The sequence below is a fragment of the Streptomyces sp. NPDC091376 genome (assembly GCF_044757085.1).
Lineage (GTDB): Bacteria > Actinomycetota > Actinomycetes > Streptomycetales > Streptomycetaceae > Streptomyces > Streptomyces pratisoli.
Window position 1 is genome coordinate 390,211 of record NZ_JBIVUF010000002.1, and the last position, 57,032, is coordinate 447,242.

Below are 57,032 nucleotides of genomic sequence, written 5' to 3' on the forward strand. Positions count from 1 at the left end.
AGGCGATCTCGACCTGCTCGCGGGTCGGGTTGGCGGCGTCGTAGCCCTTGAACATCAGGACTTCGTCCGTGTACTCGTGGTTGGCCACGAGGACCTGACGGCCGTGCTCGCGCAGCGGGAGCAGGCTGAGGAAGTCGTTGTTGTAGCCGAACTGGCCCGCCTGCGCCGTGGCGGTCTGCTTGTCGGCGTTGAAGGCGGGCGCGCCACGGAGGATGGGCTCGCCCCAGCGGATGACCACGTTCTGGGCGTAGCCGACGGGAACGGTCACCTGGTCGGCGGTGTTGGGGGCGACGGGAGTGAAGCGCAGACCGCGGGCGCCGTCGGCGGAACCGCTGCCTCCGTGGCCGCCGTGGCGTATGCCGTCGGTGGCGGGCACTGCGGCGGCCTGGGCGGACGGGGCGTTCTGCGTGAGGACGGCGCCGCCGGCGGCGGTGGCGACGGTCACGACCGCGGCGGTGCGCATCATCGAACGGCGGGACAGCGCACCGGCGATGATGTCGCCGGCGTACTCGTTGTCGCTGGTGTTCGGCACTTCGTGGAAGCAGGCGTCACCACACCGGTAGCGGCAGGTGAGAGCGGACCGGCCGCCCGCGTGGTTAGAGCTCAGGAGTGGCAGCAGTTTGCGCACTTCGTCCCCATCTCCCCCTTCGGCGCACCCTGCGCCGACATCGTGTCGGAATATCTCCGGCCGTGACGGTAGGGGCACACATGTGCAATGCGGCAGCGATGAAGTGAACGCGGAATGAATGCGGAGCGACCGGGGCGGTCTTGACGCGGGAGGGGGTTGCGGCGGTACACAACGGGCGGCCGCTAACCTTACGTGTCCGCGCTGGCCGGGGCTGCGGCGTTGCCGCACCTGGAACGGACAATGCCGGACAATGATCGCACCCAATTCACGCGAAAGGCCTCGCCCATGGGCATTCGGAGCTTGCTGCGAAAGGTGTTTGGACGCGAGCGTACGGAGTCGTCCTCACCGGCCACGACGACGAAACCCGCCTCCGCCACCTCCGTCCCGCCCCAGGCCGAGGCCCCCTCCTCCCAGGACCACGCGGCCGATCTGGTGGCCGCGGCCTTCGACAACCCGCCCCAGCGCCCGACGATTCCGCCGGCGCGCACGCCGTCACCGTCCGCGTCGGTTCCTGCCGCGGAGGAGCAGACGGCCGACCCGGCCGCTGAAGCGGCGGTTGACACCGCCCCCGAGCCCGCCGAGGCCGAGGTCGCCGCCGTAGAGGCGGAGCCGACGAGCACCGAAGCCGTTGCGGACGAAGGGGTCGAGACCGCTCCCGAGGCTGCCGAGACCGAGCCCGCCACCGCTGCCGCTCCCCCGGAGGACGCAGCCGAGCCCGTCGCCGAGGAGCAGCCTGCCGACCCGGCGGTTGACACCGCCCCTGAGCCCGCCGAGGCCGAGCCCGCCGCCGCTGTCGCTCCCCCGGAGGTCGCTGCCGAGCCCGTCGCGGAGGCCCCGGCCGCGCAGGAGACGCCGGCCGACCCGGCCGCTGAAGCGGCGGTTGACACCGCTCCCGAGCCGGCCGCGACGGACGCCCCCGAGCCCGCCGCCGCAGAGGCTGAGCCGACGAGCACCGAAGCCGCTGCGGACGAAGCGGTCGAGACCGCTCCGCAGGCTGCCGAGACCGAGCCCGCCACCGCTGCCGCTCCCCCGGAGGACGCAGCCGAGCCCGTCGCCGAGCCCGTCGCGGAGGAGACGCCGAAGGCCGCCGCTGAGCCGGACGAGGTCCCGGCCGAGGTCCCGGCTGGCGCCGAGCAGGCAGAGCCGGCACCGGCCGAGGCCGAGGTGGCGGCGCCCGTAGCCGCACAGGCCGAGACCGACGAGACATCGGGCGTGGCCGACGAGCCCGCCGCCGACACCGCGGAGGACGTCGTCGCGGCTGAACCCGTAGACGCGGAGCCCGTACCCGTACCCGCCGCCGTCGCTGAGGACGCCGAGGACGCCACCGACGAGGTGGCCGACGCCTCGGAGCCGGCGGCGGCCGGCAAGTCCGCGATGTCGCTCGCCCGGGTGCGGGCCCGAGCCGCCGGGCTCGTCGGGGCGTACAAGGCGGCCGGCGCCGCGCTCGAGGCCGCCGACGGGCTCGGGGCGCGGGCCAGGGTGTACCTGGTGCTGGACCGCTCCGGTTCGATGCGGCCGTACTACAAGGACGGCAGCGCCCAGCAGCTCGGCGAGCAGACGCTCGCGCTCGCCGCCCACCTCGACGAGGCCGCGGCCGTGCAGGTCGTGTTCTTCTCGACGGACATCGACGGGACCGGTGAGCTGACGCTCGCCGGCTACGAGGGCCACGTGGACGAGCTGCACTCGGGGCTCGGCCACATGGGACGGACCAGCTACCACCGGGCCGTCGAGGAGATCGTCGAGCACTACGAGAAGTCCGGCGACGACGTGCCCGCCCTCGTCGTGTTCCAGACGGACGGCCCGCCCGACGCCAAGCAACCGGCCAAGCAGGCCCTCGCGGACGCGGCCGGGAAGCCGATCTTCTGGCAGTTCGTGGCGTTCGGCGAGTACGAGGCCAAGGGCTTCGACTTCCTGCGCAAGCTGGACACCGACGAGAGCGTGGCCAATGCCGCGTTCTTCCACGCGGGCCCCGACCCCCGTGAGCTCACCGACGAGGAGCTGTACGAGGGTCTGCTCGGCGCCTTCCCGAAGTGGCTGAACAGCCGCAACGGCTGACCGCGGGCCGATCGCGACAGCTAGGACGACGAAGCCCGGCCGGAGGGCACCGGCAGCAACACCCGCACCACCAGCCCGCCCTCCGGCCCCGGCTTCGGCCCCGTCCCCGGCTTCGGCCGCTCCGTCACCGACCTCGGCTCCGCCTCCACCGTCCCCCCGTGCGCCACGGCTATCGACCGCACGATGGAGAGGCCGAGCCCGGCCCCCGGCCCCATCCGGTCCCGCCCCTTCCCGCGCCGGAACGGCTCGAAGAGCCCGGGGACGTCCGAGGCGGCCACCACGGGCCCGGTGTTCGTGACGGTCAGCAGCCCACCGCCGGCCGAGACGTCCACGGACACCTCCACCACCCCGTCCGGCACGTTGTACGTCACGGCGTTCGCCACCAGGTTCCGCACCAACTGCCCCAGCAGCAGCCGGTTCCCCCGGACCACGCCGGATCGCGAGACCTCCGCGAAGACCCCGTACCGCTCGCACTCCTCCTCGACGACCTCCCCGAGGTCGACGTCCTCCCTCTCCTCCAGCCCCCGCTCGCTGCGCGCCAGCAGCAACAGACCGTCGATCAGCCGCTCACTGCGGCGGTTGGTGTCGAGCAGCACCTGCTTCACGCCTGAGTCGTCCAGGCCCACCTGGATCGCCGCCCGCTGCGTCGCCAGCGGCGTCCGCAGCTCGTGGGACGCGTTCGCGATGAACCGCCGCTGGCTGTCGAACGCCTTCTCCAGCCGTGCCAGCAGCGCGTCGATCGTGTCGCCGAGCTCCTTCAGCTCGTCGTCCGGGCCGCGCACGGCGATCCTCCGGTCCAGCGTGTGCTCCGAGAGCCGTCGCGCCTTCGCGGTCATCTCGTGCACCGGACGCAGCACCCGGCCCGCCGTCCACCACCCCACGACCACCGCGCACACCGCCGTCCCCAGCAGCGCGAACGCCGACCAGATCAGCACCTGCTCCGAGGCCGCGTCCGACACGGTCTCGGTCAGCTGGTGGACGGTGCCCGGCTCCAGGAGGGTCGTCTCGCGCAGGGCGATCGCCGCCGCCTCGCCACGCGTGCCGGCCCGCGACAGCAGGTTCACGATGCCGAGCAGACAGGCCCCGAGGACCAGGAAGACCCCGCCGAACACGAGCGCGACGCGGGTACGGATGGTGGAGCCGGGCCCCAGCGGACCCGGCCCCAGCGGACTCGGACCGAGCGCACCGGTCCCGGACGAGCGGCTCACAGCACGTACCCCACGCCCTGCACGGTACGGATCAGCGGCGGTTCCCCGAGCTTCCCGCGCAGCTTGCTCATGCACACCCGTACCGCTCCCGTGAACGGATCGGCGTGCGCGTCCCACGCCCGCTCCAGCAGTTCCTCCGCCGACACCGTCGCCCCGTCCGCCTCCAGCAGGATCTGCAGGACCGAGAACTCCTTCGGGGAGAGCTCCAGGTCCCGGCCGTCCCGCTCCGCCGTCCGCCGCACCGTGTCGAGCCGTATCCCGCACCGCTCCAGCAGCGGCGGCAACGGGGGCCGGGCCGTGCGGCGCCGCAGCGCCCGTACGCGCGAGACCAGCTCGGGGAACTCGAACGGCTTGGTGAGGTAGTCGTCGGCGCCCAGGTCGAGCCCCTCCACCCGGTCCTCCATCGACGCGGCCGCCGTCAGCATCAGGATGCGCGTGCGCGAGGCCGAGGCGATCAGCTCGCGCGCGACGTCGTCCCCGTGCATCCGCGGCAGATCGCGGTCGAGGACGACGACGTCGTAGTCGTGCAGCCCGAGGTACGCGAGGGCCGCGTCGCCGCTGTGCACCGTGTCGACGGCGAAACCGGCCCGCCGCAGCCCGGTGGCGACCAGCTCCGCCAGCACTTCCTCGTCCTCCGCGACCAGTACCCTCATGCCCTCTTCCTACCGGACGCGATGTTTCCGCAGCGTCTCCGCCGGATGCCCCGATCCGGTGGCCCCGGTTCATGCGTGTGAGTCGATCTTCCGGCGGCCGTTAGGATTTCGACCATGGCGGCCACTGGATCCGAGAAGCAGGGGGCGAGCGAAGGCGTGAAGGCCTTTTACGTGTCGACCCCCATCTACTACGTCAACGACGCTCCTCACCTGGGCCACGCCTACACGACCGTCGCAGGCGACGTGCTCACGCGCTGGCACCGTCAGCGCGGCGAGAAGGTGTGGTACCTCACCGGCACGGACGAGCACGGTCAGAAGATCATGCGCACCGCGGAGGCGAACGGCGTCAGCCCGCAGGAGTGGTGCGACAAGCTCGTGGAGGAGGCCTGGAAGCCCCTCTGGGAGCACCTGGAGATCGCGAACGACGACTTCATCCGCACGACGGAGCGCCGGCACACCGACCGCGTCCAGGAGTTCGTGCAGGACCTGTACGACAAGGGCGAGATCTACAAGGGCGGGTACGAAGGCCCGTACTGCGTGGGCTGCGAGGAGTACAAGCTCCCCGGCGAGCTGCTGGACGGCGAGGGTGACTACGCCGGGCAGAAGCTGTGCCCCGTGCACAAGAAGCCGGTGGAGATCCTCAAGGAGGAGAACTACTTCTTCAAGCTGAGCGAGTACGGTCCGAAGCTGCTCGAGTTCTACGCGTCGAACCCCGGCTTCATCCAGCCCGAGTCCGCCCGCAACGAGGTCGTGAACTTCGTGAAGCAGGGCCTGCAGGACCTGTCGATCTCGCGGTCGACGTTCGACTGGGGCATCCCGATCCCGTGGGACGAGAAGCACGTCATCTACGTGTGGGTCGACGCCCTGCTGAACTACGCGACGGCGGTCGGCTACAACGAGAACCCGGCGAAGTTCGAGGACACCTTCCCGGCGGACGTGCACCTCGTCGGCAAGGACATCCTCCGCTTCCACGCGATCATCTGGCCGGCGATGCTGATGGCGCAAGGCCTGCCGGTGCCGGGGAAGATCGCCGCCAACGGCTGGCTGATGGTCGGCGGCGAGAAGATGTCGAAGTCGAACCTGACGGGTATCAAGCCGCAGGACCTGACCTCCCACTTCGGCGTGGACGCGTACCGCTGGTACTTCCTGCGCGCGATCGCGTTCGGCCAGGACGGTTCGTTCTCCTGGGAGGACTTCACCGCCCGCTACACGAGCGAACTCGCCAACGACTACGGCAACCTGGCGTCCCGGGTCGCCGCGATGGTCGGCAAGTACTTCGACGGGGCGCTGCCCGAGGCGACGGCGAACGGCGACGCCGAGAAGAAGATCCACGAGGGCCTGGCGAAGGCCGTGGCCGAGGCCGACCGGAAGATCGGCGAGGAGCTGGACTTCCAGGGCGGCATCCTGGCGATCTTCGACTTCGTCAAGCAGGTCAACGGCTACATCACGGAGCAGGAGCCGTGGAAGGTCGCCAAGACCGCGTTCGATCATGCTGCTGACGCAGCGGGCTCCGAGCAGGGCAGGGCCCGCCTCGCGACCATCCTGTACACGGCGGCCGAGTCGCTGCGGGCCGTGGCCGTCCTGCTGAATCCGGTCATGCCGGACACCTCGCAGAAGCTGTGGGACTCGCTCGGCGCGGAGGCGTCCGTCGGCGCCCTCGCGGACCAGCGCGTCCAGGACGCTGCGGCCTGGGGCGGGCTGCCGGCCGGCTCGACGGTGACGAAGGGCGCGGTGCTCTTCCCGCGCCTGGAGGACCCCAAGAAGGCCTGACGCACCCGCACACGGAGCCCGACACCGCCGCACGGTGTCCGAAGGGCCCGGGGAACCGGCACGGTTCCCCGGGCCCTTCCGCCGTCTCAGCGCGCCAGCGACTCACCGTCCCCCATCACGATCACCGGCCGCTTCGCCGGGTCCAGCCGGCGCAGCAGCTCCCGCATGTGCTCCGGTCCCAGCGACACGCACGCCTGGGTGGGTCCGTCGTGGTCGACGTGGACCCAGACGCCGCCGCCCCGGTCCCAGCCCATCGGGCGCTGCTCGTCGAGCGGGGACAGCCCCGACGCGCGGTTGTAGTTGATCGCGATGACGTAGTCGAAGGAGCCCGCGAGCGTCTCGCCCCGGAAGCCCCTGCCGGTGGCGAGGAACTCCTCGGACTGGTGGTACGGCAGCTTCGTGCCCGGATTGGGCAGCCGGCCGCCCGCGTCGGTGAGCCCGAAGACACCGATCGGGGAGCGCTTGTCCCCGGCCCAGTGCTCGTCGGTCCAGCCCTTCAGGGCGTTGCGCGCCTTCCAGGGCCCGGCCACCGGCAGCCAGCCCCGCATGGGATCGCGTTCGTACAGCGTGGCCGTCGAGTCGCTGGAGTACGCGGCCCGTCCGGTCACGACGAGGGCCTGGTCGGTGCCGTCGGGAACGAGCGCCCTGGTCCTGGTTCCGAGCGCGGGAATCTCGCCGGGATGTGCCCGCTGCGCCGCGGGCGGTCCTGGCCGGGCGGCGGCGTTGCCCGCCGCGTGGCTGGGGCCCGCGGCCGGGGGCGGCGGCGACGAGGGCTTCGCGCAGCCCCCGAGCAGCAGTCCGGCGGCCAGCAGGGGCAGCGCTGCTCTGATCAGTAGGGTGCTGAGCACTCCGCGTTGTCCTGTCATGGTGCTGGTGCTTCCCGTTGCTGCCGCTCGTCGTCGGCGCGTCGCCGCGAAAGACTCGGAAGGAGCAGGAAAACAACGCGGAAGGGCCCGGAACCTGCGGGTTCCGGGCCCTTCCTCATGGCCTTTCGGCCGTGCCGCCCCTCGGGGGCCGACCTCATCGCCTCACTTGGTGGGCTTGTACGGCGTCGGCTTGGCCGGGCCCTTGTACAGGCCGATGTGGAGCTCCTTCAGACGGGCTTCCTCGACCTCCGCGGGCGCGCCCATCAGCAGGTCCTGCGCGTTCTGGTTCAGCGGGAAGGCGATCGTCTCGCGGATGTTGGGCTCGTCGGCCAGGAGCATCACGATGCGGTCGACGCCGGGGGCGATGCCGCCGTGCGGCGGGGCGCCGTACTGGAAGGCGCGCAGCATGCCGGCGAACTCGCGCTCGACGGTCTCACGGTCGTAGCCCGCGATCTCGAAGGCCTTGAACATGATGTCGGGCTCGTGGTTCCGGATGGCGCCGGAGGACAGCTCGACGCCGTTGCACACGATGTCGTACTGCCAGCCGAGGATGTCCAGCGGGTCCTGCGTCTCCAGGGCCTCCAGGCCGCCCTGCGGCATGGAGAACGGGTTGTGCGAGAAGTCGAGCTTTCCGGTGTCCGGGTCCTTCTCGTACATCGGGAAGTCGACGATCCAGCAGAAGCGGAAGACGTTCTCCTCGAAGTGGCCCGCGCGGCGTGCCGCCTCGACCCGCACGGCGCCCATGATCTTGGAGACCTCTTCGAACTCGCCGGCGCCGAAGAACACCGCGTGACCGGCCTTGAGGCCGAGGCGCTCGGTGAGGACCTTGACGTTCTCCTCGGTGAGGAACTTGGCGATCGGGCCGGACAGCGCGCCGTCGTCGCCGACACGGACCCAGGCCAGGCCCTTGGCGCCCTGCTCGATCGCGTACTCGCCGAGCTGGTCGAAGAACTTGCGCGGCTGGTCCTGGACGGCCGGCACCGGCAGGGCGCGGACGTGCTTGCCCGCGAACGCCTTGAACTCCGAACCCTCGAAGACGTCGGTGATGTCGACCAGCTCGAGCTGGGCGCGCAGGTCGGGCTTGTCGTTGCCGTACTTCAGCATCGACTCGCGGAACGGGATCCGCGGGAACGGGGACGTGACGTGGCGGCCGCCGCCGAACTCCTCGAAGAGTTCCGTCATCAGCTTCTCGATCGGCTGGAAGACGTCCTCCTGCTCGACGAAGCTCATCTCCACGTCGAGCTGGTAGAACTCGCCGGGCGAGCGGTCCGCGCGGGCGTCCTCGTCGCGGAAGCAGGGCGCGATCTGGAAGTAGCGGTCGAAGCCGGCGATCATCAGCAGCTGCTTGAACTGCTGCGGGGCCTGCGGCAGGGCGTAGAACTTGCCGGGGTTCAGCCGGGACGGCACCAGGAAGTCACGGGCGCCCTCGGGGGAGGTCGCGGTGAGGATCGGGGTGGCCATCTCGTTGAAGCCGAGCGCGGTCATCTTGTGCCGGATCGCGGAGATGACCGCGGTGCGCAGCATGATGTTGCGGTGCATGCGCTCGCGGCGCAGGTCCAGGAAGCGGTACTCCAGGCGCCGCTCCTCGTTGACGCCGTCGTCCGTGTTGATCGTGAAGGGGACCTGGGCGGAGGCGCCGAGCACCTCGACCTGGGTGACCTCGATCTCGACCTCGCCGGTCGGCAGGTCCGGGTTGACGTTGTCCGCGCCACGGGCGGAGACGGTGCCGTCGACGCGGACGACGGACTCCTTGGACAGATGGCTCAGGGCCTCGTTGGCCGGGGTGCCGGGACGGGCGACGAGCTGGACCAGACCGTAGTGGTCGCGCAGATCGATGAAGAGGATGCCGCCCAGGTCTCGGCGATTGTGCAGCCAGCCGCTCAGCCGGACGTCGGTGCCGACGTCAGAGGCGCGGAGCTCGCCGCAGGTGTGGGACCTGTACCGATGCATCGTCGTTCATCCAGTCTTCGCGATGGGGGATGTGGGCAGACCCACCCAGGTTACCGTCCGGCTCATGATCCCCTTTCCTGTATGACGGCGCGGGTTCCGGGCCCCCGGCGGCCCGAGGTCCGGCCGCGGGACCCAGCGGGTGAAGCCGGGAGCAACCCGAATACAGTAGGAAAATGCGCACCGAGGACGTCCTGGCCGCGATCGCGACCGGCCTGTGGCGCTGGGACGACGCATCCGGGACCGTCACGCTCGACGCCGAGGCCGCCCGGCTGCTCGGCATGTCCGGGCTTCCCCGCGACGGTGGCACCGTCACCCAGGCCGCCGTGCGTTCGCGTTTCCACCCGGTCGACTGGAACGAGGTCGACGGGATCATCGGGCTCGCCGTGGCCGAGGGGACCCTCGCCGAGTTCCGGCTGCGGATCGTGGACGAGGAGGGGCATGTGCTGCGTACCGTACGCAGCCGCTCCAAGCCGGTCCTCGTCGAGGGGAAGAGCCACTACCTGATCGGCACGATCCAGGAGGTCGCGGAGCCGCAGCCCGGTACGAGCGCCCGCACCCCCGTCACCGGCGACTGGCGCCGTTCCCGCGAGGCGTTCCTGCTGGACGCGGGCCGTGCGCTGGCCGAGGCCCGGTCCACCGCCGAGGTGCTGCGGGTGGCGGCTTCACTGTCCATGCCGGGCTTCTCCCCCGACGGTCTCGCCGTCTTCGGCGTCACGGCGGACCGACTGAAGGTCCTCGGCCACCACGGGTACGACCCGGCCGACGCGGGCCCGCTCGCCGACATGCCGCTGGACACCGAGTACCCGGCCGCCGAGGTCATCCGCAACGGCCGGGCCCTGTACATCCCGACCCCGGACGAGTACCAGCGCCGGTACCCCACGATCTGGCCGCTCGTCAGGGGCTTCCGCCGGCACTCCTGGGCCTTCCTCCCGCTGATCGTCGCGGGCCGCACGATGGGCACCTGGATGGCGGCCTTCAGCCATCCCGTCGCCTTCACCCCCGACGAGCGGTCCGTGCTGACGACCGTGGCGCGGATGCTGGCGCAGGCGCTCGCCCGCGCCGGCGTCGCGGAGAGCGAGCGGGAGCTGTCGCGCGGCATCCAGCGCTCGATGATGCCGACGCTGGGGCCCGGCATCCCGGGCATGTCGGTGGCCGCGCGGTACGTGCCGACCGGCGGTGGTCTCCAGGTCGGCGGCGACTGGTACGACATCATCCCGCTGCCCGGGGCCCCCGCCCACGCCACGGGCCATGGGGGCGGCCGGTTCGCGCTGGTCATCGGCGACGTCCAGGGCCATGACGTACGGGCGGCCGGGCTGATGGGACAGCTGCGGACCGCCCTGCGCGCGTACGCCGCCGAGGGGCACCGCCCCGACGCCGTGCTGGCCCGCGCCTCCCGCTTTCTGACGGGCCTGCACGACTACACGGAGAGCGAGGCGTTCGACGACGGCGACCATGTCGGCACGTACAGCGCTCCGCGCTTCGCGACCTGTCTGTATCTGGAGTGCGATCCGGCGACCGGCACGCTGGAGATCGCACGGGCCGGGCATCCCGACCCCGCGATCAGACTGGCCGACGGCACGGTGATCATGCGGCCGACGGCCGGCGGACTGCCGCTCGGGATCGATCCGGACACCGACTATCCGACCACCCGGATCGTGCTGGAACCCGGCGAGACGATCATGATCTGCACGGACGGGCTGCTGGAGACCGGCGGCCACGACCTGGACAGCGGCTGGGAGCGCATCCGTGCCGTGCTGGAGGAGCACCAGGCCGACGGCGACACGCTGGAGAAGCTCGCCGACGCCCTGGTGCAGGCCGTGCACGGTCCCGCATCGCACTACACGACGGGGCCGCTCGCGGACCGGCGTGAGGACGACATCGCCGTCGTCCTGCTCTCCCGGCACGGCAGGCCGGCCCGCCGGGCCCCGCGCCGTACGGTCCTCACCGTCGCCCAGGCCGAGCCGGAGCGGATCGCGATCGCCCGGCAGCAGCTGCGCGATCTGCTGCACGACTGGGCGGACGGGGAGCAGATCGATTCGGCGGTGCTGATGGTCTCCGAGATGGTCACCAACGTGCTCGTGCACACCGACGGCGACGCGCTGATGGTGGCGGAGGCGGCGGGCGAGCACGGCGGCCGCCGGCTGCGGGTGGAGGTCTCGGACACCAGCGACGAGCTGCCGCACCGGCGCAGTCCCGGCGAGATGGCGTCGTCCGGGCGCGGGCTGGTGCTGATGGAGATGCTCGCGGACCTGTGGGGCGTGGACCCGAGGGGCGAGGGCAAATCGATCTGGTTCGAGCTCTACGAACCGGGCGGACTCGCCCAGGGCCCGGCCGAGCCGGCGCCGCCCGGACCTTCGGTGGGGTCGCCGACGGGTTCGTAACGCTTCCGCAGCTCGCCGATCACCCCGAACGCGGCGGCGGTCAGCGGCACGGCCAGCAGCATCCCGAGGATTCCGGCGATGCCCGCACCCGCGGTGATCGTGAGCATCACGACCGCCGGGTGCATCTGGACGGTGCGGCTCTGGATCATCGGCTGCAGGACGTGCCCCTCCAGAACCTGTACGGCGAGGACGACGCCGAGCGCCCACAGCGCGATCACGAACCCCCGGTCGGCGAGCGCCACGAGCACGGCGAGCGCGCCCGAGATGAACGCCCCCAGATACGGGATGTAGGCGAAGACGAAGACGAGCGCGCCCAGCCCGACCGCGCCGGGCACGCGCAGGATCAGCAGTCCGACGGTGATGCAGATGGCGTCGATCAGGGCGATGAACGTGGTTCCGCGCATGAAGCCCTCGACGGCTCCGAAGGCCCTGCGGCCCATCGCCTCCGCCATGTCGCCCGTGGAGCGTGGCACGAGGGCGCGCAGGGTGCCCACCGCGCGGTCGGAGTCCCGGAGGAAGAAGAAGATCAGCAGCAGGGCGAGCACGGCGATCGCGACCCCTTCGGCGACCAGGCCGAGCCCGGAGATCACCCCTGACGCGGCCGTCCCGCCGAACTTGCTCAGCAGTTCCTTGGAGTTGGTCGCCAGGTCGTCCAGCGAGGTCCCGACGGCGCCGAAGTGCTTCGCGAGGTCCACCGCGGCCCGCTTCACCGAGGTGATGATCTGGTCCCCGCTCTCGATCAGCGCGTTGACCACGATGTACCCGGCCCCGCCGACGACGGCGACCACCGCGGCGCAGGTCAGCCCGGCGGCGAGGGAGCGCTGCACCTTCATCCTGACGAGCCGCCGGTGCAGCGGGCCGAGAAGGGCGGTGCCGAGCAGCGCCAGGAGCACGGGGACGACGGCCGTCCTGAGGACGTTGATCAGCCAGATGCCGACGGCGCCGACCCCGGCCACCAGCAGCGCGACGAGGCACCAGGCGGCGAGGCGCTGCGCTGGCCGGGGCAGGAGGGTCGTCCATGTCGGCGGCACGGACCCCAGCCGATCACGCCGGGGCCCGGTCGTCCTGCCCGTCCGGGCCGGACGGGTGACATACCGTCAGCGAGGGCGGCCGGCCCGGCCACGGGCGGGCCGCCCTCCAGGTCACATCCCGTGCACGGCGGGGACCGTGCCCAGACGCCCCTTCTGGAAGTCCTCGAAGGCCTGCTGCAGCTCCTCACGGGTGTTCATGACGAACGGTCCGTAGTGCGCCATCGGCTCCCTGATGGGCCGGCCGCCCAGCAGCACGACCTCCAGGTCACCGGTGCCGCCGCCGTCCTGCTTGTCGTCCGCGCGGACGGTCAGCGCGCCGCCGTCGCCGAACACCGCGGTCTGGCCCATGTGGACGGGACGCCGGTCGGTGCCGACGCCGCCGCTCCCGGCGAGGACGTACGCGAGGCCGTTGAAGTCCTCGCGCCACGGCAGCGTGATCTCGGCACCCGGCCGCAGCGTCGCGTGGATCATCGTGATCGGGGTGTGGGTGATGCCGGGCCCCTCGTGCCCGTCGAGCTCGCCCGCGATCACCCGCAGCAGCGCGCCGCCGTCCGGGGAGGTCAGCAGCTGCACCTGACCGCCGCGGATGTCCTGGTAGCGGGGGTCCATCATCTTGTCCGCCGCCGGGAGGTTGACCCAGAGCTGGAGCCCGTGGAAGAGCCCGCCCGACATGACGAGCTGCTCCGGCGGGGCCTCGATGTGCAGGAGTCCGGACCCGGCGGTCATCCACTGGGTGTCGCCGTTCTGGATGGTGCCACCGCCGCCGTTGCTGTCCTGGTGGACGAAGCTTCCGTCGATCAAGTACGTGACGGTCTCGAAGCCGCGGTGCGGGTGCCAGGGCGTGCCCTTGGGCTCGCCCGGCGCGTAGTCCACCTCGCCCATCTGGTCCATCATGATGAACGGGTCGAGGTACTTGTAGTTGATCCCGGCGAAGGCGCGACGCACCGGGAAGCCCTCCCCCTCGAACCCGGTGGGCGCCGTGGTCACGGCGAGCACGGGACGCGGCTGGGCATCGGCGGGCGCGGTGACGCGCGGCAGGGTCAGCGGGTTCTCAACGGTCACTGCAGGCATGGGGGACCTCCTTGGTGCATCCAAGTTTAGTTGAAAGCTGAACTTTCTGCCACCCGTAACGGGAAACGCCCGGGAGGAATTCCCCCGGGCGTCGGTGCCTGGTGCCTGGTGCCTGGTGCCTGGTACCCGCGGTTCGCGGCGCGGGCGCGGCGGCCCACCGCGATCCACGGCGTGCGATCAGCCGTACATGCGCCGCATCGCGAAGTCGACCATCTGCTCCACGGCCTTCGCGTCGAAGACCATCCGGTGCTCGCCCTCCATGTCGAGGACGAAGCCGTACCCGGTCGGCAGCAGGTCGATCACCTCCGCGCCCGTGATCACGAAGTACTTCGACTCCTTGCCCGCGTACCGCCGCAGCTCCTTGAGCGAGCTGAACATCGGGATCACGGGCTGCTGGGTGTTGTGCAGCGCCAGGAACCCGGGGTTGTCGCCCCGCGGGCAGTACACCTTCGACGTCGCGAAGATCTGCTGGAAGTCCTCCGCGGACAGCGACCCCGTCGTGAAGGCCCGCACCGCGTCGGCGAGCGACGGGGGAGACGGCTCGGGGTACAGCGGCTGCTCACCGTAGCCCGCACCGGGCATCGGCTGCTGCGGCGGACCGCCGTAGTGCTGCTGAGCGCCAGGGTTCTGGTCGTAGCCGTACATGAGCCCTGAGCCTACTGGGTGAAGCGGGGCGCCATCGATCCCGAGCGCACCCGCCGGTCACGGCTCGCGGGCCCGGACCCGCCACCGCGTGAGCACTGCCTCGTCAACTCCCTGGAGCGCGCCCGCCGGGTCGGCTAGGTTGGCGCCCCGTCGTGGGGTCGGACGCACCGTCATGTGCGGGGCGCGTCACAGATGCCCCATAGGGGTTGCTTCTTATTACCGGCGGGTAGCATCATCGTAGCTACTTGCTGGTAGATGTACGAGGAACCCTGCCTCCCCGATCCTTACGGAGCCGTCGCCATGGGGCACTACAAGTCGAATCTCCGCGACATCGAGTTCAACCTCTTCGAGGTCCTCGGGCGCGACAAGCTGTACGGCACCGGCCCGTTCGCGGAGATGGACGTCGAGACCGCCAAGAGCATCCTCGACGAGATCGCCCGCCTCGCGGAGAACGACCTCGCCGAGTCCTTCGAGGACGCCGACCGCAACCCGCCGGTGTTCGACCCCGAGACCAACACCGCGCCGGTCCCGGCGTCCTTCAAGAAGAGCTACCAGGCCTTCATGGACTCGGAGTACTGGCGCCTCGGCCTCCCCGAGGAGATCGGCGGCACCACCTCGCCCCGCTCCCTGATCTGGGCCTACGCCGAGCTGCTGCTGGGCTCCAACCCCGCGATATGGATGTACTCCTCGGGTCCCGCCTTCGCCGGGATCCTCTTCACCGAGGGCAACGAGGCGCAGAAGAAGGTCGCGCAGATCGCCGTCGAGAAGCAGTGGGGCTCCACCATGGTCCTCACCGAGCCGGACGCCGGCTCGGACGTGGGCGCCGGCCGCACCAAGGCCGTGCAGCAGGAGGACGGCTCCTGGCACATCGAGGGCGTGAAGCGCTTCATCACGTCCGGTGAGCACGACATGTCGGAGAACATCTTCCACTACGTGCTGGCCCGCCCCGAGGGCCACGGCCCCGGCACCAAGGGCCTGTCCCTCTTCCTCGTGCCGAAGTTCCACTTCGACTGGGAGACCGGCGAGCTCGGCGAGCGCAACGGCGTCTACGCGACGAACGTCGAGCACAAGATGGGCCTCAAGGCCTCCAACACCTGCGAGATGACCTTCGGCGACCAGCACCCCGCCAAGGGCTGGCTGATCGGCGACAAGCACGACGGCATCCGCCAGATGTTCATGATCATCGAGTTCGCCCGGATGATGGTCGGCACGAAGGCGATCTCCACCCTGTCGACGGGCTACCTGAACGCGCTGGAGTACGCCAAGGAGCGCGTCCAGGGCTCGGACCTGTCGCAGTTCATGGACAAGTCCGCGCCCAAGGTCACCATCACCCACCACCCCGACGTGCGCCGCTCGCTCATGACGCAGAAGGCGTACGCGGAGGGCATGCGGACCCTCGTCCTCTACACCGCCGCGGTGCAGGACGAGATCGCGGTCAAGGAGGCCTCGGGCGAGGACGCCAAGACCCTGCACGGCCTGAACGACCTGCTGCTGCCGATCGTGAAGGGCTACGGCTCCGAGAAGGCTTACGAGCAGCTCGCCCAGTCGCTGCAGACCTTCGGCGGCTCCGGGTACCTGCAGGAGTACCCGATCGAGCAGTACATCCGCGACGCCAAGATCGACACCCTCTACGAGGGCACGACCGCGATCCAGGGCCAGGACTTCTTCTTCCGGAAGATCGTCCGCGACCAGGGCGCCTCGCTGAACCTGCTGGCCGAGGAGATCAAGAAGTTCCTCGCCGTCGGCACCGGCGGCGACGAGCTGGCCGGCGCCCGTGACGCGCTCGCCAAGGCCGCCGTCGACCTGGAGGCGATCGTCGGCCGCATGCTGACCGACCTCACCGCCACCGGCGAGGACGTCAAGAACATCTACAAGGTCGGCCTCAACACCACCCGCCTGCTGATGGCCTCCGGCGACGTCGTCGTCGGCTACCTGCTGCTGCGCGGCGCGGCCGTGGCCGCCGAGGCACTGGAGACCGCCTCGGCCAAGGACAAGGCCTTCTACCAGGGCAAGATCGCGGCCGCGAAGTTCTTCGCCGCCAACGTCCTGCCGGGCGTCTCGCTCGCCCGCGAGATCGCCGAGGGTGTCGACAACGAGCTCATGGAGCTGGACGAGGCGGCGTTCTAGAACCGCCGTCAGGTCCGCACCCGAGCAGCGCTCGGTCCGGGGGCCCGCTTCCCTTCCTGGGAGCGGGCCCCCGGCCGTCGTTAAGGTGAACACCATGAGCAGCAGCGCACCCTCCCGCGTCGACCGCTTCGACCGCGCACACACCGAGGACCTGATGTCCTTCCTGGCGGCCAGCCCGTCGCCGTACCACGCCGTGGCGAACGCCGCCGAGCGCCTGGAGAAGGCCGGCTTCCGGCAGGTCGCGGAGACCGACGCCTGGGACGGCGGAACCGGCGGAAAGTACGTGCTGCGGGGCGGCGCGATCATCGCCTGGTACGTGCCGGAGGGCGCGACGCCACACACACCCTTCCGGATCGTCGGCGCACACACGGACTCGCCGAACCTGCGGGTGAAGCCTCAGCCCGACATGGGCGCGCACGGCTGGCGCCAGGTGGCCGTCGAGATCTACGGCGGGCCGCTGCTCAACTCCTGGCTCGACCGCGACCTGGGCCTGGCCGGCCGGCTCTCCCTGCGGGACGGCACGACCCGGCTGGTCAACATCGACCGCCCGCTGCTGCGCGTTCCCCAGCTGGCCATCCACATGGACCGCTCGATCTACGAGAAGGGGCTGCAGCTCGACAAGCAGAAGCACATGCAGCCCATCTGGGGCCTCGGCAACACCGTCGGCGAGCGCGACCTGATCTCCTTCCTGGAGGAGGAAACCGGCCTGACCGCCGGGGACGTCACCGGCTGGGACCTGATGACCCACGCGCTGGAGGCGCCCGCGTTCCTCGGGCGCGACCGCGAACTCGTGGCCGGGCCGCGGATGGACAACCTGCTGTCCGTGCACGCGGGAACGGCCGCGCTCGCCGCCGTGTCCCGCCGGGCGGACCTGCCGTACATCCCGGTCCTCGCCGCCTTCGACCACGAGGAGAACGGCTCCCAGGCGGACACCGGCGCCGACGGCCCGCTGCTCGGATCGGTGCTGGAGCGCTCGGTGTTCGCGCGCGGCGGTACGTACGAGGACCGGGCGCGCGCCTTCGCGGGCACGATCTGTCTCTCGTCCGACACCGGGCACGCCGTCCACCCCAACTACGCCGAGCGGCACGACCCGACGCACCACCCTCGCGCGGGCGGCGGCCCCATCCTGAAGGTCAACGTGAACCAGCGGTACGCGACGGACGGCAGCGGCCGGGCCGTGTTCGCCGCCGCGTGCGAGCGTGCCGGGGTGGAGTGGCAGACGTTCGTCTCCAACAACGCGATGCCGTGCGGGACGACGATCGGCCCGATCACCGCCGCCCGGCACGGGATCCGGACCGTCGACATCGGCGTGGCCATCCTGTCGATGCACAGCGCCCGCGAGCTGTGCGGCGCGAAGGACCCGTATCTGCTGGCCAACGCGCTGGTGGCCTTCCTGGAGGGATGAACCCGGGGGAGCCCGAAGGGGTGCTCCCCGGGGGTGCGCCCCGAGGTGAACCCGCCGTCGTGGCATGGCTGTTCCGGACCGGGGTACCCGGAGAAGCCAACTGCTTTCAGGAGGCGGACATCATGGGCCTGGGAGGCTGCATTCTGCTGATCGGCGCGGGAGCCATTCTCACCTTCGCGACCGACTGGCAGACCGAGAGCGTCAACCTCGACCTGGTCGGGCTGATCATGATGGCGGTGGGCGTCATCGGCGTCGCCACCTTCACGAGCATCGCCAGGCGGCGGCGCGCGGTCGTCCCGCCGGTCGCGCCGACGTACGTGGACGAGGGGGGCACGCCCGGACACCGCCACTGACCACGGCCGACGGCAACATCCGCGAAACCCCCCGCCTGACACCGTGTCCGGCATGGTTCTGCTGGGACAGCAGACGGGTCTCGTACGTCATCGGGGCCCGTCACGCAGGAAGTTGACCGTCACGCTCGCCGCGATCGTGGTACTGGCCGGCGCGCTCACCGCCGTACTCGTCAGGCAGTACAACGACCGTCCGCCCTGGGGCGACGACATCGCCTACGAGGGCGGATACCTGCTCGCCACACGCATCCGGCAGGCCGACGTGTCGGGGGAGCGGACGAAGGAACTGCTGAGCGGCGGCTGCGCGCGGATGCTGGCCGAGGGATTCGGCGGCCGCAGGGCCACCCACAACAAGGGGTTGTGGGTGGCCGGTTGCCTCGACGGCGCGACGGGACACCAGTCGGCGAAGCAGGGACTGTTCCACTGACGCCGGTGTCCTGCGCCAGGTGGGCCCGGCACCGCCCCGTGGGCCCGGCAAGGCCCGGCACCGCCCGGTGGGCCCGGCACCCGGTCGCCCTCGGCCGAACGCCTCCCCGCACCTACCCGTCCATGCCCGCGAGCACCAACGGCAGCCTCGCCGACCCGCCTTCCGTCACCCGGACCGGAACACCCCAGTCCTGCTGGTGCACATGGCAGGCCGGGTACTCGTTCGCAGGATCGTCGTCGCACGACGCGGCCATCGCCGAGACGTGCAGCACGCCCTCCGTCACCGCCGGGTCGAGCTCCAGCTCGCGGAACAGATCCGTACCCGCGCCCTCACCGCCCGCCAGCAGCTCCGGCGGCGTCGAGGAGACGAGCAGCCGGGTCGAAGGCCCGTAGCGGGTGTCGAGCTTCTGCCCCACGGGAGCCTGGAAGATCACGTCGAGCCGCAGCGTCCCGGGCGCCACCTCGGTCGCGGCGCGCTGCGTACGGTGCGCGACGGCCTCGACCCGTACCGCCTCCTCGGGCAGCCGCAGCCGGGTGAGCCGGTGCCGGGCCGACTCGACGACGACGATCTCGTCCCCGTCCAGCACGGCGTCGGACGGCTCGCGCAGATCCGTGGCGAGGGTCGTCACCTGACCCGTCGCCGGGTCGTAGCGACGCAGCGCGTGGTTGTACGTGTCGGACACGGCCACCGAGCCGTCCGGCAGCGCGGTCACGCCCAACGGGTGCTGGAGCAGGGCCTGTCCGGCGTCCCCGTCCCGGTGCCCGAAGTCGAACAGACCCGTGCCGACAGCGCTGTGGACGACGCCGTCCGTGTCGATCCAGCGCAGCGCGGACGTCTCCGAGTCGGCGATCCACAGCCGGTCCTCGGTGGCGGCGAGCCCGGACGGCTGCGCGAACCACGCCTCAGCGGCCGGCCCGTCGACGAGCCCCTCGTTGGTCGTCCCGGCGGCCACCTCGACCGTCCCGCTCTCCGGGTCGTACGTCCACAGCTGGTGGACCCCGGCCATCGCGATCCAGACCCTGCCCTGCCACCAGGCCACATCCCACGGCGACGACAGATCCACCTCCAGCGCGGGCCCCGACGCCGGCGACCCCTGCCACCACTGCCGCCCGGTCCCGGCGACCCGCTCGACCGCGCCGGTCGCCGGATCGTACGTACGCAGCGCGTGGTTGACGGTGTCGGCGACGATCACCCGTCCGTCCGGCAGCAGCGCGAGCCCCTGCGGCTCCCGGAACTCCCCGTCACCGACCCGCCGCACGACGCTCTCGCCGTCGGCCGCCAGCTCGACCAGCTGGTGCCGGGTCGAGTCCGAGACCAGGAAGTGCCCGGACGGCAGCCGCAGCGCCTTCCCGGGGAAGCGCAGATCCGTCGCGACCGGCTCCGGCGGTACGTACGGCCCGTCCCCGCGCCGCAGCGTCCCCTTCGCCTCGTGCTCGGCCTCCAGCTCCGCCACGAGCCGCCCGATGGCGTGCGCGTGTCCCTCCCCCGCGTGCTGCGCCACGACGTACCCCTCGGGGTCGATCACCACGAGCGTCGGCCAGGCCCGTACCGCGTACTGCTTCCACGTGGCGAGCTCGGGGTCGTCGAGGACGGGGTGGTGCACCTCGTACCGCTCGACGGCGTCGACGACGGCCCGGTGCTCGGCCTCGTGCACGAACTTCGGCGAGTGGACACCGATGATCACCATCGTGTCGCGGTGCTTCTCCTCCAGCTCCCGCAGCTCGTCCAGGACGTGCAGACAATTAATGCAACAAAACGTCCAGAAATCTACGACAACGCACTTACCTCGCAGGTCAGCGAGGGTGAGCTCTTTGCCTCCGGTGTTCAGCCAGCCACCCTTGCCGATCAGCTCGGGGGCACGGACACGGGCACGGCGGCGGGGCGCGGGGGCGGGGGTGGGCGCCGAGGCAGCATCGTTCATCCTTCAAGCTTGCCATCCTGATATGAAGGTCGGATCACACGCGTACGGCATGGCTCCAGGGGGCGGGATGGCTACTGACGGGCACGGAACGGATGCAGGGGGGCTAGCGGAGCCGGTGCACGGGTTCATGGCGCTGCCGCGGCGCACGGAGCGCCGGGAGGACGTCTACGAGACGTGCCTGGAGAACGTGGTCCGCAGCCTGGGACTCGATGTCCCTCTTGAGGTGGAGCGCGAAGACCTTTGGACCTGGGGACACGTCGTACGGGCGGCGATTCGTGACGCCTGCCGACGGGGCATCGTCCTTTCCGATGAGTCCCTCGACGTACTGCTCAGGGCTGCCGTCCACGAGCCCGACCTGAGCTTCAACCGCTGGTTCGTCGAGCCGGCCCTGAACGCGTTCGGGCACAGGCGCGTCCAGATCGCGCTGCTCGGGTACCTGCGAACGGGCACAGACCTTGAGCGGGCGGGCGCCGCGCGGGCTTGGTACTGGTCAGCTCTACCCCTGCGGATGCCTGTCGTGCGGGCGAAGAACGGCCGAGCCACCGGCCAGGCGGATACCGATGACGGCTCGGCCGTGGTCGCCGAGTGGAACGAGGCCGCTCTGCGCGAGTTCGTGAGCAACGAGCACGTGGACGTCCGGCGCTGCATCCTGCCGGGGCTGTCGCTCCGGAAATCCGTCTACCCGCCGGAGCTGCACGACTTGGTGGACGCGGCGGTCGCGACAGCCCGGTCTCATCCGGACGAGTACATCCGCCACCGCGTGGAACACCAGGTCGGCGACTGACACCCTCACTTGAGACGCTCGACCACGGCGACTTCCGAGAACTCCCGCAGGAAGGCCATGTGGCCCGTCCGACCGGTGTGCTGGATGCACATGTCGGTGCACACGTCCGCGTTCCCGGTCGGCGCGGCAGTCCACCGGCAGTCCGGGTTCAGGCACCGCGCCGTGGCCGTCGTCTCCGCCGAGGGGTGGCGGTGCATGACGTAGCTGACGTACCGGAGCACAGCTCTCACGGTCATGCCGCTCCCCCGGGGTGCGGGTGGTTCCGAAGCTCCACGTTGCAATCACTGGCCGTGGAATGGTCGCCCCGACGACGGGCTTCCCGGCGCTGTACGGCCAGGGCAGCGCATACCCCGCAGCCGTCCGCCGGTACGGGGTCCGGGTCTGTTCGCAACGGCTTCTCTACCGAGGGTTGCGCGTACGTGATCGTCTTCACGGCCCCGCTCCTCGCGTCGTCCGTGTATCGACCACGCTAGGAATGGCGGAGCTGCAACTACCAGGAGATTGCATGAGGTTGCACGGTCATCACCTGAGCGTCTGAATGGCGCTGGTGATCAGCGCGCGGGCCTTCGCCCCATGGACGGCCATGTCGGCCAGTTCGGTGAAGGTGTCCGCGTATGCGGCAACCTCGCTCGGTTGGGTCAACGTGAGGTAGCCGGAGATCAACTCCACGTTGACCTGTCCCCTGTCGAAGATCCAGCAGCCTTCCACCGGCATCCGGGACCGGTCGGTCCGCGTGGGCACCACGCCCAGGCTGACGCTGGGCAGGGAGCCGACCGTGAGGAGGTGGCTGAGCTGTTCCTCCTGCACGTCCGGCCCGCCGAGACCGTTACGCAAGACCGACTCCTCGACCAGGAACGCGAACCGGCGGTCGCCCTCGTAGAGGACGCGCTGACGTTCCATGCGCACGGCGACGGCATCGGCCACGTCATCGACCTCGACCCGTCTCCGCTGAACCGCACGCAAAACGGCTTCCGTGTAGCCGTAGGTCTGGATCAGCCCCGGAACGAACCACGAGGAGTAGGCGCGGAACCGGCGGGTTCGCTCGAAGAGCGGCAGACGGGCTTCCTGTGCGTGCCTGAGCCCGGCGCGCTCCATGCGTCGCCATAAGAGGTAACCGCGCGAGAGCGTCACTTCGTCACTTCGTCACGCGTGTCCGCTGCAGAAAGCTGGAGGGGTTACCCCCGGTCCTCAGGCGGCGCTGTCGATTCCCAGCTTCGCCCAATGGATCTTGATGCGTTGCTCAGGGATGATCCGCTGTCCGCGCACTCCCTTGGTCACTTCAACCCGGTCTATGGCGAGTGACAAGCGGCCGCGCCGATCTTCGTTCGTCGCCTCAGCCCACGCCTCACGCAGGATGAGGCCGTCAAGCATCGGTGACACGTCCACGGAAGGCATGGGGAGCTTACGAAGATCAGTACCAAGCCCTTCGATGCGCCCCCTCAGGCGCTCTGCAAGCCGGTTGTAGCGCTCCACTGCTGCGGGGCCACTGAACTCACCGCGCACGTACCGCGCGTCCTCCAGATCGGCGAGGCGGGCTTCCTCATCCTGGATCTCAGCAGTAAGCGCATCACGTTTCGCGAAGGTCTCCGGGTCCACGCGGTGCACCCAGCGGTCCGCGATCGCGACAAGCAACGGGTCGTCCGGTTCAAGCGCTGGGAGCTTCGTGAGGAACTGTTCCGTCACGTACTGGTCAACCGCTTCAGCCAGCGCCGACGCTCCGATGCACTGGTTGCCCGCGCGGCGAGCCATGCACTGATAGCTGCCGCCCACACGGTGCATCCGGCGACCGCAGCCAGGAACCGCGCAGTAGACGAGTCCCGTGAGCAGCGCCGTCCCCTCGGGCTTCGGCCGCCGCTTTCCTGCGTGCACGAACGTCCTGGATTCCAGGGTGCGGATGATCTGTTCACGCTCTCCGACCGTGATGATCCCCTCGCCGATCTCGACGGTGTCCAGAGTCTCGGGATCGCGGTACGGGAAGACCCTGCCCGTGTACTTCCGCTCGCCGTCGTCCGTCTCGACGGTCTCGGTCTCCGGCATCAAGCCGGCGAGCGCAGGAGAGCGCAAGAGCTGCATGATGCTGGCCGCGTTCCACTGCCCGCCCCTGGGCGAGAGGATCTCGTACTCGTTGAGGAGTCGGGCGATCTTGACCAACGACGTTCCGGCGAGCGCTTCATCCGCGATCAGCCGGGCGTAGACGGCGTGCTCCGGGTCGTGGACGAGCTTCTTGGTCTGCGGGTCGATGAGTAGCCCGTACGGAGGCTGTCCGCCGATCCACTGGCCCTTGCTGCGTAGGTAGCGCTTGGCATGGCCGACGCGTGTGCCGAGATTCTTCGACTCGGACCGGGCGAGTTCGGCGAGCATCGCCACGACCATGCGCGCCGAGTCGTTCGAGGTGTCGAGACCGTCCACGACCGAGACGAGACGGCCGCCGGCCTTCTCGATGTCGTCCAGCACCTTGCCGACCTGGCCGATGCCCTTGCGGGACAGGCGGTCCAGTTTCCAGACGATCAGCGTGCCCACGACGCCCGCTGTGACGGCCGCCAGCGCGGCGTCGAAGCCCTTGCGCTCAACGGTCTTGTAGCCGGAGCGCCCTCTGTCTATGTGGACCTTGCGGACGGTCAGTCCGCTGCGTTCGGCCCAGGCACGGCAGTCGGCTTCCTGCCGTTCAATTGCGGTCTTGCCGTCCCGGTCAAGAGACAGGCGGAGATACAGGTCACAGATCGTGTCTTGGTGCACACACTCAGCGTGGCGAGTAGTTCGGTGGTTCGTTGTCGATTTTCAGAAGTCGAGCACGACGATCCGTCCCCGAAGGCAGGCGAGAGTCAGCTCCTTGCCGCCCGTGTTCAGCCAGCCACCTTTGCCGATCAGCTCGGGGGCACGGACACGGGCACGGCGGCGGGGCGCGGGGGCGGCATCGTTCATGCTTCAAGCTTGCCATCCGGGATGGCGATCACACTCCCGGGTGAGCCCGCTCCCCAGCGCGACGACGGGTGAGCGGTGCTGTGGGGCCGTGAGCACAGACGTCGAAGGAAGGGAGTGCTCCCGATGGCCACCGCGCCCGAGCATTCGGAGGGCATCGATCCTGAGCGCGCCTTGAAATACGCCATCCAGCGAATCAGGGGCGACCGCGCCGAGATCATCGACTCCGTGACACCGACCTGGGATCACGAGAACGCGACTGAGGAAATCCGGGACCAGATCAAGCCCCGGGCCAAGGAACCGGGATACGTCACAGGGTCCGGCAATCTTGATCTCCCCAGCTCACCGAACTGGTACGTGCCGGACATCGCAGTGGTACCCAAGCAGATCGCCAAGGGCGGACACGCTCTTCAGCCCGCCGAGACGATCCTGATCGTCGAGGTCTCCTCGGAGTCCGACGCCGAGACCGACCGCGTCATCAAGCGCAAGCGGTACGCCGAGTACGGGGCACCCCTTTACCTCCTGGTCGACCGCGTCGAGCAGAGCATCACCCTCTTCGCCGAGCCCAGCCGTCTCGGCTACACCCACGTCGACGGCCCGCATCCGTTCGGGACCTCGCTGCACCTCCCGGCCCCGTTCGACCTCGACCTCGACACCAGCGGCCTCTGAGGCACCGGAGCGGAGTCAGCGAAGCGGCGGCGCGAGTCCCAGGCGGCGGTCCTTGAGGGCCGGGAACTGCTCGCGCGTCAGGGCCGGCTTCGCCGGGTCGAGGTCGACCGTGAGGATCTCCTCCGCCGCGCCCGCCTCCGCGAGGACCTCGCCCCAGGGGTCGACGACGATGCTGTGGCCCGCCTGCTCGACGCCCGCGTGGGTGCCGGCGGTGCCGCAGGCGAGGACGTACGCCTGGTTCTCGACCGCGCGGGCCCGGGCCAGCAGGGTCCAGTGCGCGCGGCGGCGCTCCGGCCAGCCCGCGGGAACGACGAGGGCTTCCGCACCGGCGTCGACCAGCCCGCGGAAGAGTTCGGGGAAGCGCAGGTCGTAGCAGGTGGCGAGGCCCAGCGTAGTGCCGGGAAGCCGTACCGTCACCAGGTCCTCGCCGGCGGCCATCATCACCGCCTCGCCCTTGTCGAAGCCGAAGCGGTGGATCTTCCGGTAGACGCTGACGAGGCGTCCGTCGGGGGAGTAGACGAGCGAGGTGTTGTAGAGGCGGCCCTCGTGGCCGCGCTCGACGACGGAGCCCGCGTGCAGCCAGACGCCCGCGTCGCTCGCGGCCTTGGCCATGGCGTCGTGCGTGGGGCCGTCCAGCGGTTCGGCCTCCGCCTCGAACGACTCGTACGCGAAGGCTCCGACGGGCCACAGTTCGGGAAGGACGACCAGGTCGGCGCCGCGCTGTTCGCGTACGAGAGCAGCCACTCGCTGCCGACGGGAATCGATGGATTCGTCCCGGTCTACTGCGATCTGGATGAGTGAGGCGCGCACACTACCACCGTCCTGGCATTCGAGCCGTCAACACGGGCCTACGATCGTCACACGAAAGCACTGCCGGGGTGCCCAAGGGCAGCGTACTGTTCTCTCCCGGGGGTCACCCCCAGGACCCCCGGCAGCTGCCCAGCTCCCAGCCCGCGCACAACCGCCGAGGGGTTCCGTGACCGTCCATCCCAGTCTCCAGACCTACGCCGACGCCTGGACCCACTCCATCGAAGCGATAGCCGAGCTGGTGCAGCCACTCGCCGAGGGAGAGTGGAACCGAGCAACGCCGTGCCCCGGGTGGTCGGTGCGCGACATCGTGTCGCACGTCATCGGCATGGAGTGCGAGATGCTCGGTGACCCCCGGCCGATCCATACGCTGCCGCGCGATCTCTACCACGTGCGCGATGAGTTCTCGCGCTACATGGAGATGCAGGTCGATGTGCGCCGCCACCACACGGCGCCGGAGATGACCTCCGAGCTCGAGTACACGATCATCCGGCGGAACCGGCAGCTGCGGAACGAGAGCCGTACACCCGACACCAAGGTCCGTGCCCCGCTCGGCGCCGAGCAGACGCTGGAACTGGCCTATCGGATGCGCGCGTTCGACGTCTGGCTGCACGAGCAGGACCTCCGCGTCGCGCTCGACAAGCCGGGCAACCTCGACTCCCCCGGAGCTCTCGTCACCCGTGACAACTTCCTCGCGATCCTGCCGAAGGTCGTCGCCAAGGACGCGGGCGCGCCCCCCGGTTCGGCCGTCGTCTTCGATGTGCACGGTCCGGTGGAGTTCCTGCGGACGGTCCGGGTGGACGCCGACGGACGCGGCTCGATAGACGGCGCGCCCTCGTTGGGCCCGGCTGCGACGCTGGCGCTGGACTGGGAGACGTACGTGCGTCTCGCGGCCGGCCGGGTGAGGCCCGCGGCCGTCGCCGGCCGGATCAAGGTCGAGGGCGACGCGGACCTGGCGGCGGCGATCCTGAAGTCGTTCACGGTCACGCCGTAGCGCGGGGCGGTGTGCGCCGCACGCGTGGGTCGCGCGGTGTGCACCGTCGCCATGGTCACGCGATGGCGCCGTGCGTGCCGGACGCGACGGGCGTGCCGGACGCGACGGGGCCGTTCGGGCGCCCGCGTACCTCACGCCGCCGGGACGTGCACCGCCTCCACGCGGCTCGCCACCAGCCGCTCGCGCTCCAGCCGCGCCGTGCGCGAGCGCAGCCGCAGGATCTGGACGACGCCCAGCGCCTCCAGGACGAAGACGCAGGAGAACGCGATCCGGTAGTTGTCGCCTGTCGCGTCCAGCAGCACGCCCACCGCCAGCAGCGTGGTCATGGAGGCGACGAAGCCGCCCATGTTCACGATGCCGGACGCCGTCCCCTGACGCTCCGGCGGATTGGCCGGCCGTGCGAAGTCGAAGCCGATCATCGAGGCCGGGCCGCAGGCGCCGAGGACGGCGCACAGCGTGATCAGCAGCCACATGGGGGCCTGGTCGCCCGGGTACACCAGGGTGGTGCCCCATACGGTGGCCGTCGCCGCGACCGTGCCGAGGGCGAGCGGCGCCCGCGCGGCATGGTGCCGGGCGATGACCTGCCCGTAGACGAGGCCCACCATCATGTTGGACACCACCACGAGGGTGAGCAGCCCGCCCGCGGTCTCCCGGGACAGCCCCTGGGCCTCGACGAGGAACGGCAGGCCCCACAGCAGCAGGAACACCATGGCCGGGAACTGGGTGGTGAAGTGCACCCACATACCGAGCCGGGTGCCGGGCTCGCGCCAGGACCGGGCGATCTGCCGGCGGACGTAAGCGGCTCCGGCGTGCTCGGCGGGCGCCGGTTCATGGCCCTCGGGATGGTCCTTGAGGAAGAGCACGAGCAGCACCAGGACGAGGACTCCGGCCGCCGCGCTGCCGGCGAACGTCGCGGTCCAGCCGACGCCGTGCAGCAGCCGGGAGATGAAGATCGTCGACACGAGGTTGCCCGCCATGCCGAAGAGCGCGGCGATCTGGGCGATGAACGGCCCGCGCCGGGCCGGGAACCAGCGTGAGCCGAGCCGCAGCACGCTGATGAAGGTCATCGCGTCGCCGCAGCCGAGCAGTGCACGCGACGCGAGGGCCATGCCGTACGAGGGCGAGAGCGCGAAGCCGAGCTGTCCCGCGGTGAACAGGACGACTCCGAGGGTGAGGACCTTCTTGGTGCCGAGCCGGTCGACCATCAGGCCGACGGGTATCTGCATGCCCGCGTAGACGAGCAGCTGGAGTATGGAGAACGTCGAGAGCGCGGAGGCGTTGACGTCGAAGCGGTCGGCGGCGTCGAGCCCGGCGACCCCCAGGGAGGTACGGAAGATGACGGCGACGAAGTAGACGGCGACGCCGATGCCCCAGACGAGGAAGGCCCGGCGGCCGCCCGGAGGATCACCGGGCAGTGAGACGGACGGCGAGCTCATCGCTCCTCACCCCGGACCAGCACCTTGACCCAGCTCAGGTGCCGGCGCACACAGGCCGCGGCCCGCTCGGTGTCGCCGTCCCTGATGGCTTCCAGGATCTCGGCGTGCTCCGTGACGTTCTTGGCGATCCGGTCGGGGTGCGAGTGCATCACGGCGACGCCCATCCGCAGCTGGCGGTCGCGCAGCTGGTCGTAGAGGCGGGAGAGGATCTCGTTGCCGGCGTGGCGGACGATCTCCGCGTGGAAGCTGCGGTCGGTGATGGCGACCTCGGCGAGGTCGCCGGACTCGGCGCGCCGCCTCTGCTCCTCCAGCAGCTCCTCCAGGCGCACGATCAGCCGGGGCGGTGCGGGTACGGCCCGGCGGACGGCGAACTCCTCGACCAGCAGGCGGGTTTCGACGACATCGGCGATCTCCTGCGCGGAGACGGCGAGGACGAGCGCGCCCTTCTTCGGATAGAGCTTGAGGAGCCCTTCCATCTCCAGCTTCAGGAGCGCCTCGCGCACGGGCGTCCGGGAGACGCCGACGGCCTCGGCGAGTTCGCCCTCGGTGAGGAGGGTGCCGCCCTCGTAGCGCCGGTCGAGCACGGCCTGCTTGATGTGGGCGTAGACACGGTCGGCGGCAGGGGGCTGTTTCACGGGAGCGGCGGGCATGCGCACAGCATAGATACAACAGGGGTGCATCAGGAGGCGCCGTCCACCATTCAGGACGCCGTCGGCCCGGCACCGGCCCGGCGCCGGCCCGATTGGGCACCGGAGGGGTCGGTGGGATACGTACGACACCCGTACAACCATTCACCTCACTCGCAGGTCTGGTGTCGGGACCCTTCTTTCTCAGTGGCCTCAATCGACTCTGAAAGCCATGGCTTTCGACGCATTCGCGATCATTCGGAGCGTTTCCTTTGAATAACAGCCGCAAGGGCTTGCGCCGCGCCGCCACCGTCGCTCTCGCGGGTGGTCTGCTGCTGACGGCCTCGCCCCTGGCCGCCCCCGCACAGGCGGCCACGCCGATCCCGTCCATCACCGCCAAGGGCGGGTTCCTGCTCGACCAGGCGGACGCCAAGCCGATATACGGCAAGGCCAACAACACGCGCCGCCAGATGGCGAGCACGACGAAGCTGGTGACGGCCATCACGGTCCTCACCCAGCCCGGCGTGGACCTCAACAAGAAGGTCACCGTCAAGCAGGTGTACCGGGACTACGTCACCAGGAACGGCGCGAGCACCGCGGACCTGCGCACCGGTGACAAGCTGACCGTCCGCCAGCTGCTGTCCGGCCTGATGCTGCCGTCCGGCTGCGACGCCGCGTACGCCCTCGCCGACACCTTCGGCACCGGCACCACGACCGCGGCCCGCACGAAGTCCTTCATCGGCAAGATGAACACGAAGGCCAAGCAGCTCGGGCTGGTCAACACCAAGTTCGACTCGTTCGACGGCATCTCGACGACGGGGAACAACTACACCACCCCGTGGGACCTGGCGAAGCTCGCCCGCCACGCGATGAGCAGCTCCGTCTTCCGCGAGGTCGTCAAGCCGACGTCGTACAAGGCGCCCGCGACGACCAGCACCGGCGGCACCCGCACCTACACCTGGTACAACACCAACAAGCTGCTGGGCTCCTACAACGGTGCCATCGGTGTGAAGACCGGCACCGGCACGTCGGCCGGCCCCTGCCTCGTCTTCGCGGCGACCCGCAACGGCAAGACGTACACCGGCGTCCTCCTGGCGTCGTCCAGCGGGGACGCGCGCTTCACGGACGCGGCGAAGCTGCTCGACTTCGGCTTCGCCTCCACCACCGCCCGCACGATGGAGCTGCGTTCGCTCCCGGCCGGCGCCCAGCGGGACTGATCACCGCACCTCTCGCAGACGGGAAAGGTCCCGGGACGCGGCGGCGTCCCGGGACCTTTCTCGTGTCCTCGTCCGGCGGTGCGGCAGCCCCTGGGGGCCGCCGTGTCCGGCCTAGGCCCAGGTGATGAGCCTCTTCGGCTGCTCCAGGATCGCGGCGACGTCCGCCAGGACCTTGGAGCCGAGCTCTCCGTCGACCAGTCGGTGGTCGAAGGACAGCGCCAGGGTGGTGACCTGACGGGGCTTGACCTTGCCCTTGTGGACCCACGGCTGGAGCTTGATCGCGCCGACGGCGAGGATCGCCGACTCGCCGGGGTTGAGGATCGGCGTACCGGTGTCGACGCCGAAGACGCCGACGTTGGTGATGGTGACCGTGCCGCCCTGCATGGCCGCGGGCGTCGTCTTCCCCTCACGGGCCGTGGCCACCAGCTCGCCGAGGGCCTCGGCGAGCTGCGGCAGGGTCTTGTCGTGCGCGTCCTTGATGTTCGGCACGATCAGACCGCGCGGAGTGGCGGCGGCGATGCCCAGGTTGACGTAGTGCTTGAGCACGATCTCCTGGTTCGCCTCGTCCCAGGCGGCGTTGACCTCCGGGTTCCGCCTGATCGCGACGAGCAGGGCCTTGGCGACGAGCAGCAGGGGGTTCACCCGCCGCCCGGCCATGTCCTTGTCGGACTTCAGCTCCTCGACCAGCCGCATCGTGCGCGTGACGTCGACCGTGACGAACTCGGTGACGTGCGGCGCGGTGAAGGCCGATCCGATCATCGCCTGAGCGGTGGCCTTCCGGACACCCTTGATCGGGACGCGGGTCTCGCGGGCGCCGGTCACCGGGGCGGGCGCCGCCACCGCCGCCGCCACGGGCTCGGGAGCCTGTACGGGAGCGGGGACCGCGGCCGGAGCCACCGCCGCGTGGACGTCCTCGCGGGTGATGATCCCGTCGGGCCCGCTGGGCACGACCATGGCGAGGTCCACGCCGAGGTCCTTGGCCAGCTTGCGCACCGGCGGCTTGGCGAGCGGCCGTGCGGTGGGAGCCGTGGGGGCCTCGGGCGCCGCGGTCCCGTGTCCGTTCAGCTCGGCCTGTACGGCGGCCTGGACCTGCGCGGCCTGGGCCTGCTCCGGCACCGAGCCGCCCTTGCGGGGACGGCGCTTGGTGGAGGACTCGGCCACGCCGTAGCCGACGAGCACCGGCTGGCGGCCCGCGGGCTTGGCCTCGGCCTCCGGCTCGGCGGCGGCGAGCGTGGGCTCGGTCGCCGCCGGCGGCGGCTCCTCGCCCGGTCCCGGCGCCACGTCGACGGCGATGATCGCGGTGCCGACGTCCACCGTCGTGCCCTCGTCGAAGCGCAGCTCGTGCACGACGCCGTCGTACGGAATCGGCAGCTCCACGGCCGCCTTCGCCGTCTCGACCTCGCACACGACCTGTCCGTCGGTCACGGTGTCGCCGGGCTGGACGTACCACTTGAGGATTTCGGCCTCGGTGAGACCCTCGCCCACGTCTGGCATCTTGAACTCACGGATCACAGCAGTTCTCCTCAGTACGCCAGCGAGCGGTCGACGGCGTCGAGCACCCGGTCAAGTCCCGGAAGGTACTCCTCCTCCAGCCGCGCCGGCGGGTACGGGGCGTGGAAGCCGCCGACCCTCAGCACCGGGGCCTCGAGGTGGTAGAAGCACCGCTCCGTGATGCGGGCGGCGATCTCCGCTCCGGAGCCGTAGAAGACGGGGGCCTCGTGGACGACGACGAGCCGGCGGGTCTTCTCCACCGACCGCTGGACGGCGTCGAAGTCGATCGGGGACATCGAGCGCAGGTCCAGGACCTCGACCGACTTGCCCTCCTCCTGGGCGGCCGCGGCGGCCTCCAGGCAGACCTTCACCATCGGCCCGTAGGCGGCGAGCGTGAGGTCCGTGCCGGTGCGGGCGACACGGGCGGCGTGCAGCGGGTCCGGGATGGACTCGATGTCGACCTCGCCCTTGTCCCAGTAGCGGCGCTTCGGCTCGAAGAAGATCACCGGGTCGTCGCTCTGGATGGCCTGCTGCAGCATCCAGTAGCCGTCGGACGCGTTCGACGGGGAGACCACCTTGAGGCCCGCGACGTGCGCGAAGAGGGCCTCGGGCGACTCGGAGTGGTGCTCGACCGCGCCGATGCCGCCGCCGTACGGGATACGGACGACGACGGGCAGCTTGATCTTGCCGAGCGCACGGGCGTGCATCTTGGCGAGCTGCGTGACGATCTGGTCGTACGCGGGGAAGACGAAACCGTCGAACTGGATCTCGACGACCGGGCGGTAGCCGCGCAGCGCGAGACCGATCGCGGTGCCGACGATGCCGGACTCGGCGAGCGGGGTGTCGATGACCCGCTCCTCGCCGAAGTCCTTCTGGAGCCCGTCGGTGATGCGGAAGACCCCGCCGAGCTTGCCGACGTCCTCACCCATGATGAGGACCTTGGGGTCGGTGTCGAGGGCCTTGCGCAGCGACTCGTTGAGCGCCTTGGCGAGCGACATCTTCTCTACGGCCATGGCTTACTTGCCCTCCTCGGAAGCGTCGGCGAACGACGCCTGGTACGCGGCGAACTGCGCGCGCTCCTCGTCGACGAGGGCGTGCCCGTCGGCGTAGACGTTGTCGAAGATCGCCATGTGGTCCGGGTCGGGCATGGCACGGACGGCCTCGCGGACGCGCTTCGCGAGCACGTCGCTCTCCTCGTCGAGCTCCGCGAAGAACGCCTCGTCGGCGAGGCCCTGGTTCTCCAGGTACGTGCGCAGACGCAGGATCGGGTCCTTGGCCTCCCAGGCCTGCCGCTCGTCGTCGTGCCGGTACTTGGTGGGGTCGTCGGAGGTGGTGTGGGCACCCATCCGGTACGTGAAGGCCTCGACCAGGGTCGGGCCCTCACCGCGGCGGGCGCGCTCCAGCGCGGAGCGGGTCACGGCGAGGCAGGCGAGCACGTCGTTGCCGTCGACCCGGACGCCGGGGAAGCCGAAGCCCTGGGCGCGCTGGTAGAGCGGCACCCGGGTCTGGCGCTCGGTGGGCTCGGAGATCGCCCACTGGTTGTTCTGGCAGAAGAAGACGACCGGGGCGTTGTAGACCGCGGAGAAGGTGAAGGACTCGGCGACGTCTCCCTGGCTGGAGGCACCGTCACCGAAGTACGCGATGACCGCGGAGTCGGCGCCGTCCTTGGCCACTCCCATCGCGTAGCCGGTCGCGTGCAGCGTCTGCGAACCGATCACGATGGTGTACAGGTGGAAGTTGTTGCTGTTGGGGTCCCAGCCGCCGTGGTTCACGCCGCGGAACATGCCCAGCAGGTTCGTCGGGTCGACCCCGCGGCACCAGGCGACGCCGTGCTCGCGGTAGGTCGGGAAGACGTAGTCGTCGTCGCGCAGCGCGCGGCCGGAGCCGATCTGGGCGGCCTCCTGGCCGAGCAGCGAGGCCCACAGGCCCAGCTCGCCCTGCCGCTGGAGAGCGGTGGCCTCGGCGTCGAAACGACGGGTGAGGACCATGTCCCGGTAGAGCCCGCGGATCTCTTCGGGGCTGAGGTCGATGTCGTAGTCCGGGTGCTCGACCCGCTCACCCTCCGGCGTCAGCAGCTGTACGAGCTGGGGCTCGGAACTGGCTGGCTTCTTCGCTGCGCTGACGCGCTTACTGCTGCGGCGCGGTTTGCGCGCGGCAGTGCTCTCCACGGTCACGTGCGTGCTCCTCCGTCTGTCCGGCCCCCGGGGTCCGCCGGGGTCCAGTGCGGCTCGCCTGTATCCGTACGGTGCACGGGGTGGGTGCGGCTCGGCCGGGAACAGGCGTGACAGGTGCCCCGGCGAGCGGCCTGCCAAAGGCACGTTACCCAGTGGGGAGCATTACTGCGAAACCCCATTTGACCTGCGATTTTGCTTGGATTTCCAAGTAAATCGAGAAATTCGGGAACAACCACTGGTCACAGCCTTGCAGGCTGCCGGAACACCGGCACGTTATCCCGGGCACCCCGGGCATTGGAAGAGTGAGTATGTGAGACTTACCCCGTGCGTGAAGATGGAAAAATCACGGTATTTCTGGTTGACGACCACGAGGTCGTCAGGCGCGGCGTGTACGAGCTGCTCTCCGTGGAGGACGACATCGAGGTCGTCGGCGAGGCCGGCACGGCCGCCGACGCGCTGGTCAGGATCCCCGCGGCCCGCCCCGACGTGGCGGTGCTGGACGTACGCCTCCCGGACGGCAGCGGGGTCGAGGTCTGCCGTGAGGTGCGGTCGAACAACGAGGACGTCAAATGTCTGATGCTCACCTCGTACGCGGATGACGAGGCACTCTTCGACGCGATCATGGCAGGCGCCTCGGGCTACGTCCTGAAGGCGATCCGGGGCTCCGAGCTGCTCTCGGCGGTACGGGACGTGGCGGCGGGCAAGTCCCTGCTCGACCCGGTCGCCACCGCGCGCGTCCTGGAGCGGCTGCGCGACGGGAACAACCCGAAGGGCGACGACAAGCTGGCGCGGCTGACCGAGCAGGAGCGCAAGATCCTCGACCTGATCGGCGAGGGCCTCACCAACCGCGTCATCGGCGAGCGGCTGCACCTGGCCGAGAAGACCATCAAGAACTACGTCTCCAGCCTGCTCTCCAAGCTGGGGATGGAGCGGCGCTCGCAGGCAGCCGCGTACGTGGCGAGGATGCAGGCCGAGCGGCACTGAGGGCCGCACAGAAGGGACGCAACGTCCCGCACAGGGGACCAATGGCCCGCGGCAAGGGGGCGAGCGGCTCTGTTCCGGCCGCGGTCGGGCGGCGGACAGTGGACGCATGTCGCCCGAGGATCCCCGCTCCCACGAGGAACGCCGCGCCGTCGAGCTGCTCACCCGGGTCCCGTACGGCCGACTGGCGACCAGCATGCGCGCGATCCTGACGGTGGCACCCGCACGCCATGTCGTCTCGGACGGCTGCGTCCTGCTGCGACTGCACGGCGGCCCCGGCTACCACCAGGCGTGCGCCGGGAGCGTGGTGGCGTACGGGGCGGACAACCTCAACTCCGGCGCGGCGGTCCCCTGGTCGGTCCAGTTCACCGGTACCGCGGAACTCATCCAGCCGACCGACGCCCAGATCGAGAGCTTCGGCCCCACTCCGCACCATGTGGACGGGGAGCCCTTCGAACCGGTCTATATGCGCATCAAGCCCCAGTTCGTCACGGTGCACACCCTCGACTATTTCGAGGAGCGACATCATCGACACGCTGGGTGATCTAACATCTGGCGAGTGCCGCGCTCATCTGTTATTGCCCCACCCCCGCTCGGTCCGCTGCTGCGCCGGTACGAGGACGCCGGGGAACCCCTCTCCTGCGAACCCGTCACCCAGGGCCTCCTGAACCGCGGCTACCGGCTCGCCACCACCCGCGGCGACTACTTCCTCAAGCACCATCTGGACGCGCCGACCGCCGACCGCGAGACCATCGTCCGCCAGCACCGCGCCACCCAGCGGCTCCAGTCCCTCGGCGTCCCCGTCGCCCCGCCCGTCGAGGACACGACCGGCGACACCGTCGCCGTCATCGGCGGCCGCTGCTACGCCCTGCACCCCTGGGTGGACGGCCGGCACCGCGACGGCGCCCAGCTGACCACCGCCGAGTCCCGCCGGCTCGGCGCGCTGCTCGGCCTGGTGCACACCGGCCTGGAGCAGGTCATGGGCAGGGAGGCGGAGCGCGGCGGGGCGGCCCGCACGTACGAGAGCGCCGACCCCGAGGAGACCTTCGCGCTCATCGACGAACTGCTGGACCTCGCCCGCGGCCGGCGCCCCCGGGACGGCTTCGACGCCCTCGCCGAGCACCGGCTGCTGGAGCGCCGGGCCCTGCTTGAACGCCATGCGCACCGCCGTCCGCCGCCCGCCGAGGCCGGCGGCTGGGTGCACGGCGACTTCCACCCGCTGAACGTGCTCTACCGCGGCGACGACCGGGGCGCGGAGCCGGCCGCGATCGTCGACTGGGACCGGCTGGGCGTGCAGCCCCGCGCCGAGGAGGCGGTACGGGCCGCGGCGATCTTCTTCGTACAGCCCGCCGGGAAGCTGGAGCTGGCGAAGGTGCGGGCCTACGCGCGCGCCTACCGCCGGGCGGCGGGGGCGGACTGCGCGGAGCTGGCGGCCGCGGTGCAGCGGGTGTGGTGGGAGCGGCTCAACGACTTCTGGATACTGCGCTGGCGCTACCAGCTGCACGACCGCAGGGCCGACCCGCAGTTTCCTGCGGTGTCGGCCCTGGCGGTGTGGTGGACGCGCGAGTACGAGGCGGTGTGCGAGGCGTTCGCGGGGTGAGCGGGGGCGGAATCCGTGCCTACGGGGTGGTGCCGCCGGCGTCCTGGCCGACGGTCGCGCCCGAGTCCTGACCGGTCGTCGTACCGGCGTCCTGACCGGTCGTCGTGCCCGCGTCCTGACCGGTCGTCGTGCCCGCGTCCTGACCGGTCGTCGTACCGGCGTCCTGACCGGTCGTCGTGCCCGCGTCCTGGCCCGTCGTCGTGCCCTCGTCGGTGTTGCCCTCCGTCGTACCCTCGCTCGTCCCCTCCGTCGTCGACGGCGGATCCGTCGGACCGTCCGTCGGGTCGTCCGACGGCGCCGACGGCGAGTTGTGCCCCGGGTCGTCCGACGGCGTCCAGGGATCCTGGTTCCCGCCCGACGACGAGTCCGGCTGCTCGCTCTGGTCGCTCTCCTCGCTCTGCGACGGCGTCGAGGGCGAATCGTCCGGCGCGGACGGGGTGTTGGAGATGCCGGGGTCGTCCTTCTCCTTCGTCCCGGCGTTGTTCGCCCGGTCCACGGCGAAGGCCACACCCGCGACGATCGCGATCACGGCGAGCGCGACGAACAGCCACACCTTGCCGCGGCCACCGCCGCCCTTGGCCCCGCCGTGCCCGACGGTGTACGCCCCGTCGTTCGGATTGGGCGGCGGCAGGATCGGGCCCTGCGAGGTCTCGCCGTGCTGCGGGTGCCCCATGACCGTCGTCGAGGTCATTCCGTGGCTCGGGGTGTGGCCGCCCTCGTGCATCTCGACCGGGCCGGTGTTCCACGTACCGGTGTGGCTGCCCGCCTGCTGGAGCATCTGCAGCCCGTACTGCACCAGCCCGCGCATCTCCTCGGCGCTCTGGAACCGGTCGTCCGGGTCCTTGGCGAGGGCGCGCATCGCCAGCCCGTTCAGCTCCGGAGGGGCCACGTCCGAGGCCTCGGACGGCGGCACCGGCATGTCCTGGACGTGCTGGTAGACGACCGACAACGGTGTCTCGCCGGTGAACGGCGGACGCAGCGCCAGCAGTTCGTACAGCAGGCAGCCGGTGGCATACAGGTCGGAGCGGTGGTCGACGGCCTTGCCGAGCGCCTGCTCGGGGGAGAGGTACTGCGGCGTGCCCATGACCATGCCGGTCTGCGTCATCGTCGACTGCGCGCCGTGCAGGGCGCGCGCGATGCCGAAGTCCATCACCTTCACGGCACCGCCGTTGGTGATGATGACGTTCGCGGGCTTGATGTCGCGGTGCACGATGCCGTGCTGGTGCGAGTACGCGAGCGCTTCCAGCACCCCGGAGACGATGATGAGCGCCTGCTCGGGCGGCGGGGCCTCGGCGCTGATGAGCAGATCGCGGATGGTGCGGCCCTCGACCAGCTCCATCACGATGTACGGCACGGACTGGCCGTTCACGACGTCCTCGCCGGAGTCGTACACGGCCACGATGGCGTGGTGGTTGAGGCCGGCGACCGACTGGGCCTCGCGCGTGAAGCGCGCCTTGGAGACCGGGTCCTCGGCGAGATCGGCACGGAGCAGCTTCACGGCCACGGTGCGCCCGAGCCGTACGTCCTCCGCCGCGAACACCTCGGCCATGCCGCCGCGGCCGAGGCGGTGGGTCAGCCGGTAGCGACCGTCACCGACGAGCCCGCCGACGCCAAAGGAGTCCGCAGCATCCGATACTCCGCCGCCACTTGCTTCGGGTTCGGGTGCCATCAGTCCTCGCCGTCGTGTCTTGCCGCGCCGCGCGCTGGGCACGGGCGGCGTCTCTCGGGTGGTTCGCCACGTCACGCTACAGGCTTCTTGTGACGGGCCGGTTCGAGATGGACCGGCCATCAAACCCGCCGCCGGTCAGCGGGCGCAAATTCCGTACGGTTCCTGTAACGCTTGCGGGACTGTTCTTGTGCGTACGGTCACGGAACGGGCACCCGGCTTGACGTGTCACTGCCCTCGGGCAGACTTGGGCCGTAATCGGGATCACCGCGGTCACCGCTCGACGGTGCGCGCCGCCTAGGGGGAAGCACAGTCATGAGCCAGGACGGCGCACACAGCGGCCGCTACGCGGGCGGTTCCGTAGCGGGCGGCCGGTACCAGCTTCGCGACCTGCTCGGCGAAGGCGGTATGGCGTCGGTGTATCTGGCGTACGACAGTGCGCTGGACCGCCAGGTCGCCATCAAGACCCTGCACACGGAGCTCGGTCGCGAGCAGTCGTTCCGTGAGCGCTTCCGGCGCGAGGCCCAGGCCGTCGCCAAGCTGTCCCACACCAACATCGTGTCGGTCTTCGACACCGGCGAGGACGCGGTGGCGTTCAGCGGCTCCGCCGCGGACGGCGGCGTCATGCCCTACATCGTCATGGAGTACGTGGAGGGCAAGCCGCTCGGCTCGGTGCTCCAGGAGGACATCCGGCAGTACGGCGCGATGCCGGCCGACAAGGCGCTGAAGGTGACCGCCGACGTGCTGGCGGCGCTGGAGACCAGCCATGAAATGGGTCTGGTCCACCGGGACATCAAGCCCGGCAACGTGATGATGACGAAGCGCGGCGTCGTCAAGGTCATGGACTTCGGCATCGCGCGCGCCATGCAGTCGGGCGTGACGTCGATGACGCAGACCGGCATGGTCGTCGGCACTCCGCAGTATCTGTCGCCCGAGCAGGCACTGGGGCGGGGCGTCGACGCCCGCTCCGACCTGTACTCGGTCGGCGTCATGCTCTTCCAGCTGCTGACGGGCCGGCTGCCGTTCGACGCGGACTCCCCGCTGGCCATCGCGTACGCACACGTCCAGGAGGAGCCGGTCGCTCCGTCCTCCTTCAACCGCTCGGTGAGCCCGGCGATGGACGCCCTGGTCGCGCGGGCGCTGAAGAAGAACCCGAACGAGCGCTTCCCGAGCGCGGCCGCCATGCGGGACGAGTGCCTGCGGGTCGCGAGCGCGGGCCAGACGCACGCACCGGTGATCGTTCAGGGTGCGCCGACGACGAACAGCGGTGCGGGTGTCGGTTCCGCGGTGTTCCCGCCGGTGGACCAGTCGGCCCCGGTCCCGCCGCCGCACAGTGTGCAGCAGCCGTACCAGCCGGGTCCGTACGGCCCGCCGACCTCGGCCCCCGGCCCCGTCCCGGGGCCGTCGACGCCCGCCCCGAGCTACGGCTACCCGCAGCAGAGCCCGGCCCCGGCCTATCAGACCGCGGCCCCGGCGCCCGCTCCGTACAACCTCTCGCCGCAGCACGGCTCCTCCGCGCCGGCGGGCGGCGGCAGGCGGAACATGCCGGTGATCGTCGGCTCGATCGCCGTGGCGCTGCTGGCGATCGGCGGACTGATCGTGGCCCTGTCGCAGAACGGCGGCGACGGGGGCGGTGGCGGCGACAAACCGTCCCCGAGCGACTCGGCGGTGGCGGGCCACAAGGAACCCGACCTGAGCAAGACCATCGACAAGGAAGAGTGCACCGCTCCGGACGAGGGCCGCGACCCGGAGAAGTTCGAGGTGCCCGACTTCACGTACAAGCACATCGCCTCGGTGAAGGACTGCATCCAGGCCGCGGGCTGGAAGGTCACGTCCGAGCGTCCGGTGAACGAGGCGGTCTACGGCGAGGGCGCGATCATCACGCAGTACCCGCCGGCGGGCACGGAGATCGCGGAGGACGACGCCGAGTTCACCCTTGAGGTCTCCACCGGCGACCCGGCCGACTCCCAGTAACCCTCCTCGGCCGAGCTCCTACCCTCCCTGGCCGACGCTCCTCCTCTTTCACCGCCTCGATCCCCATCGAGGCGGTTTAGTCCGGGATGCCGGAATTGCCCGGCCATGTGACGCTGAGTTGGATATCTCGGCGACCTGGCTCGGGAGGGGGTCACAGCGTGACTCCGATGCTTCGCACGCACTGTGCGATGACCATCGCGGCACTTGTGCTGGCCGTGCCGGTATCGGCGTACGCGTACGCGGACGCACCCCGGACGACCTACGCGGAGGATGCGCGGGCGGACGGCGAGGGATCGCGGGCGGACGGCGAGAGGTCGCGGGGCAACGCCGACGATTCGTGGGGCGACGGGTCGTGGGGCGACGGGCGCCACGGCGGGGGTTCCTGGTGGCGCGACGACGACGGCGTGCGGACGCAGGACTTCCGGCGACAGGGGCTCGGCGGGCCGACGTCCCCGCGCGTCGGCGGCGCCGCCGGACCCGGCCAGGGCGACGAGGCACAGGACGGAACCCGCCCGCAGGCGGACCCGCGGCGCGCCGAGAAGCCCGGCCCCGCACCGAGCGGGAAAGCCTCCGCCGCCCCCACGCCGTCGCTCGCCGGACGTCAGGCCGGCGAAGGCCGCGATCGCCCCGGCCGTACCGTCGCGCCGTCCCCCAGCACGACGACGTCGCCCGATCGGCGGCACGACGAGGGCCAGGATGACGCGGACGAGCCCGTCGACGAGTCGATGCGAGAGGAAGAGGAGGAGGAAGAGGAGGAGTCTCGGGAAGAGGCACAGGAGGAACGGGGCGATGAGGAGGCCGCACCCTCGTCGACTGCGCCACCGAGCCCGTCACCCGCCTCCCCCGCGGCGGTGGGCCAGGGGCGCCCGCATACCGCGGCCCCGCCGCTCGAACGCCAGGTCCCCGTGCTGACGCTGGGTGCCGGCTGCGCCCTGATGGGACTGGGGCTCGGGTACATGGGCCTGCGGCTGCGCCGCAGCTGAGAGCGTCGCCGACGAGGCCGCGAGAGCGCGTCGGGACCGCCCCCGCGGGCTACCGGCGGGCTCACTCATCGGCGAGACAGGCGAGACACCCCGTCAGACACCCATCGGTACATCCGCGGGACGCCTTGGCAGCCAACCGGCCCGGCGCCCCTCCCGGCGCCCGACGCCCGGCACCCCTCCCGGCGCTCGCCGCCCGGCGCCCGCCGCCCGCCGCCCGGTGCTCGCCGCCCGGCGGCCGCCGACATCTGCCGGAGCATCGCCGGCACGCGCCGGACACCGCCTGCCGTCCCCCTCAGGCCGGTCCGTCCTCCGTACGACCTACACACGAGGTCCCCCTCAGGATGGTTGGCCCTCGTCGGCATACCCGGTATACATACTGAGTATGTCGATCCGCCACGGGCTGCTCGCCCTTCTCGAACGCGGCCCTCGCTACGGCTCACAGCTCCGCACGGAGTTCGAGTCCCGCACGGGAGCCACCTGGCCGCTCAACGTCGGCCAGGTCTATACGACCCTGAGCCGACTGGAGCGCGACGGCATGGTCGTCCAGGACGGCGAGGACGAAGCCGGCCACACGCTCTACGTCATCACGGACACAGGGCGGGACGAGCTGAAGGCGTGGTTCGAACGGCCCGTCGACCGGACCAGCCCGGCCCGTGACGAGCTGGCGATCAAGCTCGCCATGGCGGTCGGCGCGACGGCGGTCGACATCCGCAACGTCATCCAGTCCCAGCGCCGTCACACCGTGAAGGCGATGCAGGACTACACCCGGCTCAAGGCACAGGCGCTGGAAACGGCGCCCGCCGACCGGGACGAGGTCGCCTGGCTGCTCGTGCTGGAACAGCTCATCTTCCAGAACGAGGCGGAAGCCCGCTGGCTCGACCACTGCGAGGCCCGGCTCATCCGGCTCTCCTCGGCAGCGGCCCCGCGTCCGGAGTCCGCACCCCCACCCGCCCCCGCTCCGGCGCCCGCACACAGCCACCCGCGGAGGCACGCCTGAGTCGGCGGCACCCGAGCCGGCTCCGCTTCCGCACACCTCACTTCTGACATCCGCTCACGTGCGCCCTCCGCGCACGTCCAAGGGGGGACCTCCCATGTCCAGCCACTCCCACCAGCCCCGGCAACCCGTCCTGCAACTGCGGAAACTGACCCGCGTGCACGGCAGCGGTGCCACCGAAGTGCACGCTCTGCGAGGCATCGATCTCGATGTGTTCCCCGGTGAACTCGTCGCCGTCATGGGCCCGTCCGGCTCGGGCAAGTCGACGCTTCTGACGATCGCCGGTGGTCTCGACACCCCGTCCTCGGGCCAGGTGATCGTCGAGAACACCGACATCACCACCGCCGACCGCAAGACGCTCGCCGCCCTGCGCCGCCGCAGCATCGGGTACGTCTTCCAGGACTACAACCTCATCCCGGCGCTCGCCGCCGCCGAGAACGTCGCCCTGCCCCGCGAGCTCGACGGCACCTCCGCCCGCAAGGCCCGCGCCGAGGCCGTGGCCGCCCTCACCGAGATGGACCTCGGTCATCTCGCCGACCGGTTCCCGGACGAGATGTCCGGCGGCCAGCAGCAGCGGGTGGCCATCGCCCGCGCCCTCGTCGGCGACCGCCGACTCGTGCTCGCCGACGAGCCGACCGGTGCCCTGGACTCAGAGACCGGTGAGGCCGTGCTCGCCCTGCTGCGGGCCCGCTGCGACGCGGGGGCGGCCGGCATCCTCGTCACCCACGAGCCGCGCTTCGCCGCCTGGGCGGACCGGGTCGTGTTCCTGCGCGACGGCGCGGTCGTCGACCAGACCGTACGCACCGACGCGGAGTCCCTGCTGACCGGGCAGGCGGCCGAGCGGTGAAGAACTGGTACCACTCCTGGCGCGCCGCGGTCCGCATCGCCCGCCGCGACGCCGTCCGCTCCAAGGGACGCAGCTTCCTCGTCCTGGCGATGATCGCCCTGCCGATCCTCGGGGTGAGCGCCGCCGATCTGACGCTGCGCAGTGCCGAGCTCTCCACAGAGCAGGCCCTGGAGCGCACCCTCGGAGCCGCCGACGCCCGGATGTCCGATGCCCAGAGCGGCGGCGTGCCGATCTATCAGAGCCCCGACGCCAACAACTACGCCCCGGTCGGGAACTTCGACGAAAAGCCATGGCCCGAGGGCGAGACGGATGTCCGGAAGGTCCTCCCTGCGGGCGCGAAGTCCCTGGAGGACTCGGCCGGTTCCGGCAAGCTGCGCACCGCACACGGGCTGCTGAACGCCGAGATCCGTGAGCTCAAGGCGTCGGACCCGTTGGCCGCCGGCATCATGACCCTGGTCAGCGGCCGCTTCCCCACGGGGACGGCCGAGGTGGCCGCGACGACCCATTTCCTGGAGTCCAGCGGGCTGAGTGTCGGCTCCAAGCTCGCGGCGCGCGGACTCGACCGGGAGTACACGATCACCGGCTCGTACGAGCTGCCCGACGCGCTCAAGAGCGACCAGATCAACGCCCTTCCCGGCGCGCTGCTCGACCCGCTCGACAAGGCACTGGCGGCGGACGACCTGCCGTCCACCGAGACGAGCACCACCTACCTGGTCAGCGTTCCCGGCGGTTTCACGTGGAACATGGTCAAGCAGATCAACACCAAGGGCGTGAAGGTGGCTTCGCGGGCGGTTCAGCTCGCCCCGCCGGCCGACGGTGACGTCCCGCTGTACCAGCAGGAGGACTGGGCCAAGAGCTACGGGGACAGCGGGGCTGCCGACGTCGCGGCTCTCGCCGCGGTCGGCACCGTGGTCGGCCTCGCGATGCTGGAGATCTGCCTGCTGGCAGGGCCCGCCTTCGCGGTCGGCGCCCGGCGCTCCCGTCGCCAGCTCGGGCTGGTCGGCGCCAACGGCGGCGACCGACGCCACATCCGCGCCATCGTCCTGGCCGGCGGGCTCGTGATCGGCTTCGCGGCCGCGGTGGTGGGCACGATCCTCGGTCTCGCCCTGACCTTCGCGCTGCGCCCGCTGCTCGAGGACTACATGGGTCAGCGCTTCGGCAGCTTCGACATCCGGCCACTGGAACTGCTCGGTATCGGGCTGCTCGCGGTGCTCACGGGTCTGCTGGCCGCGGTCGTCCCGGCCGTGACCGCTTCCCGGCAGTCCGTCCTCGCCTCACTCACCGGCCGCCGGGGCGTACGCCGCGGCAGCCGGGTACTGCCCGTGGTCGGCCTGATCGCCGTGCTGCTCGGTGCCGCGATCGCGCTGTACGGATCGCTGCTCTCCGACCAGTCCGTCCTCGTGGCGGGCGGAAGCGCGATCGCCGAGCTGGGCGTGGTCGCGATGACACCCGCGTTGGTCGGCCTCTTCGGCCGCACCGGCCGCTGGCTGCCGCTCTCGCCGCGACTCGCGCTGCGTGACGCCGTACGCAACCGGGGCCGCACGGCTCCTGCCGTGGCCGCCGTGCTCGCCGCGGTCGCCGGGACCGTCGCCGTGGCCACGTACGCCGCGAGCAGGGACGCCCAGTCCGAGGCCTCGTACGAGGCGCAGCTGCCGCACGGCGCGGTGTCGCTGATCGTCAACGAGGCCGGCGGACGGGACGTGCCTCAGGCCCGCGCGGCCGTGCAGAAGAACCTGCAGGTGGACGTACGGGCCGATGTGGACCGCGCCGTCGTCGGAAACGTCAACTGCGCGATGTACAGCGGTGACAAGGGCTGCGGCAGCTACGAGGTCGTCGTCCCCAAGGCGAACCAGTGCCCGCTGTGGAGCACGACCGGGAAGGAGGACCCGGCCGAGAAGTTCACCAAAGCCCAGCGCCGCGCATTCTCCAAGGACTGGCGCTGCAAGGAGTCCAACGCGATGAGCCACACGGACGGCGGGGTGCTCGTCGCTGACGAGAAGCTGCTGAACGTGCTCGGGATCGACGACCCGGCGGCCGCGAAGGCGCTGTCCGAAGGGAAGATCGTCTCCTTCGACAAGCGCAACCTCGACAAGAAGGGCTCGATCGGCATCCGGCTGATCACCGACACGGAAGCCGCCGACAAGGCGAGGGAACAGGGCAAGGAGGCTCCCGGCGCGGTCAAGACCTTCTCCGCCCACCAGGTCGCGGACGGCACCAACGCGTACGGAGTCGGCATGATCCTGCCGCCCGCCGCCGCCAAGGCCGCCGGCATCGCCACCGTTCCCCTCGGGGCCTACTACTCGACCGACCGGCTGCCGAGCAGTGAGCAGCGCCAGAAGCTGTCGGGCGAGCTCGACCGGACCGGCGCGAGTATCGATCTGCACATCGAGGAGGGCTACACCAGCGAGAACAGCATCGTGCTGCTGGCGCTGGCCGTCTTCGCCGGACTGATCACCATCGGCGCGGCCGGTATCGCCACCGGGCTCGCCCAGGCGGACGCGGAGGCGGACCTCAAGACGCTGGCGGCCGTCGGTGCCCCGCCCCGCGTGCGTCGCACACTGAGCGGATTCCAGTGCGGTGTGGTCGCGGCGATGGGTGTGGTCCTCGGCTCGGCGGCGGGCGTGCTGCCTGCCATCGGGCTGCGGCTGACCGAGGAGCGTGAGGAGAGGGCCTGGTACGAGCAGGCCCTGGACGAGGGCTTCGGCGGAAACATGACCCCGCCGGACGTCCCGATCGTCATTCCCTGGGAGACCCTGGGCGCCCTGCTGATCGCGGTGCCGCTCGGCGCGGCCGTGCTCGCCGCTCTGGTCACCCGGTCCCGTGGGGCTCTCTCCCGCCGCGAGGCGACCTGACCCTTCGTGGCGGGAGTTCCGTCCCAAGGGCCGCCCGACACGGTCCGGCGGCGGTCCGATACCGGCCGTGATGGACCTGTGCCCCCGTATCAGGGTGGATCACCCCGATACGGGGGCACACCGTGTGGTGAACCACATGTGCGAGAGAATGGACGGCATGGAGATGCCGAGGAATGAACGGTCGCAGGAGAGCCCCCATGTCCTCATCGTGGGACAGGACGGTATGGCGCTCGGCGGCGGTGAAGGTGACGTCGAGTCCCGCGAGGTCCCGGTGACGGAGATGGTCGAGCAGCCTGCGAAGGTCATGCGCATCGGCAGCATGATCAAGCAGCTTCTGGAGGAGGTGCGGGCGGCTCCTCTCGACGAGGCGAGCCGGGTCCGGCTCAAGGAGATCCACCGAGGTTCGGTGAAGGAACTCGAGGACGGCCTCGCACCGGAGCTCGTCGAGGAATTGGAGCGGCTGTCGCTCCCGTTCACCGATGACGCGGTGCCCTCCGAGGCGGAACTGCGCATCGCCCAGGCCCAGTTGGTCGGCTGGCTCGAGGGCCTGTTCCACGGCATCCAGACGGCCCTGTTCGCCCAGCAGATGGCGGCGCGCGCTCAGCTGGAGCAGATGCGCCGCGCTCTCCCGCCGGGCGCCCCCACGGATGACGACTCCGCCCACGGTGCGATCCGCTCGGGTCCGTACCTCTGATTCCTGACGTGCCACGGCCCCGTTCCCTCCGAGGGAACGGGGCCGTTGACATTGCTCAGTTCACGCGCGTGCCGGGCTCCGTGTCGTTCTCGGTTCCGCGCCGGGCTCAGTCGCCCACCGTGGGCGACACCAGGACCACCTTGCCCACATGCGTGCCCGACTCGAGGGCGCGGTGCCCCTCGGATGCCTCCCGCATCGGCACGGTGCTGTCCACCACGGCCCGTACCGTCCCCGCGGCGACCAGGGGCCACACATGTTCCCGCACCGCCGCCACGATCGACGCCTTCTCGTTCAGCGGCCGCGCGCGCAACGTCGTCGCCGTGATCGCGGCGCGCTTCGCGAGCAGCGCTCCCAGGTTCAGTTCGGCCTTCACTCCGCCCTGCAGCCCGATCACCGCGAGGCGGCCGTTCACGGCCAGTGCGCGCACGTTCCGGTCGAGGTACTTCGCCCCCATGATGTCGAGGATGACATCCGCCCCGGCACCGTCCGTCGCGCTCCGCAGCTCCTCCACGAAGTCCTGCTCGCGGTAGTCGATCAGGATGTCGGCTCCCAGCTCGGCACACCGTGCGAGCTTCTCCGGGCCGCCCGCGGTGACGGCGACCTTGGCTCCCACCGCCTTCGCCAGCTGGATCGCCATCGTGCCGATGCCGCTCGCCCCGCCGTGCACCAGCAGCGTCTCGCCGGGGCGCAGATGCGCCACCATGAAGACGTTGGACCAGACCGTGCAGGCCACTTCCGGCAGCGCCGCCGCAGTGACCAGGTCGAGGCCCTCCGGTACGGGCAGCAGCTGCCCCGCCGGCACGGCCACCTTCTCCGCGTATCCGCCGCCCGCCAGCAGCGCACACACCTCGTCGCCGACGCTCCACCCGGAGACCCCGGGGCCGAGCGCCACGATCCGGCCCGAGCACTCCAGCCCGGGATAGGGGGATGCTCCGGGCGGCGGCTCGTAGAAGCCCTGCCGTTGCAGCAGATCCGCGCGGTTGACGGCGCTCGCGGCAACTTCGACGAGGACCTCCCCGTCGCCGGCTTCGGCGTCCGGCACCTCCGCCCAGACCAGCGCCTCGGGACCACCTGGTTCGGGAATCGTGATCGCATGCATGGGCGCGAGGCTACTCCGGGCTGCCGCTACCGCTGGTCCACGCCGCCGGAGGACGGTGTGTGCGACGCCCGCACAATGGTGATCAACCGGTCCGTCAGCTGCAGCGGGCTGGCCTTGGGATCGTCGTACCCGAGCAGCCGGTGGCCGCGCAGCACGCTCACCACCAGGTCGTCCGTGTCCCGGACGTTCTTGCCGACCTCGCTCTTTATCACCGGACGCTCGACGATATCGAGACCGCTGCCCTGCTGGATCAGGTCCTCCATCACCGTGCCCGCGTAGGGACTGAGCACGGACAGGCCGAGCAGCCGGCCCGCCGCACTGGCGCTGGTGATCACCGCGTCGGCCCCGGACTGGCGCAGCAGTGGCGCGTTCTCCTCCTCCCGGACCGCGGCGACGATCTTCGCCCCCCGGTTGAGCTGCCGTGCGGTGAGGGCGACGAGGACAGCGGTGTCGTCGCGCTGTGTGGCGATGATGATCTGGCGCGCTCGTTGCAGCTCGGCACGGATCAGCACATCACTGCGGGTCGCATCGCCGATGACCCCCGCGAATCCGTCCGCGGTCGCCGCCTCGATGACCTTGGAACTCGGGTCGACGATGACGACCTGCTCCTTCTTCAGACCCGTCGCACACAGGGTCAGAAGCGCGGAACGTCCCTTCGTGCCGAAGCCGATGACGACGGTGTGGTCACGCAAGGTGGACCTCCAGCGGTTCAGCCGCCACTCGTCCCGGGTCCGCTCGGTGAGGACCTCGAGAGTGGTGCCGACCAGGATGATCAGGAAGAGCACACGCAGCGGCGTCACCAGCAGCACATTGACCAGCCGCGCGCTGTCGCTGTGCGGAACGATGTCGCCGTACCCCGTGGTGGAGAGGGTGACGGTGGCGTAGTAGAAGGAGTCGAGGAAGTCGACTTTCCCGTCCGCGTTGTCGTGATACCCGCCGCGGTCCAGCCACACGATGAAGACCGTGAGCAACAGCACCACCAGCGCCAACAGCAGCCGCTTGCCCACCTGCAGCAGCGGCCGCTCGACGACCCGTTTGGGCAACTTCACTCGCGAGACGGCCAACTGTTCGTCGGCCTCCCGGGCCATTGCGTCATGGCCGGGAAGTTTCACGTGAAACACCCTTCGGAGGTCGGCAGCCAGGGCAGATCGAGGACCTCCAGCACCTCGCCCGCATCCGCCCCGCCGGGCGGCACGACGGCGAGACCGTCCGCAGCGGCGACACCCCGCAGCATGGCCGGACCGTGGTAGTGCAGCGGTACGACGCTGTCGCCGCGGTGCACCACCGGCACCAGTCGAGTGTCATACGGGTGGCCGTGGACCTCATCCCGTAGGGACGCGCGATACGGGGCCGGGGTTGCCTGCCCCGACCTCTGACGCAACAACGGCTCCGCGAGCGTGAGCAGCCCGGAAACCGCGGCGAGCGGATTGCCGGGGAGCCCCACCAGATGCCGACCGGGCGCAAGCCTGGCCAGCAGCATCGGATGTCCCGGTCGCACGGCGACCCCGTCGACCAGCAGCTCGGCACCCGCCTTGCTCAGCATCGGATGGACATGGTCGACGGGACCCGCGGCCGTGCCGCCCGTGGTGACGACGAGATCGGCATCGGAGGCGGTGACGGCCCGCTGCAGCGCCTCGGCGTCGTCACCGACCCGCTGGGTGGCGATGACCTCGGCGCCCAGGGCCCGCAGCCAAGGGCCGATCATCGGCCCGAGAGCATCGCGGATCAGCCCGTCGTGGGGCAGCCCTTCGGTGAGCAACTCATCGCCCAGGACGAGCACTTCCACACGCGGCCGGACCACGGTGTGCAGCTCGTCGTATCCGGCGGCCGCGGCGAGACCGAGCACGGCGGGGGTCACCAGCGCTCCGGCGGGCAGGAGTTGGTCGCCGGAGCGGCATTCCTGGCCGCGCGGCCTGATGTCCTGTCCATGGCTCACCTGGCGTTGGGCATGGAGGTGACCGCTGCCGTCCGTGCGGGAGTGCTCACTGCGGATCACCGCGGTGGCACCCGGCGGGACACGGGCGCCGGTGGCGATGCGTACCGCCGTGCCGTCGGCGAGCGGCTCGGGCTCACCGTGCCCGGCGAGGATGCCGCTGTGGCCGGGCGCCACGGTCCAGGGGCCCGGGCCGGCGACGGCCCAGCCGTCCATGGCGGAGGTGTCGAAGGACGGCAGATCCGTGAACGCGGTCAGCGGGGTGGCGAGCACACGGCCGAGCGAGGCATCGAGCGGTTCGCGGTGGGTGCGGAGCGCGGTGGCACTGCCGGCGCGTGAGGCGACCGAGCGGGCCTTCTCCCAGGGCGTGGCACGGTGCCGGGCCGCGGACGGACGGTCCTGGCCGGGTGCGCGGGCGTCCTGGCCGTCGGCCGGCCGCGCCGGCTGCCGCCCCACCAGCGCGAGGGCGTCCTCGACGCCGTCGTCGGCGGAAGGCGAGGGGGCGGAAGGGGACGTGGCGGCCGAGGGGGTGGCGTCCGCGGCGCCGGGCCGCCCGTGGGGCACGGAACCCGTTCCTTGCTCCTCGGCGCCGCTCTGCCCGACCGTACCCGGAGCGCCGAGTTCGTGGTCCTGCGCCGTCATCAGCCGCCGGTCCCGTCGTTCCGGCCGGCGTCGGCTCCTGCTCCGTCGGCTTCCGCGGCCCACCGCTCGGCGAGCGCGGCGGCCTTACGTGCGGCCTCGGCAACGGCCTTCGCGCTGTCCCCACCCGCCCTGGCCGCCGCGTACCCGACCAGGAAGGTCGTGAGCGGCGCCGCGGGCCGGGCTACACCATGGGCGGCGTCCCGGGCCAGGTCGAGCAAGGCGCCGGTGTCGACATCCAGCTCGATGCCGAGTTCGTCCTTGACTGCGGTGATCCATTCATCCAGCACGCTCCCATGCTCCCTGATACGGGCCCGGGCCGTGGCGATGTCCTCCCAGGTGTCGCAGTCGTACGCGGTGAACGGATCGGCGGAGACCCGGTCGAGGTCGAGCTCCCCCGTCAGCAGCCGCAGCGGCAGCCCGGTGAGGCTGCCGTGCTCGGCGGCGATCAGGGCCAGCTCGCGGCGGAGCGGCTCGGCGCGGTAGGAGGCCACGAGCGGCTGATCGCGTCCGTCGGCGTCGATGAGCAGCGCGCCTTCCCGCCCGCCCGTCCTCAGAGTGTCCAGGAGCCGCCGCACGGTCGCGGCGTCGAGAAACGGAAGGTCGGCGGAGAGCACGAGCACCGTCCCGGCCTCGGCCATGCGCAGCCCGGCGTCGAGCGCGGCGAGCGGCCCACCGCCGGGCGGGCTCTCGCGCGCCCAGAGCACCGGGCGTGCGGTCGCCCGTCGCCCGCCGACCACGATGGTGCGGTCTGCTCCCCGGCTCGCTGTCAGCACCCGGTCGAGCAGCGCCCGGCCGCCGACGCTCACTCCCGGCTTGTCCACCCCGCCGAGCCGCTTGGCGGCGCCTCCGGCGAGCACGATCGCGTCGTATTCCGCATCGGCAGTCACCCCAGAAGTATGGTCCGTGACCGCCGATACGGAACCGGTGCGGCGGCCCTGCGGCCGCCGCACCGGCTACAGCGTGCGCAGCAGTACCGCGGGCTGCTCGACGCAGTCCGCCACATACCGGAGGAAGCCGCCTGCCGTGCCGCCGTCGCACACCCGGTGGTCGAAGGTCAGCGAGAGCTGTACGACCTGCCGGACCGCGAGTTCGCCCTGATGCACCCAGGGCTTGGGCACGATGCGGCCGACACCGAGCATGGCCGCCTCCGGGTGGTTGATGATCGGCGTGGACCCGTCGACGCCGAACACGCCGTAGTTGTTCAGCGTGAACGTGCCGCCGGTGAGGTCGGCCGGGGTCAGGCTGCCCTGCCTGGCCTTGTCGGTCAGCCGCGCGAACTCCTCGGTGAGCGACTCGGCCGTGCGGTCCTGGGCGGCCCGCACCACGGGGACGACCAGGCCGCGGTCGGCCTGGGCCGCGAAGCCGAGATGCACCTCGGGCAGCCGCACGATCTCCCTGGCGTCCAGGTCGACCGTGGAGTTGAGCTCGGGATAGCGGGCCAGCGCTGCCGTGCAGATGCGGGCGAGCAGCGCGAGGAGCGAGACCTTCGGCCCGCCCGCCGCGTTCATGGCCCTGCGCGCGGCCATGAGTTCGGTCGCGTCCGCGTCGACCCAGCACGTCGCGTCCGGGATCTCGCGGCGACTGCGCGACAGCTTCTCCGCGACCGCGCCGCGCACCCCGCGCAGCGGGACCCGCTCACCGGCGACCGCGGCATGCGCGGGCACGGATGCGGACGTGGATGCGGATGCGGATGCGGACAGGGATACGGCGGAGGTCGCCAATTGCCGTCCGGCCGTGGCCGTGAGGCCCCGTACCGCGTGCTCGACGTCCGCGCGCAGGATCAGCCCGTCGGGCCCCGACCCCTTCAGCTCGCGCAGGTCGACCCCGTGCTCCCTGGCCAGCCGCCGCACCAGCGGCGAAATGACCGCCACAGGTCCTTCGTGCGTGGGCGCGGGCCCCGCCGGGGCGGCGATGCCCGGAGCCGCGACGCCGCGCGGGGCGTCGGGTGCCGGGCTCTCCACGGCGCTGTCCCAGACGGGCTCATGGCCCGCGAAGGAGCCGCCCTCCGATGCCATGCCGGGCGCCGGCTCCGGACCGGCCGTGAGGCTCGGGCCGGGTGCGGAGCCCGCAGCCGCGTCCGCGGGCCTGCCGCCCGACAGCGCCGACGGCCGGATGCGGCGGCGGCGCGCCGCCGGTGCGCCCGTGCCGTACCCGACGAGCACATTGCCTGAGGACTCCTCCGCGGCGGCCGCAGAGCCCTCGGAGGCCCCGGGGCCCGGCTCCGCCGCACCCACGGCGACGGTGATCAGAGGCGCGCCGACGGGCAGCTCCGTGCCCTCCTCACCGAAGCGCGCGGTGACCACGCCCGCGTACGGGCAGGGCACCTCGACCATCGCCTTGGCCGTCTCGACCTCGACGACCGGCTGGTCGACGGCGACGACATCGCCCTCGGCGACCAGCCACCGTACGATCTCCGCCTCGGTCAGGCCCTCACCGAGGTCCGGCAGCCTGAATTCGAGCACCTGGGCCATCAGCTCTCCGCCTCCCACTGCAGCCGCGCCACAGCGTCCAGTACCCGGTCCACACCCGGCAGATGGTGTCGCTCCAGCATCGGCGGCGGATAGGGGATGTCGAAACCGGCCACTCTCAGGACCGGCGCTTCCAGATGGTGGAAGCAGCGCTCGGTGACCCGGGCCGCGATCTCCGCACCGGGTCCGCCGAAGCCCGTCGCCTCATGGACGACGACGGCACGGCCCGTGCGACGCACCGACGCGCACACGGTCTCGTCGTCGAAGGGCACCAGCGAGCGCAGATCGACCACTTCCAGGTCCCAGCCCTCGGCCTGTGCGGCCTCGGCCGCCTCCATGCAGACCGGCAGGGAGGGGCCGTAGGTGATCAGCGTGGCGCTGCGCCCCTGACGCCGTACCACCGCGCGCCCGATCGGCTCCACGGCGGCAGGAGCCTCCGGGGACCAGTCGGACTTCGACCAGTAGAGCCGCTTCGGCTCCAGGAAGACCACGGGATCGTCGGAGGCGATGGCCGACCGCAGCAGCCCGTAGGCGTCGTCGACCGTCGCCGGCGTGACGACATGGAGCCCCGGAGTCGCCATGTAGTACGCCTCGGACGAGTCGCTGTGGTGCTCGACGCCGCCGATCCCGCCGCCGTAGGGCACGCGCACGGTGATCGGCATCGGCATCGCGCCGCGCGTCCTGTTGCGCATGCGGGCGACATGGCTGATCAGCTGCTCGAACGCCGGATAGGCGAAGGCGTCGAACTGCATCTCGACGACGGGACGCAGCCCGTACATCGCCATGCCGACGGCCGTGCCGAGGATGCCCGCCTCGGCGAGCGGCGTGTCCGTACAACGCTCCTCGCCGAACTCCTTGGCGAGCCCGTCCGTGACCCGGAAGACGCCACCGAGGGTGCCGACGTCCTCACCCATGACATGGACGGACGGGTCCTCGGCCATGGCGTCGCGCATGGCGCGCTGGAGGGCCTGCGCCATCGTGGCGGGCTTGGCCTGCCGTGCGGTTGCCGTGCTCATCGTGCGTCACCCTCCGCGCCGTGGGCGCCTTCTCCGCTCTCGGCGTCCAGCTCGGCACGCAGTTGCGCGGCCTGCTCCCGCAGTTGGCCGGTCTGCTCGGCGTAGACATGCGCGAACAGGTCCATCGGATCGAGCACCGGGTCCGCGTTCATCCGCTCCCTCAGCTTCGCCGCCATCGCCTCCGCGGCGTCACCGGCGGCCTTCACGGTGTCCTCGTCGAGCAGCCCCCGCCCGGTCAGCTCCTGCTCGAGCAGCCGGATCGGGTCGTGCTCGCGCCAGGCCTCGACCTCGCTGTCGCCCCGGTAACGGGTCGCGTCATCGGCGTTGGTGTGCGCCTCGATGCGATACGTGACGGCCTCGACCAGGGTCGGGCCCCCGCCGCGCCGCGCCCGCCCGACCGCCTCGGTGAGCACCTCGTGGACCGCCGCCGCGTCATTGCCGTCGACGAGCCGGCCGGGCATTCCGTACCCGACCGCCTTGTGGGCGAGGGACGGCGCGGCGGTCTGCTTGGCGAGCGGGACGGAGATCGCGAAGCCGTTGTTCTGCACCAGGAAGACGACCGGTGCCTGCCATACGGCGGCGAAGTTGAGCGCCTCGTGGAAGTCGCCCTCACTGGTGCCGCCGTCGCCGACCATGGCGAGCGCCACGACATCGTCGCCCTTCAGCCGGGCGGCGTGCGCCAGGCCCACGGCGTGCGGGAGCTGGGTGGCGAGCGGGGTGCACAGCGGTGCGATGCGGTGCTCGCGCGGGTCGTAGCCGGTGTGCCAGTCGCCGCGCAGCAACGTCAGCGCCTGAACGGGGTCGAGGCCGCGGGCCACGGCCGCGAGGGTGTCCCGATAGCTGGGGAAGAGCCAGTCGCGCTCCTCGAGGGCGAGCGCGGCGGCGACCTCGCAGGCCTCCTGGCCGGTGCTCGACGGGTATACGGCGAGCCTGCCCTGCTTGGTGAGGGCGGTCGCCTGCGCGTTGTACCTGCGGCCGCGGACCAGCTCCGCGTACAGCCGCAGAAGCAGCTGGGGGTCGGCCCCGGCCGCGGCGTCGGTGCCGAGGACCCGGTACGGCTCCGGGTCGGGGAGCAGCGGCGCAGGGTCGGTGCGCGGCTTCCAGGCGGGCGGCGGGGTGGGCCGGTAGGCCGCACCCGGCCGCTCCTGGACCGTGATGCTGCTCTTCTTCAACGCGAGCACCTCCTCGTGGGAGCGGGCATAAGGACCCATGAAGGGCGCGGAGTGTGAGGCGCCTCACCTACCGATTGTTCGGTCGTGGGCGCATTTTGGCTACAGGCACCTTCAGCCTGTGGACAAACGGTTCTCCACAGCCTGGGATAGGAGCAGGTCGTCCACGGCAGAAAGGCGGGGGGACGTGACAGCTGAACAAATGGCCGATGACGAGGACCGCACGGTCTACGAGGCCGTGCCCGGCGCGGACCAGGGCCCGCCGCCGCGCACGCTGGACGCGATCGACCGGGACATCCTCCGCATCCTCCAGACGGACGGCCGCGCCTCGATACGCTCCGTGGCCGAGCGGGTCCATGTGTCCCGCGCCAATGCCTACGCCCGGATCAACCGGCTGATCGACGACGGCGTGATCCGCGGCTTCAGCGCGCGCGTGAACCACGAGCGCGCCGGACACGGCGCCTCGGCCTACATCACGCTCAAGATCGTGCAGAACTCGTGGCGAACGGTCCGCGAGCAGCTCCAGGCGCTCCCGGGAGCCGCCCACATCGCGCTGGTCAGCGGCGATTTCGATGTCCTGCTGCTGGTCCACACTCCGGACAACCGCACCCTGCGTGAGCTGGTGCTGACCAAGCTCCAGTCGATTCCCGAGGTGCTCTCCACCCGCACCCTGCTGGTCTTCGAGGAGACGGACCTCGATCCGTACCCGGCCCGCTGAGCGGGACCGGGTACGGCCGGAATGCGGGCGTCAGGCGGGCGGCATGTGCTTCGGAGACGCGGCGTGCCCCGGGTGGACGCGTCGTGCCCCGGGCAGACGCCGCGCGTGTTGCAGTGGAGCCTGTGTCAGGGGGTGGCCGTGCGCAAGCCGTCGAAGGCGAGCCTGACGACCGCGTCGGCCACCTGCTCGCGGTCGTAGCCGGTGCCGGCCTGCGGCCGGTACCACTCCACCAGGGAGTTGACCATGCCGAAGAGCAGGCGGGTCGCCAGCCGCATGTCCATGTCCGCGCGGAGGTCGCCCTCGGCGGCGGCCGCCTTGAGCAGATCGGCGACGCGGTGGTCGAACTCGCGGCGCCGCTCCAGGGCCCAGCGCTCCGTCCTGGTGTTGCCCCGGACACGCAGGAGCAGCGTGACGTAGGGCAGCTCCGCCATCAGCACCTCGACGGTGCGGCGGGTCACGTACTCGACCCGCTCCAGCGCCCGTCCGCGCGTCGCGCCCGCCTCGTCGAGGATCCCGAACAGGCCGTCGAGCGCGCGGCTGACCGCACGGCGCAGCAGCTCCTCCTTGCCCGCGACGTGGTGGTATATCGACGACTTGGAGATCCCGGCGGCCCTGGAGAGGTGCTCCATGGACGTGCCGTCGTAGCCGCGCTCGTTGAAGACGCGAACCGCGACGGACAGCAGCGTCTCGGGCGTGTACGTGTCCCTCTTGGCCGTGGTCATCGGCTGCCCCCGTTCTCCTCGACCGCGCGGCGGACCGTCCCCAGGGACGGCGCGTACCTGCCCGTGGGGTAGCGCTGGTGCAGCTCCCCCAGGAGGTCGCAGATCCGCCGGAAACCCACCCTGGAGGCCCATTCCAGGGGGCCTGCCGGGTAGTTCACACCGAGCCTCATCGCGGTGTCGACGTCCTCCGCCGATGCGACGCCCCGGTCGACCGCGTCCGCGGCGATGTCCGCCAGCATCGCGACCGTACGGGCGACGATCATGCCCGGCACGTCCTCGATCACGGACACCCGCTTGCCGGTCGCCTGGAAGAGGCCGATCGCCTCCTGGAGGCTCTCCGGCGAGGTCGCCGCCGCGGTGGACACGGCGATACGGGTGGCCGCGGCGTAGTCGAGCGCCAGATCGAAGTAGATGATCTCTTGTTCGTAGAACTCGAAGGACGTCTCACCGTCCGCGAGGCACAGCCGCCCGCCACCGGGCAGCCGGATGTACCCGCCGCCGCCCCTGCGCCGGACCTTGACCCCGGCTTCCTCGAAGAGAGCGACGAGCGGCTCGGCGGGCCCCAGGTCACCTCGGACGGTGATCGCCTCGGGAGCCTTCGCGGGAGCGGCGGTGTGCGGCTCGGGCCGCTCGGTGCCTTCCGCGTACGGGAACCAGCCCTGACCGGACTTGCGGCCGAGGCGTCCCGACTGGACCAGGCGGCGCTGGGCGAGCGACGGGGTGAACTTCGGGTCCTGGAAGAAGGACTCCCACACCGAGCGGGTCACGGCCTCGTTGACATCCTGGCCGATCAGATCGGTGAGCTCGAACGGGCCCATCCTGAATCCGCCGGACTCGCGCAGAACCGCGTCGATGGTGGCCGGGTCGGCACCGCGCTCCTCGTGGACCCGCAGCGCTTCCGCGTAGAAGGGCCGGGCGATGCGGTTGACGATGAACCCGGGGGTGTCGGCGCAGCGGACGGGGGTCTTCCCCCAGGCCTTGGCGGTCTCGTAGGCGCGGGTGGCCGCGTCCTCGTCCGTGGCGAAGCCGCTGACGACCTCGACGAGCGGAAGCAGTGGCGCCGGGTTGA

The 57,032-nt window shown here is 71.0% G+C and carries 49 protein-coding genes and 1 pseudogene (2 of these 50 only partly in view); 21 read left to right on the forward strand and 29 right to left on the reverse strand.

Annotated features, from left to right (window positions below; translation table 11 throughout):
* Positions 1-628: the beginning of a PhoX family protein gene (locus tag ACIQMR_RS06100; protein WP_401383447.1), read on the reverse strand. Its footprint begins 1,445 nt before the window's first position; the window shows 628 of its 2,073 coding nt (coding positions 1-628); its start codon is at positions 626-628; the stop codon falls past the left edge of the window.
* Between the two features lie 312 nt (positions 629-940).
* Here ACIQMR_RS06100 and ACIQMR_RS06105 point away from each other — a divergent pair, with 312 nt between their 5' ends.
* Positions 941-2,683 (forward strand): VWA domain-containing protein, encoded by a 1,743-nt coding sequence (locus tag ACIQMR_RS06105; protein ID WP_401383449.1) that lies wholly within the window; start codon positions 941-943, stop codon positions 2,681-2,683.
* Positions 2,684-2,703: 20 nt separating this feature from the next.
* Here the strand turns inward: ACIQMR_RS06105 and ACIQMR_RS06110 are convergent, their stop codons facing one another.
* A complete protein-coding gene (locus tag ACIQMR_RS06110; RefSeq protein ID WP_401384085.1) occupies positions 2,704-3,849 on the reverse strand; it encodes a sensor histidine kinase in 1,146 nt (381 codons plus the stop codon).
* A gap of 38 nt (positions 3,850-3,887) precedes the next feature.
* Complete coding sequence (locus ACIQMR_RS06115) at positions 3,888-4,544, reverse strand: response regulator transcription factor (RefSeq protein WP_401383451.1); 657 nt, start codon at positions 4,542-4,544, stop codon at positions 3,888-3,890.
* A 114-nt stretch (positions 4,545-4,658) separates the two neighbouring features.
* Between ACIQMR_RS06115 and metG the strand changes: the two genes are divergently transcribed.
* Positions 4,659-6,314 carry a methionine--tRNA ligase gene (gene metG, locus ACIQMR_RS06120; RefSeq protein ID WP_401383454.1) on the forward strand — a complete coding sequence of 552 codons (1,656 nt, stop codon included), beginning with the start codon at positions 4,659-4,661 and terminating at the stop codon, positions 6,312-6,314.
* An 86-nt stretch (positions 6,315-6,400) separates the two neighbouring features.
* On the opposite strand, the gene ACIQMR_RS06125 is transcribed toward metG, so the two are convergent.
* Both ACIQMR_RS06125 and aspS read right to left on the reverse strand, forming a co-directional pair.
* Positions 6,401-7,162, reverse strand: coding sequence for a hypothetical protein (locus ACIQMR_RS06125; protein ID WP_401383457.1), 762 nt, complete (start codon positions 7,160-7,162; stop codon positions 6,401-6,403).
* A 180-nt stretch (positions 7,163-7,342) separates the two neighbouring features.
* The gene (gene aspS, locus ACIQMR_RS06130; protein WP_401383458.1) at positions 7,343-9,130 is read right to left on the reverse strand and encodes an aspartate--tRNA ligase; all 1,788 of its coding nucleotides are present in this window, start codon (positions 9,128-9,130) and stop codon (positions 7,343-7,345) included.
* A 173-nt stretch (positions 9,131-9,303) separates the two neighbouring features.
* Between aspS and ACIQMR_RS06135 the strand changes: the two genes are divergently transcribed.
* Positions 9,304-11,511 (forward strand): SpoIIE family protein phosphatase, encoded by a 2,208-nt coding sequence (locus ACIQMR_RS06135; RefSeq protein ID WP_401383461.1) that lies wholly within the window; start codon positions 9,304-9,306, stop codon positions 11,509-11,511.
* Here the strand turns inward: ACIQMR_RS06135 and ACIQMR_RS06140 are convergent.
* The 3 genes from ACIQMR_RS06140 to ACIQMR_RS06150 all read right to left on the reverse strand — a co-directional run bounded on the left by ACIQMR_RS06140 (position 11,430) and on the right by ACIQMR_RS06150 (position 14,258).
* Positions 11,430-12,542, reverse strand: a complete 1,113-nt coding sequence (locus tag ACIQMR_RS06140; protein WP_401383463.1) for an AI-2E family transporter — start codon at positions 12,540-12,542, stop codon at positions 11,430-11,432. The two genes, ACIQMR_RS06135 and ACIQMR_RS06140, sit on opposite strands and share 82 nt — an antisense overlap.
* A gap of 111 nt (positions 12,543-12,653) precedes the next feature.
* Positions 12,654-13,613, reverse strand: coding sequence for a pirin family protein (locus tag ACIQMR_RS06145; RefSeq protein ID WP_401383466.1), 960 nt, complete (start codon positions 13,611-13,613; stop codon positions 12,654-12,656).
* 177 nt (positions 13,614-13,790) lie between these two features.
* Positions 13,791-14,258: an SseB family protein gene (locus ACIQMR_RS06150; protein ID WP_266380545.1), complete on the reverse strand. Its 468-nt coding sequence runs from the start codon at positions 14,256-14,258 to the stop codon at positions 13,791-13,793.
* A gap of 300 nt (positions 14,259-14,558) precedes the next feature.
* Here ACIQMR_RS06150 and ACIQMR_RS06155 point away from each other — a divergent pair, with 300 nt between their 5' ends.
* From ACIQMR_RS06155 to ACIQMR_RS06170, 4 genes are all read left to right on the forward strand, one after another.
* Entirely contained in the window at positions 14,559-16,385 is a 1,827-nt protein-coding gene (locus ACIQMR_RS06155; protein WP_401384088.1) for an acyl-CoA dehydrogenase, read from the forward strand.
* Positions 16,386-16,479: 94 nt separating this feature from the next.
* Complete coding sequence (locus ACIQMR_RS06160) at positions 16,480-17,790, forward strand: M18 family aminopeptidase (protein WP_401383468.1); 1,311 nt, start codon at positions 16,480-16,482, stop codon at positions 17,788-17,790.
* A 122-nt stretch (positions 17,791-17,912) separates the two neighbouring features.
* The gene (locus ACIQMR_RS06165) at positions 17,913-18,143 is read left to right on the forward strand and encodes a DUF6458 family protein (protein ID WP_401384091.1); all 231 of its coding nucleotides are present in this window, start codon (positions 17,913-17,915) and stop codon (positions 18,141-18,143) included.
* Positions 18,144-18,195: 52 nt separating this feature from the next.
* On the forward strand, positions 18,196-18,567 hold the full coding sequence (locus tag ACIQMR_RS06170; protein WP_401383469.1) for a hypothetical protein: 372 nt from the start codon (positions 18,196-18,198) through the stop codon (positions 18,565-18,567).
* A gap of 112 nt (positions 18,568-18,679) precedes the next feature.
* On the opposite strand, the gene ACIQMR_RS06175 is transcribed toward ACIQMR_RS06170, so the two are convergent.
* Entirely contained in the window at positions 18,680-20,488 is a 1,809-nt protein-coding gene (locus ACIQMR_RS06175; protein ID WP_401383472.1) for an NHL domain-containing thioredoxin family protein, read from the reverse strand.
* A gap of 127 nt (positions 20,489-20,615) precedes the next feature.
* Here ACIQMR_RS06175 and ACIQMR_RS06180 point away from each other — a divergent pair, with 127 nt between their 5' ends.
* Positions 20,616-21,272 carry a hypothetical protein gene (locus ACIQMR_RS06180; RefSeq protein ID WP_401383475.1) on the forward strand — a complete coding sequence of 219 codons (657 nt, stop codon included), beginning with the start codon at positions 20,616-20,618 and terminating at the stop codon, positions 21,270-21,272.
* Positions 21,273-21,277: 5 nt separating this feature from the next.
* Here the strand turns inward: ACIQMR_RS06180 and ACIQMR_RS06185 are convergent, their stop codons facing one another.
* The 4 genes and pseudogenes from ACIQMR_RS06185 to ACIQMR_RS06200 all read right to left on the reverse strand — a co-directional run bounded on the left by ACIQMR_RS06185 (position 21,278) and on the right by ACIQMR_RS06200 (position 24,194).
* Positions 21,278-21,508 carry a hypothetical protein gene (locus ACIQMR_RS06185; RefSeq protein ID WP_401383477.1) on the reverse strand — a complete coding sequence of 77 codons (231 nt, stop codon included), beginning with the start codon at positions 21,506-21,508 and terminating at the stop codon, positions 21,278-21,280.
* A 286-nt stretch (positions 21,509-21,794) separates the two neighbouring features.
* A pseudogene (locus tag ACIQMR_RS06190) lies at positions 21,795-22,385 on the reverse strand (DUF5753 domain-containing protein); the annotation flags it as partial.
* Between the two features lie 75 nt (positions 22,386-22,460).
* Entirely contained in the window at positions 22,461-24,008 is a 1,548-nt protein-coding gene (locus tag ACIQMR_RS06195; RefSeq protein ID WP_401383479.1) for a recombinase family protein, read from the reverse strand.
* A gap of 42 nt (positions 24,009-24,050) precedes the next feature.
* Positions 24,051-24,194 carry a hypothetical protein gene (locus ACIQMR_RS06200; protein ID WP_401384128.1) on the reverse strand — a complete coding sequence of 48 codons (144 nt, stop codon included), beginning with the start codon at positions 24,192-24,194 and terminating at the stop codon, positions 24,051-24,053.
* A gap of 123 nt (positions 24,195-24,317) precedes the next feature.
* Here ACIQMR_RS06200 and ACIQMR_RS06205 point away from each other — a divergent pair, with 123 nt between their 5' ends.
* Positions 24,318-24,860, forward strand: coding sequence for a Uma2 family endonuclease (locus ACIQMR_RS06205; protein ID WP_401383481.1), 543 nt, complete (start codon positions 24,318-24,320; stop codon positions 24,858-24,860).
* Positions 24,861-24,875: 15 nt separating this feature from the next.
* On the opposite strand, the gene ACIQMR_RS06210 is transcribed toward ACIQMR_RS06205, so the two are convergent.
* Entirely contained in the window at positions 24,876-25,670 is a 795-nt protein-coding gene (locus ACIQMR_RS06210; RefSeq protein WP_401383483.1) for a carbon-nitrogen family hydrolase, read from the reverse strand.
* A gap of 166 nt (positions 25,671-25,836) precedes the next feature.
* On the opposite strand from ACIQMR_RS06210, the gene ACIQMR_RS06215 reads away from it, so the two are divergent.
* Positions 25,837-26,661, forward strand: a complete 825-nt coding sequence (locus ACIQMR_RS06215; RefSeq protein ID WP_401383486.1) for a maleylpyruvate isomerase family mycothiol-dependent enzyme — start codon at positions 25,837-25,839, stop codon at positions 26,659-26,661.
* A gap of 131 nt (positions 26,662-26,792) precedes the next feature.
* Here ACIQMR_RS06215 and ACIQMR_RS06220 read toward each other — a convergent pair whose 3' ends face one another.
* Entirely contained in the window at positions 26,793-28,097 is a 1,305-nt protein-coding gene (locus ACIQMR_RS06220) for a nitrate/nitrite transporter (protein WP_401383489.1), read from the reverse strand.
* On the reverse strand, positions 28,094-28,747 hold the full coding sequence (locus ACIQMR_RS06225; RefSeq protein WP_401383492.1) for a GntR family transcriptional regulator: 654 nt from the start codon (positions 28,745-28,747) through the stop codon (positions 28,094-28,096). The genes ACIQMR_RS06220 and ACIQMR_RS06225 overlap by 4 nt, the downstream gene beginning before the upstream one ends.
* A 269-nt stretch (positions 28,748-29,016) precedes the next feature.
* Between ACIQMR_RS06225 and ACIQMR_RS06230 the strand changes: the two genes are divergently transcribed.
* Positions 29,017-29,940: a D-alanyl-D-alanine carboxypeptidase family protein gene (locus tag ACIQMR_RS06230; RefSeq protein ID WP_401384094.1), complete on the forward strand. Its 924-nt coding sequence runs from the start codon at positions 29,017-29,019 to the stop codon at positions 29,938-29,940.
* Between the two features lie 111 nt (positions 29,941-30,051).
* Here the strand turns inward: ACIQMR_RS06230 and ACIQMR_RS06235 are convergent, their stop codons facing one another.
* The 3 genes from ACIQMR_RS06235 to pdhA (ACIQMR_RS06245) are packed head-to-tail and all read right to left on the reverse strand — an operon-like array spanning position 30,052 to position 33,605.
* On the reverse strand, positions 30,052-31,434 hold the full coding sequence (locus tag ACIQMR_RS06235) for a dihydrolipoamide acetyltransferase family protein (protein ID WP_401384096.1): 1,383 nt from the start codon (positions 31,432-31,434) through the stop codon (positions 30,052-30,054).
* 29 nt (positions 31,435-31,463) lie between these two features.
* Positions 31,464-32,444 (reverse strand): alpha-ketoacid dehydrogenase subunit beta, encoded by a 981-nt coding sequence (locus tag ACIQMR_RS06240; protein ID WP_266380511.1) that lies wholly within the window; start codon positions 32,442-32,444, stop codon positions 31,464-31,466.
* A gap of 3 nt (positions 32,445-32,447) precedes the next feature.
* Positions 32,448-33,605: a pyruvate dehydrogenase (acetyl-transferring) E1 component subunit alpha gene (gene pdhA, locus ACIQMR_RS06245; RefSeq protein ID WP_401383496.1), complete on the reverse strand. Its 1,158-nt coding sequence runs from the start codon at positions 33,603-33,605 to the stop codon at positions 32,448-32,450.
* A gap of 324 nt (positions 33,606-33,929) precedes the next feature.
* Between pdhA (ACIQMR_RS06245) and ACIQMR_RS06250 the strand changes: the two genes are divergently transcribed.
* The 3 genes from ACIQMR_RS06250 (at position 33,930) to ACIQMR_RS06260 (ending at position 36,186) form a co-directional block, all read left to right on the forward strand.
* Positions 33,930-34,589, forward strand: coding sequence for a response regulator (locus ACIQMR_RS06250; RefSeq protein WP_401383499.1), 660 nt, complete (start codon positions 33,930-33,932; stop codon positions 34,587-34,589).
* Positions 34,590-34,695: 106 nt separating this feature from the next.
* On the forward strand, positions 34,696-35,130 hold the full coding sequence (locus ACIQMR_RS06255; protein WP_401383502.1) for a pyridoxamine 5'-phosphate oxidase family protein: 435 nt from the start codon (positions 34,696-34,698) through the stop codon (positions 35,128-35,130).
* Positions 35,131-35,145: 15 nt separating this feature from the next.
* Positions 35,146-36,186: a phosphotransferase gene (locus ACIQMR_RS06260; protein WP_401383505.1), complete on the forward strand. Its 1,041-nt coding sequence runs from the start codon at positions 35,146-35,148 to the stop codon at positions 36,184-36,186.
* A 19-nt stretch (positions 36,187-36,205) separates the two neighbouring features.
* Here ACIQMR_RS06260 and ACIQMR_RS06265 read toward each other — a convergent pair whose 3' ends face one another.
* Positions 36,206-37,855, reverse strand: coding sequence for a protein kinase (locus ACIQMR_RS06265; protein WP_401383508.1), 1,650 nt, complete (start codon positions 37,853-37,855; stop codon positions 36,206-36,208).
* Between the two features lie 312 nt (positions 37,856-38,167).
* Between ACIQMR_RS06265 and ACIQMR_RS06270 the strand changes: the two genes are divergently transcribed.
* From ACIQMR_RS06270 to ACIQMR_RS06295, 6 genes are all read left to right on the forward strand, one after another.
* A complete protein-coding gene (locus ACIQMR_RS06270) occupies positions 38,168-39,826 on the forward strand; it encodes a protein kinase (RefSeq protein WP_401383511.1) in 1,659 nt (552 codons plus the stop codon).
* 167 nt (positions 39,827-39,993) lie between these two features.
* A complete protein-coding gene (locus tag ACIQMR_RS06275) occupies positions 39,994-40,809 on the forward strand; it encodes a hypothetical protein (protein WP_401383514.1) in 816 nt (271 codons plus the stop codon).
* A gap of 382 nt (positions 40,810-41,191) precedes the next feature.
* A complete protein-coding gene (locus ACIQMR_RS06280; protein WP_401383517.1) occupies positions 41,192-41,806 on the forward strand; it encodes a PadR family transcriptional regulator in 615 nt (204 codons plus the stop codon).
* A 94-nt stretch (positions 41,807-41,900) separates the two neighbouring features.
* Complete coding sequence (locus ACIQMR_RS06285; protein WP_401383520.1) at positions 41,901-42,650, forward strand: ABC transporter ATP-binding protein; 750 nt, start codon at positions 41,901-41,903, stop codon at positions 42,648-42,650.
* Positions 42,647-45,502, forward strand: a complete 2,856-nt coding sequence (locus ACIQMR_RS06290) for an FtsX-like permease family protein (protein ID WP_401383523.1) — start codon at positions 42,647-42,649, stop codon at positions 45,500-45,502. Before ACIQMR_RS06285 ends, ACIQMR_RS06290 begins: the two co-directional genes overlap by 4 nt.
* Positions 45,503-45,659: 157 nt before the next feature.
* A complete protein-coding gene (locus tag ACIQMR_RS06295) occupies positions 45,660-46,196 on the forward strand; it encodes a bacterial proteasome activator family protein (RefSeq protein ID WP_401383526.1) in 537 nt (178 codons plus the stop codon).
* A 106-nt stretch (positions 46,197-46,302) separates the two neighbouring features.
* Here the strand turns inward: ACIQMR_RS06295 and ACIQMR_RS06300 are convergent, their stop codons facing one another.
* From ACIQMR_RS06300 to pdhA (ACIQMR_RS06330), 7 genes are all read right to left on the reverse strand, one after another.
* On the reverse strand, positions 46,303-47,295 hold the full coding sequence (locus ACIQMR_RS06300) for an NAD(P)H-quinone oxidoreductase (RefSeq protein WP_401383529.1): 993 nt from the start codon (positions 47,293-47,295) through the stop codon (positions 46,303-46,305).
* 26 nt (positions 47,296-47,321) lie between these two features.
* A complete protein-coding gene (locus ACIQMR_RS06305) occupies positions 47,322-48,407 on the reverse strand; it encodes a potassium channel family protein (RefSeq protein ID WP_401383532.1) in 1,086 nt (361 codons plus the stop codon).
* Positions 48,404-49,870, reverse strand: coding sequence for a molybdopterin molybdotransferase MoeA (locus ACIQMR_RS06310; RefSeq protein WP_401383534.1), 1,467 nt, complete (start codon positions 49,868-49,870; stop codon positions 48,404-48,406). The genes ACIQMR_RS06305 and ACIQMR_RS06310 overlap by 4 nt, the downstream gene beginning before the upstream one ends.
* Positions 49,870-50,757 carry an NTP transferase domain-containing protein gene (locus ACIQMR_RS06315; RefSeq protein WP_401383537.1) on the reverse strand — a complete coding sequence of 296 codons (888 nt, stop codon included), beginning with the start codon at positions 50,755-50,757 and terminating at the stop codon, positions 49,870-49,872. Before ACIQMR_RS06315 ends, ACIQMR_RS06310 begins: the two co-directional genes overlap by 1 nt.
* A 66-nt stretch (positions 50,758-50,823) precedes the next feature.
* Positions 50,824-52,341: a dihydrolipoamide acetyltransferase family protein gene (locus tag ACIQMR_RS06320; protein WP_401383540.1), complete on the reverse strand. Its 1,518-nt coding sequence runs from the start codon at positions 52,339-52,341 to the stop codon at positions 50,824-50,826.
* Entirely contained in the window at positions 52,341-53,354 is a 1,014-nt protein-coding gene (locus ACIQMR_RS06325) for an alpha-ketoacid dehydrogenase subunit beta (RefSeq protein ID WP_401383543.1), read from the reverse strand. The genes ACIQMR_RS06320 and ACIQMR_RS06325 overlap by 1 nt, the downstream gene beginning before the upstream one ends.
* Positions 53,351-54,511: a pyruvate dehydrogenase (acetyl-transferring) E1 component subunit alpha gene (gene pdhA / locus ACIQMR_RS06330; RefSeq protein WP_401384097.1), complete on the reverse strand. Its 1,161-nt coding sequence runs from the start codon at positions 54,509-54,511 to the stop codon at positions 53,351-53,353. Before pdhA (ACIQMR_RS06330) ends, ACIQMR_RS06325 begins: the two co-directional genes overlap by 4 nt.
* Before the next feature lie 214 nt (positions 54,512-54,725).
* Here pdhA (ACIQMR_RS06330) and ACIQMR_RS06335 point away from each other — a divergent pair, with 214 nt between their 5' ends.
* Positions 54,726-55,241, forward strand: a complete 516-nt coding sequence (locus ACIQMR_RS06335; RefSeq protein WP_266384238.1) for an Lrp/AsnC family transcriptional regulator — start codon at positions 54,726-54,728, stop codon at positions 55,239-55,241.
* 125 nt (positions 55,242-55,366) lie between these two features.
* Here ACIQMR_RS06335 and ACIQMR_RS06340 read toward each other — a convergent pair whose 3' ends face one another.
* A complete protein-coding gene (locus ACIQMR_RS06340) occupies positions 55,367-55,963 on the reverse strand; it encodes a TetR/AcrR family transcriptional regulator (protein ID WP_266380460.1) in 597 nt (198 codons plus the stop codon).
* A protein-coding gene (locus ACIQMR_RS06345) for a 3-hydroxyacyl-CoA dehydrogenase (RefSeq protein ID WP_401383546.1) crosses the window boundary here: on the reverse strand, positions 55,960-57,032 show its 3' portion. It continues 472 nt past the right edge of the window; only the last 1,073 of its 1,545 coding nucleotides appear in the window; its start codon lies off the right edge, out of view; its stop codon occupies positions 55,960-55,962. Before ACIQMR_RS06345 ends, ACIQMR_RS06340 begins: the two co-directional genes overlap by 4 nt.

Coding starts and splice junctions, on each gene's coding strand:
- ACIQMR_RS06115 (WP_401383451.1), bottom strand. CDS start 4,544: ATGAGGGTACTGGTCGCGGAGGACGAGGAAGTGCTGGCGGAGCTGGTC.
- metG (WP_401383454.1), top strand. CDS start 4,659: ATGGCGGCCACTGGATCCGAGAAGCAGGGGGCGAGCGAAGGCGTGAAG.
- aspS (WP_401383458.1), bottom strand. CDS start 9,130: ATGCATCGGTACAGGTCCCACACCTGCGGCGAGCTCCGCGCCTCTGAC.
- ACIQMR_RS06135 (WP_401383461.1), top strand. CDS start 9,304: ATGCGCACCGAGGACGTCCTGGCCGCGATCGCGACCGGCCTGTGGCGC.
- ACIQMR_RS06145 (WP_401383466.1), bottom strand. CDS start 13,613: ATGCCTGCAGTGACCGTTGAGAACCCGCTGACCCTGCCGCGCGTCACC.
- ACIQMR_RS06150 (WP_266380545.1), bottom strand. CDS start 14,258: ATGTACGGCTACGACCAGAACCCTGGCGCTCAGCAGCACTACGGCGGT.
- ACIQMR_RS06155 (WP_401384088.1), top strand. CDS start 14,559: ATGGGGCACTACAAGTCGAATCTCCGCGACATCGAGTTCAACCTCTTC.
- ACIQMR_RS06160 (WP_401383468.1), top strand. CDS start 16,480: ATGAGCAGCAGCGCACCCTCCCGCGTCGACCGCTTCGACCGCGCACAC.
- ACIQMR_RS06165 (WP_401384091.1), top strand. CDS start 17,913: ATGGGCCTGGGAGGCTGCATTCTGCTGATCGGCGCGGGAGCCATTCTC.
- ACIQMR_RS06170 (WP_401383469.1), top strand. CDS start 18,196: ATGGTTCTGCTGGGACAGCAGACGGGTCTCGTACGTCATCGGGGCCCG.
- ACIQMR_RS06175 (WP_401383472.1), bottom strand. CDS start 20,488: ATGAACGATGCTGCCTCGGCGCCCACCCCCGCCCCCGCGCCCCGCCGC.
- ACIQMR_RS06180 (WP_401383475.1), top strand. CDS start 20,616: ATGGCGCTGCCGCGGCGCACGGAGCGCCGGGAGGACGTCTACGAGACG.
- ACIQMR_RS06185 (WP_401383477.1), bottom strand. CDS start 21,508: ATGACCGTGAGAGCTGTGCTCCGGTACGTCAGCTACGTCATGCACCGC.
- ACIQMR_RS06200 (WP_401384128.1), bottom strand. CDS start 24,194: ATGAACGATGCCGCCCCCGCGCCCCGCCGCCGTGCCCGTGTCCGTGCC.
- ACIQMR_RS06205 (WP_401383481.1), top strand. CDS start 24,318: ATGGCCACCGCGCCCGAGCATTCGGAGGGCATCGATCCTGAGCGCGCC.
- ACIQMR_RS06220 (WP_401383489.1), bottom strand. CDS start 28,097: ATGAGCTCGCCGTCCGTCTCACTGCCCGGTGATCCTCCGGGCGGCCGC.
- ACIQMR_RS06225 (WP_401383492.1), bottom strand. CDS start 28,747: ATGCCCGCCGCTCCCGTGAAACAGCCCCCTGCCGCCGACCGTGTCTAC.
- ACIQMR_RS06235 (WP_401384096.1), bottom strand. CDS start 31,434: ATGCCAGACGTGGGCGAGGGTCTCACCGAGGCCGAAATCCTCAAGTGG.
- ACIQMR_RS06240 (WP_266380511.1), bottom strand. CDS start 32,444: ATGGCCGTAGAGAAGATGTCGCTCGCCAAGGCGCTCAACGAGTCGCTG.
- ACIQMR_RS06255 (WP_401383502.1), top strand. CDS start 34,696: ATGTCGCCCGAGGATCCCCGCTCCCACGAGGAACGCCGCGCCGTCGAG.
- ACIQMR_RS06265 (WP_401383508.1), bottom strand. CDS start 37,855: ATGGCACCCGAACCCGAAGCAAGTGGCGGCGGAGTATCGGATGCTGCG.
- ACIQMR_RS06270 (WP_401383511.1), top strand. CDS start 38,168: ATGAGCCAGGACGGCGCACACAGCGGCCGCTACGCGGGCGGTTCCGTA.
- ACIQMR_RS06275 (WP_401383514.1), top strand. CDS start 39,994: ATGCTTCGCACGCACTGTGCGATGACCATCGCGGCACTTGTGCTGGCC.
- ACIQMR_RS06280 (WP_401383517.1), top strand. CDS start 41,192: ATGTCGATCCGCCACGGGCTGCTCGCCCTTCTCGAACGCGGCCCTCGC.
- ACIQMR_RS06285 (WP_401383520.1), top strand. CDS start 41,901: ATGTCCAGCCACTCCCACCAGCCCCGGCAACCCGTCCTGCAACTGCGG.
- ACIQMR_RS06295 (WP_401383526.1), top strand. CDS start 45,660: ATGGAGATGCCGAGGAATGAACGGTCGCAGGAGAGCCCCCATGTCCTC.
- ACIQMR_RS06300 (WP_401383529.1), bottom strand. CDS start 47,295: ATGCATGCGATCACGATTCCCGAACCAGGTGGTCCCGAGGCGCTGGTC.
- ACIQMR_RS06310 (WP_401383534.1), bottom strand. CDS start 49,870: ATGACGGCGCAGGACCACGAACTCGGCGCTCCGGGTACGGTCGGGCAG.
- ACIQMR_RS06320 (WP_401383540.1), bottom strand. CDS start 52,341: ATGGCCCAGGTGCTCGAATTCAGGCTGCCGGACCTCGGTGAGGGCCTG.
- ACIQMR_RS06325 (WP_401383543.1), bottom strand. CDS start 53,354: ATGAGCACGGCAACCGCACGGCAGGCCAAGCCCGCCACGATGGCGCAG.
- ACIQMR_RS06335 (WP_266384238.1), top strand. CDS start 54,726: ATGGCCGATGACGAGGACCGCACGGTCTACGAGGCCGTGCCCGGCGCG.
- ACIQMR_RS06340 (WP_266380460.1), bottom strand. CDS start 55,963: ATGACCACGGCCAAGAGGGACACGTACACGCCCGAGACGCTGCTGTCC.